Origin of the sequence: Kitasatospora sp. NPDC058492 (assembly GCF_042720685.1) — a bacterium.
Classification (GTDB): domain Bacteria; phylum Actinomycetota; class Actinomycetes; order Streptomycetales; family Streptomycetaceae; genus Kitasatospora.
Window position 1 is genome coordinate 113,568 of record NZ_JBHXMU010000001.1, and the last position, 57,671, is coordinate 171,238.

45 protein-coding genes and 2 pseudogenes (2 of these 47 cut by a window edge) are annotated in these 57,671 nt (G+C 71.5%); 25 read left to right on the plus strand and 22 right to left on the minus strand.

Features of this window, described 5'->3' with window-relative positions; all coding sequences use genetic code 11:
• Positions 1 to 320, plus strand: partial view of an amidohydrolase family protein gene (locus tag ACFWPI_RS00465; RefSeq protein WP_380375767.1) — the 3' end only. It extends 538 nt beyond the left edge of the window; 320 of the gene's 858 nt are visible here — the last part of the coding sequence; its start codon lies beyond the left edge, outside the window; its stop codon occupies positions 318 to 320.
• A gap of 12 nt (positions 321 to 332) precedes the next feature.
• Here the strand turns inward: ACFWPI_RS00465 and ACFWPI_RS00470 are convergent, their stop codons facing one another.
• A complete protein-coding gene (locus ACFWPI_RS00470; protein WP_380375769.1) occupies positions 333 to 1,235 on the minus strand; it encodes an alpha/beta hydrolase in 903 nt (300 codons plus the stop codon).
• Between the two features lie 42 nt (positions 1,236 to 1,277).
• Here ACFWPI_RS00470 and ACFWPI_RS00475 point away from each other — a divergent pair, with 42 nt between their 5' ends.
• On the plus strand, positions 1,278 to 1,751 hold the full coding sequence (locus ACFWPI_RS00475) for a MarR family winged helix-turn-helix transcriptional regulator (RefSeq protein ID WP_380375771.1): 474 nt from the start codon (positions 1,278 to 1,280) through the stop codon (positions 1,749 to 1,751).
• A gap of 528 nt (positions 1,752 to 2,279) precedes the next feature.
• Here the strand turns inward: ACFWPI_RS00475 and ACFWPI_RS00480 are convergent.
• Positions 2,280 to 3,374 (minus strand): FAD-dependent monooxygenase, encoded by a 1,095-nt coding sequence (locus tag ACFWPI_RS00480; protein WP_380375801.1) that lies wholly within the window; start codon positions 3,372 to 3,374, stop codon positions 2,280 to 2,282.
• Here ACFWPI_RS00480 and ACFWPI_RS00485 point away from each other — a divergent pair.
• The 6 genes from ACFWPI_RS00485 (at position 3,282) to ACFWPI_RS00510 (ending at position 12,837) form a co-directional block, all read left to right on the plus strand.
• Entirely contained in the window at positions 3,282 to 3,905 is a 624-nt protein-coding gene (locus ACFWPI_RS00485) for a TetR/AcrR family transcriptional regulator C-terminal domain-containing protein (protein WP_380375773.1), read from the plus strand. The two genes, ACFWPI_RS00480 and ACFWPI_RS00485, sit on opposite strands and share 93 nt — an antisense overlap.
• Positions 3,906 to 3,962: 57 nt before the next feature.
• The gene (locus ACFWPI_RS00490; protein WP_380375775.1) at positions 3,963 to 4,925 is read left to right on the plus strand and encodes a phosphotransferase family protein; all 963 of its coding nucleotides are present in this window, start codon (positions 3,963 to 3,965) and stop codon (positions 4,923 to 4,925) included.
• Between the two features lie 240 nt (positions 4,926 to 5,165).
• A complete protein-coding gene (locus tag ACFWPI_RS00495; RefSeq protein ID WP_380375777.1) occupies positions 5,166 to 7,829 on the plus strand; it encodes an aldehyde dehydrogenase family protein in 2,664 nt (887 codons plus the stop codon).
• Between the two features lie 23 nt (positions 7,830 to 7,852).
• Positions 7,853 to 9,541 (plus strand): thiamine pyrophosphate-binding protein, encoded by a 1,689-nt coding sequence (locus ACFWPI_RS00500; protein ID WP_380375779.1) that lies wholly within the window; start codon positions 7,853 to 7,855, stop codon positions 9,539 to 9,541.
• Positions 9,542 to 9,566: 25 nt separating this feature from the next.
• Positions 9,567 to 10,844 (plus strand): beta-ketoacyl-ACP synthase II, encoded by a 1,278-nt coding sequence (gene fabF / locus ACFWPI_RS00505; protein WP_380375780.1) that lies wholly within the window; start codon positions 9,567 to 9,569, stop codon positions 10,842 to 10,844.
• A gap of 10 nt (positions 10,845 to 10,854) precedes the next feature.
• Positions 10,855 to 12,837 (plus strand): condensation domain-containing protein, encoded by a 1,983-nt coding sequence (locus tag ACFWPI_RS00510; RefSeq protein WP_380375782.1) that lies wholly within the window; start codon positions 10,855 to 10,857, stop codon positions 12,835 to 12,837.
• A 33-nt stretch (positions 12,838 to 12,870) separates the two neighbouring features.
• On the opposite strand, the gene ACFWPI_RS00515 is transcribed toward ACFWPI_RS00510, so the two are convergent.
• The gene (locus ACFWPI_RS00515) at positions 12,871 to 14,094 is read right to left on the minus strand and encodes an RNA-guided endonuclease InsQ/TnpB family protein (protein ID WP_380375783.1); all 1,224 of its coding nucleotides are present in this window, start codon (positions 14,092 to 14,094) and stop codon (positions 12,871 to 12,873) included.
• Between the two features lie 185 nt (positions 14,095 to 14,279).
• On the opposite strand from ACFWPI_RS00515, the gene ACFWPI_RS00520 reads away from it, so the two are divergent.
• The 3 genes from ACFWPI_RS00520 to ACFWPI_RS00530 all read left to right on the plus strand — a co-directional run bounded on the left by ACFWPI_RS00520 (position 14,280) and on the right by ACFWPI_RS00530 (position 17,279).
• Positions 14,280 to 15,527 carry an aminotransferase class I/II-fold pyridoxal phosphate-dependent enzyme gene (locus ACFWPI_RS00520; RefSeq protein WP_380375785.1) on the plus strand — a complete coding sequence of 416 codons (1,248 nt, stop codon included), beginning with the start codon at positions 14,280 to 14,282 and terminating at the stop codon, positions 15,525 to 15,527.
• Positions 15,528 to 15,644: 117 nt separating this feature from the next.
• Positions 15,645 to 15,887, plus strand: coding sequence for an acyl carrier protein (locus ACFWPI_RS00525; protein WP_063351933.1), 243 nt, complete (start codon positions 15,645 to 15,647; stop codon positions 15,885 to 15,887).
• 135 nt (positions 15,888 to 16,022) lie between these two features.
• A complete protein-coding gene (locus ACFWPI_RS00530; protein WP_380375787.1) occupies positions 16,023 to 17,279 on the plus strand; it encodes an MFS transporter in 1,257 nt (418 codons plus the stop codon).
• A 736-nt stretch (positions 17,280 to 18,015) separates the two neighbouring features.
• Here the strand turns inward: ACFWPI_RS00530 and ACFWPI_RS00535 are convergent.
• Positions 18,016 to 18,186, minus strand: coding sequence for a hypothetical protein (locus ACFWPI_RS00535; RefSeq protein WP_380375789.1), 171 nt, complete (start codon positions 18,184 to 18,186; stop codon positions 18,016 to 18,018).
• Positions 18,187 to 18,368: 182 nt separating this feature from the next.
• Here ACFWPI_RS00535 and ACFWPI_RS00540 point away from each other — a divergent pair.
• A pseudogene (locus ACFWPI_RS00540) lies at positions 18,369 to 18,524 on the plus strand (transposase); the annotation flags it as partial.
• Positions 18,525 to 18,837: 313 nt separating this feature from the next.
• On the opposite strand, the gene ACFWPI_RS00545 reads toward ACFWPI_RS00540, so the two are convergent.
• The gene (locus tag ACFWPI_RS00545; protein ID WP_380375791.1) at positions 18,838 to 21,120 is read right to left on the minus strand and encodes a DPP IV N-terminal domain-containing protein; all 2,283 of its coding nucleotides are present in this window, start codon (positions 21,118 to 21,120) and stop codon (positions 18,838 to 18,840) included.
• Between the two features lie 89 nt (positions 21,121 to 21,209).
• Here ACFWPI_RS00545 and ACFWPI_RS00550 point away from each other — a divergent pair, with 89 nt between their 5' ends.
• Positions 21,210 to 21,878, plus strand: a complete 669-nt coding sequence (locus ACFWPI_RS00550; protein WP_380375793.1) for a TetR/AcrR family transcriptional regulator — start codon at positions 21,210 to 21,212, stop codon at positions 21,876 to 21,878.
• Positions 21,879 to 22,094: 216 nt separating this feature from the next.
• Here the strand turns inward: ACFWPI_RS00550 and ACFWPI_RS00555 are convergent, their stop codons facing one another.
• Complete coding sequence (locus tag ACFWPI_RS00555; protein WP_380375795.1) at positions 22,095 to 23,450, minus strand: hypothetical protein; 1,356 nt, start codon at positions 23,448 to 23,450, stop codon at positions 22,095 to 22,097.
• Between the two features lie 516 nt (positions 23,451 to 23,966).
• Positions 23,967 to 24,539, minus strand: a complete 573-nt coding sequence (locus tag ACFWPI_RS00560; RefSeq protein ID WP_380375797.1) for a hypothetical protein — start codon at positions 24,537 to 24,539, stop codon at positions 23,967 to 23,969.
• Positions 24,540 to 24,764: 225 nt separating this feature from the next.
• Here ACFWPI_RS00560 and ACFWPI_RS00565 point away from each other — a divergent pair, with 225 nt between their 5' ends.
• Positions 24,765 to 27,665 (plus strand): BTAD domain-containing putative transcriptional regulator, encoded by a 2,901-nt coding sequence (locus ACFWPI_RS00565; RefSeq protein WP_380424494.1) that lies wholly within the window; start codon positions 24,765 to 24,767, stop codon positions 27,663 to 27,665.
• 6 nt (positions 27,666 to 27,671) lie between these two features.
• Here ACFWPI_RS00565 and ACFWPI_RS00570 read toward each other — a convergent pair whose 3' ends face one another.
• From ACFWPI_RS00570 to ACFWPI_RS00580, 3 genes are all read right to left on the minus strand, one after another.
• On the minus strand, positions 27,672 to 28,466 hold the full coding sequence (locus ACFWPI_RS00570) for a hypothetical protein (RefSeq protein ID WP_380380064.1): 795 nt from the start codon (positions 28,464 to 28,466) through the stop codon (positions 27,672 to 27,674).
• 180 nt (positions 28,467 to 28,646) lie between these two features.
• Entirely contained in the window at positions 28,647 to 30,131 is a 1,485-nt protein-coding gene (locus ACFWPI_RS00575) for an ATP-binding protein (protein ID WP_380380062.1), read from the minus strand.
• Positions 30,124 to 30,798, minus strand: coding sequence for a response regulator transcription factor (locus ACFWPI_RS00580; protein WP_380380060.1), 675 nt, complete (start codon positions 30,796 to 30,798; stop codon positions 30,124 to 30,126). The genes ACFWPI_RS00575 and ACFWPI_RS00580 overlap by 8 nt, the downstream gene beginning before the upstream one ends.
• Positions 30,799 to 30,929: 131 nt before the next feature.
• Here ACFWPI_RS00580 and ACFWPI_RS00585 point away from each other — a divergent pair, with 131 nt between their 5' ends.
• Positions 30,930 to 32,384: a DUF2079 domain-containing protein gene (locus ACFWPI_RS00585; protein ID WP_380380058.1), complete on the plus strand. Its 1,455-nt coding sequence runs from the start codon at positions 30,930 to 30,932 to the stop codon at positions 32,382 to 32,384.
• A gap of 191 nt (positions 32,385 to 32,575) precedes the next feature.
• On the opposite strand, the gene ACFWPI_RS00590 is transcribed toward ACFWPI_RS00585, so the two are convergent.
• The gene (locus ACFWPI_RS00590; protein ID WP_380380068.1) at positions 32,576 to 34,000 is read right to left on the minus strand and encodes an MFS transporter; all 1,425 of its coding nucleotides are present in this window, start codon (positions 33,998 to 34,000) and stop codon (positions 32,576 to 32,578) included.
• 187 nt (positions 34,001 to 34,187) lie between these two features.
• Between ACFWPI_RS00590 and ACFWPI_RS00595 the strand changes: the two genes are divergently transcribed.
• A complete protein-coding gene (locus ACFWPI_RS00595; RefSeq protein WP_380380056.1) occupies positions 34,188 to 34,748 on the plus strand; it encodes a MarR family winged helix-turn-helix transcriptional regulator in 561 nt (186 codons plus the stop codon).
• Between the two features lie 9 nt (positions 34,749 to 34,757).
• Here ACFWPI_RS00595 and ACFWPI_RS00600 read toward each other — a convergent pair whose 3' ends face one another.
• Both ACFWPI_RS00600 and bla read right to left on the minus strand, forming a co-directional pair.
• Complete coding sequence (locus tag ACFWPI_RS00600) at positions 34,758 to 35,819, minus strand: MBL fold metallo-hydrolase (RefSeq protein ID WP_380380054.1); 1,062 nt, start codon at positions 35,817 to 35,819, stop codon at positions 34,758 to 34,760.
• A gap of 79 nt (positions 35,820 to 35,898) precedes the next feature.
• Positions 35,899 to 36,834: a class A beta-lactamase gene (gene bla, locus ACFWPI_RS00605; protein WP_380380052.1), complete on the minus strand. Its 936-nt coding sequence runs from the start codon at positions 36,832 to 36,834 to the stop codon at positions 35,899 to 35,901.
• 115 nt (positions 36,835 to 36,949) lie between these two features.
• Between bla and ACFWPI_RS00610 the strand changes: the two genes are divergently transcribed.
• From ACFWPI_RS00610 to ACFWPI_RS00620, 3 genes are all read left to right on the plus strand, one after another.
• Positions 36,950 to 37,897, plus strand: a complete 948-nt coding sequence (locus tag ACFWPI_RS00610) for a LysR substrate-binding domain-containing protein (RefSeq protein WP_363367787.1) — start codon at positions 36,950 to 36,952, stop codon at positions 37,895 to 37,897.
• Complete coding sequence (locus ACFWPI_RS00615; protein ID WP_380380050.1) at positions 37,894 to 38,844, plus strand: serine hydrolase; 951 nt, start codon at positions 37,894 to 37,896, stop codon at positions 38,842 to 38,844. Before ACFWPI_RS00610 ends, ACFWPI_RS00615 begins: the two co-directional genes overlap by 4 nt.
• Before the next feature lie 644 nt (positions 38,845 to 39,488).
• The gene (locus tag ACFWPI_RS00620; protein WP_350876292.1) at positions 39,489 to 39,845 is read left to right on the plus strand and encodes a beta/gamma crystallin domain-containing protein; all 357 of its coding nucleotides are present in this window, start codon (positions 39,489 to 39,491) and stop codon (positions 39,843 to 39,845) included.
• A 269-nt stretch (positions 39,846 to 40,114) separates the two neighbouring features.
• On the opposite strand, the gene ACFWPI_RS00625 is transcribed toward ACFWPI_RS00620, so the two are convergent.
• The 6 genes and pseudogenes from ACFWPI_RS00625 to ACFWPI_RS00650 all read right to left on the minus strand — a co-directional run bounded on the left by ACFWPI_RS00625 (position 40,115) and on the right by ACFWPI_RS00650 (position 47,136).
• The gene (locus ACFWPI_RS00625) at positions 40,115 to 41,044 is read right to left on the minus strand and encodes a CAP domain-containing protein (RefSeq protein ID WP_380380048.1); all 930 of its coding nucleotides are present in this window, start codon (positions 41,042 to 41,044) and stop codon (positions 40,115 to 40,117) included.
• 146 nt (positions 41,045 to 41,190) lie between these two features.
• Complete coding sequence (locus ACFWPI_RS00630) at positions 41,191 to 42,018, minus strand: RCC1 domain-containing protein (protein ID WP_380380046.1); 828 nt, start codon at positions 42,016 to 42,018, stop codon at positions 41,191 to 41,193.
• Positions 42,019 to 42,055: 37 nt separating this feature from the next.
• A pseudogene (locus tag ACFWPI_RS00635) lies at positions 42,056 to 42,181 on the minus strand (hypothetical protein); the annotation flags it as partial.
• Positions 42,182 to 42,632: 451 nt separating this feature from the next.
• Positions 42,633 to 43,751, minus strand: a complete 1,119-nt coding sequence (locus ACFWPI_RS00640) for a basic secretory protein-like protein (RefSeq protein ID WP_380369135.1) — start codon at positions 43,749 to 43,751, stop codon at positions 42,633 to 42,635.
• Positions 43,752 to 43,913: 162 nt separating this feature from the next.
• Positions 43,914 to 46,370 carry an FtsX-like permease family protein gene (locus tag ACFWPI_RS00645; protein ID WP_380369138.1) on the minus strand — a complete coding sequence of 819 codons (2,457 nt, stop codon included), beginning with the start codon at positions 46,368 to 46,370 and terminating at the stop codon, positions 43,914 to 43,916.
• 322 nt (positions 46,371 to 46,692) lie between these two features.
• Positions 46,693 to 47,136, minus strand: coding sequence for a helix-turn-helix domain-containing protein (locus tag ACFWPI_RS00650; protein WP_063351967.1), 444 nt, complete (start codon positions 47,134 to 47,136; stop codon positions 46,693 to 46,695).
• 130 nt (positions 47,137 to 47,266) lie between these two features.
• Here ACFWPI_RS00650 and ACFWPI_RS00655 point away from each other — a divergent pair, with 130 nt between their 5' ends.
• Positions 47,267 to 48,139: an aldo/keto reductase family oxidoreductase gene (locus ACFWPI_RS00655; RefSeq protein WP_380369142.1), complete on the plus strand. Its 873-nt coding sequence runs from the start codon at positions 47,267 to 47,269 to the stop codon at positions 48,137 to 48,139.
• A gap of 798 nt (positions 48,140 to 48,937) precedes the next feature.
• Positions 48,938 to 51,265 (plus strand): collagenase, encoded by a 2,328-nt coding sequence (locus ACFWPI_RS00660; protein ID WP_380369144.1) that lies wholly within the window; start codon positions 48,938 to 48,940, stop codon positions 51,263 to 51,265.
• Between the two features lie 391 nt (positions 51,266 to 51,656).
• Here the strand turns inward: ACFWPI_RS00660 and ACFWPI_RS00665 are convergent, their stop codons facing one another.
• Positions 51,657 to 52,106 carry a hypothetical protein gene (locus ACFWPI_RS00665; RefSeq protein ID WP_380369146.1) on the minus strand — a complete coding sequence of 150 codons (450 nt, stop codon included), beginning with the start codon at positions 52,104 to 52,106 and terminating at the stop codon, positions 51,657 to 51,659.
• A 230-nt stretch (positions 52,107 to 52,336) separates the two neighbouring features.
• Between ACFWPI_RS00665 and ACFWPI_RS00670 the strand changes: the two genes are divergently transcribed.
• From ACFWPI_RS00670 to ACFWPI_RS00680, 3 genes are all read left to right on the plus strand, one after another.
• Positions 52,337 to 52,861 carry a MepB family protein gene (locus ACFWPI_RS00670; RefSeq protein ID WP_380369149.1) on the plus strand — a complete coding sequence of 175 codons (525 nt, stop codon included), beginning with the start codon at positions 52,337 to 52,339 and terminating at the stop codon, positions 52,859 to 52,861.
• 154 nt (positions 52,862 to 53,015) lie between these two features.
• Positions 53,016 to 53,837 carry a lipase family protein gene (locus ACFWPI_RS00675; protein ID WP_380334436.1) on the plus strand — a complete coding sequence of 274 codons (822 nt, stop codon included), beginning with the start codon at positions 53,016 to 53,018 and terminating at the stop codon, positions 53,835 to 53,837.
• Positions 53,838 to 54,051: 214 nt separating this feature from the next.
• Positions 54,052 to 54,333, plus strand: coding sequence for a hypothetical protein (locus ACFWPI_RS00680; RefSeq protein ID WP_380369153.1), 282 nt, complete (start codon positions 54,052 to 54,054; stop codon positions 54,331 to 54,333).
• Between the two features lie 391 nt (positions 54,334 to 54,724).
• On the opposite strand, the gene ACFWPI_RS00685 is transcribed toward ACFWPI_RS00680, so the two are convergent.
• Positions 54,725 to 55,729 (minus strand): flagellin, encoded by a 1,005-nt coding sequence (locus ACFWPI_RS00685; protein ID WP_380369155.1) that lies wholly within the window; start codon positions 55,727 to 55,729, stop codon positions 54,725 to 54,727.
• 50 nt (positions 55,730 to 55,779) lie between these two features.
• Positions 55,780 to 56,406 (minus strand): YidB family protein, encoded by a 627-nt coding sequence (locus ACFWPI_RS00690; protein ID WP_380369158.1) that lies wholly within the window; start codon positions 56,404 to 56,406, stop codon positions 55,780 to 55,782.
• Between the two features lie 914 nt (positions 56,407 to 57,320).
• Here ACFWPI_RS00690 and ACFWPI_RS00695 point away from each other — a divergent pair.
• On the plus strand, positions 57,321 to 57,671 hold the 5' portion of the coding sequence (locus tag ACFWPI_RS00695; protein WP_380369161.1) for an RICIN domain-containing protein. The gene runs 4,821 nt beyond the window's last position; 351 of the gene's 5,172 nt are visible here — the first part of the coding sequence; its start codon is at positions 57,321 to 57,323; its stop codon lies beyond the right edge, outside the window.

A 57,671-nucleotide genomic window follows, 5' to 3' on the forward strand; every position in this document is an offset into this window, starting at 1 on the left:
ACCGCGCGGTACTGGATCTGGCCACGCGCGACCACGTGTGGATCAAGGCCTCCGCGCCCTACCGCTGCGCCCCCGACGCGCCCGGCCGCATGCTGCAACGCGTGCTGGAGGAAGCGGGCCACCAGCGCCTGCTGTGGGGCAGCGACTGGCCCTGGACCCGCCACGAACACAACAGGACGTTCGCCGACTGCCTCGCCTGGCCGGCCGCGCACGTCGACCCGTCGGTCCTGCACGCCGCCGTCACCGTGAACCCGGCCCGGCTGCTGAACTGGTCCCCCCGGCGAGGAGGGCCTGGAGGCCGGCAGGCAGGCGGCCGGTGAGGGCGCGGGGCGTCAGGGAGTGGCGATGCGCTGGGTGAGGAAGAGGGCGGCGCGGTCGAGTGCCTGGTCGGCTTCGTCCAGGGTGCCGCCGGCGAAGGCCTGGAAGACGTGGGGGGCGTCGGCGGTGATGTCGAGGATGACGTCGACTCCGGCGTCGCGTGCGCGGGTGGCGAGGCGGGTGGAGTCGTCGAGGAGGATCTCGTTGGCGCCCACCTGGATGAGGAGCGGGGGGAAGCCGGTCAGGTCGGCGAAGAGGGCCGGGCTGAGGAGGGGCTGCTCGGGGTCCTGGCCGGCGAGGTACATGGCCCCGGTGTGCGTGACGGCCTCGCGGGTGAAGATCGGGTCGATGCCCTCCTTGGTCGTCATGCTCTCCCCGCTCCGGGTGGCGTCCAGGCCCGGGGAGAAGACCACGATCGCGGCGGGCAGCGGCAGGCCCGCGTCGCGGGCGGCGAGGGCGGTGGTGACCGCGAAACCGCCGCCGGCGGAGTCCCCGGCGAACGCGATGGCGGACGGGTCCAGGCCGCTGTCGAGGAGGGCGCGGTAGGCGCTCAGGTTGTCTTCCAGGCCAGCCGGGAACGGGTGCTCGGGGGCCAGCCGGTAGTCCACCGAGTACGCGTCGAGCCCGGTCTTCGAGACGAGCTGCGCGGTCAGCGACAGCGCGGTCTCGGGAGAGCCGAAGACGAAGCCGCCACCGTGGAAGTACAGGATCGTGCCCGGGCGCGCGCCGTTGTCCGGTGTGACGTGCAGGGCGGGCCGGGCGGCGAGCGCGGTCTGATCGGTGCGGACGTCGTCCGGCACGATCATCGTGTCCATGAGCGCCCTGAACCCGGCGCGCAGCTCCTCGACGGAGCGTTGGCCCTCCGGTCGGGGCCGGCGGAGCATCGCGTCGATCTTGGCGAGCTGTTCCTTGCTCATCTGCGTTCCTCCTATGAAATGGCTTCCTCTACACTATATGCCGTGGAATATACATCGGATGGCGCCGCCGACCTCCAGGGATTCTTCGCGGATCTCGTCCGCTGCGAGACACGCCTGTACAACGCGCTGAACGACCGCCTGCGCGAGCGGCACGGCATCGTGACGTCGCAGTTCGAATTCCTGCGGTTCCTGCGCGAGCACCCGGGGGCCCGGGTGGCCGACCTCGCCGCGGAGTTCGCCATCGGAGCCGGCGCGACCAGCAAGGGCGTCGACCGCCTGGAGAAGCAGGGCTGGATCGTCCGCCAGGCCAACCCGGCGGACCGCCGGTCCTCACTCCTGGCCCTGACCGACGACGGCTCCCAGCTCCTCGCCGCCGCCGAGGCGACCTTCACCGCGGGCCTGAGCGAACTGGTCGAAGGCACCCTCGACCAGTCCACGACGGCAGCCGCCGCCCTGGCCCTCCGCCGGCTGCGCTCCGCGCTCGAACGCGACCAGATCGGCACCCCCACCGGCTGAAAGCCCAAGCCCGGTCAACTGTTCGCCTACGCGCGGCCCGGCGGCGCCGCGCCCTTCCGCCGTCACCTTCGGCGAAGGCCCTGCTGGGGTTGCCTCCGCGGCCGGCAAGGCGCAGGCTGGAACTGTCCCCTGGAAGCCGTGTAGGGCGAGAGCCCCACGGAAAGCAGGGAGCTCGGGAGCATCACCGCCCCATCCGGAGGAGCGGCCCCACCCCGAGCAAACCCGGGTGAAACGAACCGTCCGATCCGACTGCGCACGGACGGAGGCCCCAGCGGGGGTCGCTCTCGGAACAACATCACGCCGCGTCGTACGCGACGCTCCGTCCGGCCAGTGAGCACGGACGGCACCAACGCAAGCATTGCAGGCGTCAAGAACGAGAGTGTAAGTCGCAGGAGCAGTAGAGGCCCCCTCCTGGTAGAGGGGGCCGACGCCTGCGCCGGGCAGGCCTCGACGCACCGCGCGAACAGCGGCACTCGCGGCTGCTTCAAGCCGTCCCCTGTCGGCCTCGGTGTCCGTTCGGGGCAGGGCTCAGCCGTCCAGTGAGAGTGCGTTCTTGGCGTGCGCGACGGATTCGTCCGAGGCGGGCCCGCCGGGGTTCTCAGTGGCCAGGGCCTGGTTGAGGGTGACCAAGGGGCGCATCCGCCGCTCGTAGCGGGCATATGCGGCGCGGTGGTCGCCGCCGGCCCGGGCAAGGCAGTCGGCCAGCACGTGGGCGCCCACGAGGGCCAGGCTGGTGCCCTGCCCCGAGAGAGGGGAAGGGCAGTAGCCGGCGTCTCCGAGCAGGGTCACCCGGCCCCGCGACCACGGGTCCATGCGGATCTGGGCCATGGCGTCGCAGTAGAAGTCGGGGGCCTTCCGGGCGGCCTCGGCCAAGCGGGTCCCTTCCCATCGCATCGACGCGAGCTTGTCCACGACGAGCTGCCGGAGGGCGCCGCCGCCGCGGAGGTCGTGGGTGAGGGGGGCGGACTCGAAGCCGAAGGCGATCCTGAGTTCGGTGTTGTCGCGTACGGGCATGATGCCGAAGCCCGCGTCGCCGTCCCGCAGCCACACCTGCCAGTTGTCCAGGGCGAGGAAGTTGTCCGCGCTGAACACCGAGAGGCAGCTGCCCAGGTGGTGGGCGAAACGCTTCTCCGGCCCGAAGGCCAGGCGCCGTACGGTGGAGTGCAGGCCGTCAGCCCCGACCACGAGGTCGAAGCTGCGGGACGGTCCGTGCGCGAAGTCGACACGCACGCCGGTGTCGTCCTCGTCGAGCGCGGCGATGCTGTCGCCGAAGAGGTACTCGACGCCTGCGCGCGTGTGCTCGTACACCATCCTCACCAGGTCCTCGCGCAGCACCTCGATGTCTTCGCTGTCGAGCCGTCCGCTGCTGAAGGTCGCCTCGGTGGAGCGGTCGACCTCGCGGCCGTCGGGGCCGAGGATCGACATGCCGCGCATCCGGGTCCGTACGCGGCTCGCCTGGTCCAGCAGGCCCATCCGCTCCACGACTTCCAGCGCGACACCGCGGATGTCCACGGCCTGTCCGCCGGGGCGTTGGCCTGGAGCGCGTTCGACGACAGTGGGCGCGAAGCCGTGGCGGCGCAACCAGTAGGCGAGGAGTCCTACCCCGCGGACGCCCCCGAGGATTGGCGTACCCGCATCGAACTGGGCGCCCGGACCCTGTGGAGCCTGTACCGGCAGCACCCGTGGCTGGCCCAGCTCGGTTCCCTCACGCGCCCACTGCTCGTGCCCAATCTGATGGTCCACGGCGAGTGGGTGCTGAGCGCCCTCGACGGCCACGGACTCGACCCCACGACGCTGTTCGACATCCACGTCCTGCTCTACAGCCATGTCCAGGGCCTGGCGGTGCACCTGGAGATGGAGGCGCACGCCGAAGCCGCCACGGGCCAGTCGGAAGACCAGTGGATGGACAGCCGCGCGCCCGCCCTCCAGGAACTGGTGGAATCCGGCCGCTTCCCGGCCTTCACCAAGGTGGTCGGAGCCTTCGAGGACGGCTACGACCTGCGCCTCGACGCGCTCTTCGAATTCGGCCTCAAGACACTCCTCGACGGCCTGACGTCCATCGTCGAAGGCCAGGAGGCTGTCACGGACGGTACCGCCGCGATCGGGGGACCTCACCGTCCGGCGGAACCGCGGCTGCCTGCGGCTGACCGTTGACCGTCATGCCGCCGAAGTCCTTTGCGCGCGCTGCTGCCCGGATGATGAGGTGGCACGGTGACCAACGATGACGAAGCGTCAGCCGTCCGACCGTTGACGCTGGCTTGGGTGCGCCGGCACCTGGAGGTCGGCGAACGGATCGTCGGAATCGAGGCGCTGCACGGCGGCATCACCGCCGAAATGCGGAGGCTGACCATCGGCACGCGGGACGGAGGCACCCGCGACCTGGTGCTGCGGAGTTTCGTCGACCCGTCCTCCGTGGAGCGCGCCGAGGACTGGCTGGGCAGGGAGGCCGGCGCCCTGACCCTACTGGCGGGGACCGGCGTGCCGGCTCCCGCGCTGGTCGCGGTTGATCCGAGCGCCGCGCAGTGCGAGTATCCGTCGCTCCTCATGACACATCTGGCGGGCCGGACGGTCCTCGACGACGAGGGGGTGGAGGCGCGTCTCCCCCTCCTGGCCCGTCAGCTCGTGGCGATCCACGCGCTGCGACCGGCCGAACGGCCCCGGGATTATGTGACGTTGACGACCGCCGACACCGTCGTGGTGCCGAAGGACGCCGACGCGGCGGCATGGGCCGCGGCGATCGACGTGATCCGCAGGCCAGTGCCGCCCGGTGAAGGGCGGTTCCTGCACCGGGACTTCCAACCCGGCAACGTGCTGTTCGACGTACCGCCCCCGGGGCCGGCTGGTGCGCGAATCACCGGCGTCGTCGACTGGGCGGCGGCCTCCTGGGGCCCGGCGGATCTCGACGTGGCGCACTGCTCCACCAATCTCGCGCTGCTGCACGGCCCGGCGTGGGGTCAGCGGTTCGCCGAGGCGTACGAGGAGGCCGGCGGGGTGCTGGCCGCGACCGCGAGCGAGCGGCTGTACTGGCGGGTGCGGGACGGACTGGCGTGCTCGGAGGAGGTGCGGTCGGTGGCGCAGCCCTGGCGGGAGGCAGGGAGGACGGAGCTGACGACACGAGCCGTGGAGCAGCGGCTGGACACCTACGTCACCGCCCTGGTGGATGCCCTGGGCTGAGCCGAGGCGGGCCGGAGCGCGGCCCGGGGTGGCGGGGCCAACCTCGCCCTCAATAGCCATATAAAATTATTTCTATTGAGAATACCTCAATCCTCATATGCCCCTTTCGTCACTGCACACCCAATCACCCTGCACAGGTAGCGGAATTTCGTCGAAGCACTCGACACCGTTCTGCAGTTATGGGACAGTCAATTTGAACCACCTGGTTTTGAGGAGCACAAGTTGCCCGTTTCCAGGAGAATGATCTCGCCCGACGGGCGCATCTGGGAGACCGACGAAATCGTGGCCCGCGTATTCGCCGCCACCGAACTTCTTGCACGCCGTGGCGTCGAACCCGGTTCGCGGGTGATGATGAGCGGGGCCAATTCCCCGGAATGGGTCGTCGCGCTGCTCGCGCTCATTCACCTCGACGCTTCGGTGGTCCTGGCCGATCATCGCGCCACCCCGTCACAGCGGTCGAAGATCCGCGCCCAGGCGCGCGTGGTGCTCGAAATCGGCGACGGTACGGGCCGCACCGCCGCGCCGCGCCCCGCTTCGGACACCGCGGCCGTGCCCGATGTCGCGAGCTGGGCACGGCGCCAGGACGCCGCGATCTCCTGGTCGTCGGGTACGACCGGCAGCCCCAAAGGCATCGTTCGCTCCGGCCGTTCGATTCTGGACAACCTCGCGCTCAGTGCGGAACGCATGGGGTACCGGCCTGACGACGTCTTCCTGCCCATCCTGCCGTACTCCCACCAGTACGGTCTGTCACTGGTCCTCTGCTGGTGGCTGGGCGGAGGCACGCTCGTGGTCTACGGGCCGACCACGCGCCTGGACCATGCGCTCGCGGTCGGCGTCGACCACGGCCTCTCCGTCGTCGACGGGGCCCCGTCGACCTACTACAGCCTGCTCAACCTGCTCGACCGTCGCCCGGCCCTCGTGAACGCGCTGGAGACGGTACGGGCCTGGTGCGTGGGCGGCGCGCCGCTGGGGAGCAGCCTGGCGGCCCGGTTCCACGCCCGCACGGGCCGGCACCTGCTCGACGGCTACGGAGCGACCGAGGCCGGAAACATCGCGCTGGCGCCCCCGACCGATCCGGTCGGGTGCGGCACGCCGCTGCCCGGTGTGGTCGTCGAAGTCCACGACGACCACGGCAGGCCGCTCCCCCACGGCCGGCTCGGCGAGCTCGTCGTCCGCAGTGACGGCCTGATGACCGGCCACCTCGGCGCCGACGGTGAGATCGTTCCGGTTTCGAGCCCCGTTCACCGCACCGGCGACATCGGCCTGGTCGACGACGCCGGCCGCGTCTTCCCGGTCGGGCGCAAGCACGCCGCACACCGTGACGGTCACACGCTCTATCCCGACCACCTTGCCAAGCTGGCCGAGTCGGCCGGCGCGCAGACGGAGGTCGTCGCGGTCCCCGACGCGCGTCTGGGCTGTCGCCTGGTGTTCGTGATCGCGGACCCGGACGCTCACGAGCCCGCGCACTGGAAACGGCTGCTGCGCCCTGTGCTCGCCCGCTACGAGCAGCCCGACCACATCGTCGTGCTTCCCTCGCTGCCCCTCACGAACACGGGAAAGCCCGACCGGGCCGTTCTGGAGAAGATCGCCATGAGCTCGCTGTCCGCATCGCCCAGGACGACCACCGACGGCACCGCGTCCGACCCGACCACCGACCCGACCACCGGTGCGGCCGCCGGTGCGAGCGGCTACCGCATCCCCTTCGCCGACCGGGTCGACGCGCTGCGCGCAGTGCGCCGGTACGTGGCCGACAACGAGGACGCGGTGATGGGAATCCTCACCGAGATCTCGCCCCACCACACCGCCGGCGCGGAGATCCGCTCGTTCCTCGCCACCCTGGACGGAGCTGAGGAGGAGATCCGTCGCGTCCGGCCCGGCTGCGTGCCTCGGGTCGCGGTCTTCATGCCCTCCAACATGCCGCTCCATTCCTACGCGCTCTACATGCTCATAGCATCCCTTTACAGCGAAAGAATCACCTTTCGGCCGTCCTCCGAGATCAAAAGCCAGGTGCAGCGCCTGCACGACCTGCTGGCACCGGTTCACGGCCTGCCCATCAGCCTTTCCGAGCTCAGTCAGCGCAAATTCGTGACAGGGCCGGTACGCGAGGCGGACCTTGTCGTCTTCACCGGCAATTACGTCAATGCCGAGACCATCCGCGAGGGGCTGGCGGAAGACCAACTCCTCCTCTTCTTCGGTAACGGCATCAACCCCTTCGTGATCGCACCCGACGCCGATCTCACCCGCGCCGTGCACGACCTCACGAGGATCCGGCTCTACAACTCGGGCCAGGACTGTTTCGGTCCCGACGTCGTGTTCACGCCGAAGGGCCGCACCGAGGACTTCGTCGACCTGCTGTCCGCCGAACTGGCTTCGCTGCGATTCGGACGGAACGGCGACCCCGCCGCCGACTACGGCCCGATCTTCTACGACTCGGCGCTGGTGAACTGCTCGGGCTACCTGGTGCACCACGCACGTCGCATCCGGCACGGCGGGCGCATCGACCTGCCGTCCCGCAAGATCGAGCCGACCGTGCTGCTCTGGGGCTTCGACGACAAGATCCCCCTCGAAGAGATGTTCGCCCCGGTGTTCAACGTCGTGGCCTATCCCAGCGCGAGGCTGTTGCGTGAGCGGCTGTCGAACCCCTACTTCAGCGAGCGTGCGCTGGGAGCGATGGTCTACGGGAACGATCCGCAGACGGTGGATGTCCTGGCCAGGCGTCACCAGACCTGTGTCGACCACACGCTGCTCGACGCCGAGGACGGCAACCGCCCGTTCGGCGGATTCGGGATGCGGGCGAACTACATCTCCTACGGCGGCGAGCGGCACGCCGAACCGCTGCTCATGTCGCAGGCCGTGGCACAGACCCTCCCGACGGCTGCCCCCGTCACGGTGAGCGGGAAGTGAGCCAGGTGAGCCAGGTGAGCCAGGTGAGCAAACGGTACGCCGACGCGTGGTCCGCGATCGTCGACCTGCTGGTGGCCAACGGGGTGGACACCTGCTTCGGGTTGCCCGGCGACGATCTGGAGCTGCTCCGCGCCCTCGACGCCGCCGGACTGGACCTCGTGCCGTGCCGTGACCAGCGCAACGCGATGTACATGGCGACCGGTTACGCACTGCAGTCGGGCCGGCTCGCCGTGTGCGCACTGGGCAAGGGGCCGGCTGTCACACACGCGGCCACGGGACTGCTCGAAGCGCGGGAGTCCGGTGCACCCGTCCTCGTGCTCGCCGCCGGCGTGCCGGAACGCCGCCGGGGCAGCGGCGGATTCCAGGAACTCGACCAGGTCGCCGTGACAGCGCCGCTCGTGCGGTGGGCACACCGGGTGGGGCATCCGGACCGGGTCGTCCCCGCGACGGTGACGGCGCTGACCCGGGCGTTGGGGCCGCCACCCGGACCCGTGTACCTGGAGGTACCCGATGACGTCCGCACGGCGGAGGTCCTCGTCACCGGAGCGTGGCCGACGCTGCCCGAACCACTGGTCCTCGAATCCGTTCCCGTGACGCCCGGGCCGGCCCTGGCGGCGATCCGCGAGAGCCGGCGTCCGGTGGTGCTGGTGGGCGGCGGAATGCGGCACCGCAACGGCGGCGGCGTGGTCGAGCGCTTCGCCGAACGCCTCGGCGCGGCGCTCTTCACCACCGCGTCCGGCCGCGGTGCCGTCGACGAGCACCACCCGCTGTTCTGCGGCGTGGCGGGCCTCTACGCCGCGGCCCCCGCCCGCGAACTGTGGTCGTCCTGCGACCTGGTGGTATCGCTCGCCGGGCGGCTGGAGGAGACGGTCGTCCAAGGCGGGACACCCTGGCCCCCGGTCGCGGTGGTGCAGGTCAACGTGGATCCGGGCGGCCTGTCGGCCGAGTTCGCGGGCCCGCGGGTGCTCGGGGACGCCCGGCACGCCGTGCTCGGCTGGTCGCGGGCGCTGGAGGAAGGCGGCGAGGCCGAGCGCGCGGCCGCGACCGAGGTGTGGGCGAACAGGATCGCCGACGCCCGCAAGGCCATGTCGCTTGAGGTGGAGGCGGAACTGGCCCGCGCGGCGACGCTGCCGGGGATCCGCATCGCCGAGCTGCTCGCCGAGCTCGACGCCACCGCCGGCGAGCCCCGCGTGCTGGTCCAGGAGAACGGGCTGCAGGACATGTGGTCCTACGGCTTCCCCTTCCACGTCGGTGGCGGGTCCGTCGTACCGTCGGAGCAGACCCCCCTGGGCTTCGGCGCGGCCGCGGCCATCGGGGTCAAGCGGGCCGCCCCGGACCACGAGGTCACCGCGTTCATCGGGGACGGCGCGTTCCTCGCGGCCCGCGCGGACATCGCCGTCACCGCTCCGGCCCACGGCGGCGTGCTGTACGTGGTGCTGTGCAACGGCGGCTACGGCTGGCTGGACGCCCAACGCGCCCGCCTCGGCCTCGACGCCGAACGCCACCCCTTCGCCCGCCCGGGCGCGCCGCCGCCCGTGGTGGACGGTCCGGACGTCCACTGTCGAGTGCTGCGCGACAAGGCCGCGCTGACCGCTGAGATCCTTGCCGCGCGGCGATTCTGCTCCCGGGGAGGCACGGCCGTGCTCATGGTGCCGGTCGCGCCCGACGACATCCTCCCCTGCATCCGCGACGCCGAGGTGGTTCCCCAGTGACGAACGCAGCCGAGGTGGTTCCCCAGTGACGAACGCAGGAGAGCGGGGCGACGCCGGGCGCAGCCGGCCCCGGCGCCAGGTGGTAGTCACCGGGTACGGGGCGGTGACGCCGCTCGGCCACAGTGTCGGCGAGACCTGGACGGCGATGCTCGCCGGCCGCAGCGGCATCGCCACCGTGGACGCGATCGACGTGACCGGTCTCGGAGTCCGGATCGGCGGCCAGGTGCGCGGCTTCACACCCGGCCGCTACATGCCGCCGACGGTCAGCCGCCGCGCCGACCCGTACGCGCAGTACGCCCTCGCCGCGGCGCTGGAGGCGTGCGAGCACGCCGGACTCGTCGTCGACGACCGCCTGGCGCCGCGGGTCGCCGTGATCATCGGCAGTGGCTACGGCCCGGTCGGGTCGATCTACCGCGCCGCGAACATCCTGCGCGACAAAGGGCCGCGGGGCATCAGCCCGTTCACCCAGGTCACCACCGCCATGGACAGCGCTGCCTGCGAGATCAGCATGCGTCTCGGCACCCAGGGGCCCAGCCGGGCCCAGAGCACGGCGTGCGCCAGCGGCGCGGACGCGGTGGGCGCGGGGATGCGCATGATCGGCAACGGGGAGGCGGACGTCGTCCTGGTCGGCGGCGCCGACGCCTGCGTCACCACCGTCGACCTCGCGGGCAGCGGCAACGCCCGCGCGCTGTCCAGGCGCAACGACGACCCGACTGCGGCGTGCCGGCCGTTCGACGCGCACCGCGACGGGTTCGTGATGAGCGAGGGAGCCGCCGTGGTGGTGCTGGAGGCCGCCGAGGTGGCCGACCGGCGAGGGGCGACGGCTCTGGCCGAACTCGCGGGTTACGGAGCGAGTTCCGACGCTCATCACTGGACCGCCCCGCACCCGCAGGGGCGGGGCGCGTGCCTCGCCGTCGAGGCGGCGCTGCGCGACGCGGGGATCACGGGGGCGGACGTGGACTACGTCAACGCGCACGGCACCGGAACGGTGCTGAACGACGCCACCGAGACGGCCGTCCTGCGCAAGGTGCTGGGTGATCGTGTCACCCGGATCCCGGTCAGCTCCACCAAGTCGATGACGGGGCACATGATCGGTGCCGCCGGAGCGGTCGAGCTCGTGGCCTCGATCCAGGTCCTGCGCACGGGTGACGTCCCGCCGACCATCAACTGCGACGAGCCGATCGACCCGGACATCAACTTCGTGCCGCACCGGGCGCAGCACCACGAGCGGATGCGGATCGCTCTCAGCAACTCGTTCGGCTTCGGCGGCCACAATGCCGCTCTCGTGGTCCGAGCGGTGTGAGGGCCCGGCCGTGGACCGCCTCCCGGAGCCGACCCCGAGCGCCGCCGCCGTCACCCGCAGCGGGCCGCTGACCTGGGTCCAGCAGTGGCACTGGTTCGAACGCACCATTCCCGCAGCACGGCGGGTGAACCCGACGCCGCTCGCCGACCACTGCCACGTCCCGCCCCCGGCAACCCTCGCCGACGTCCACGTGGCACTCGCCTCCCTCACCGCCCGTCACGAGGCGCTGCGCACCACGGTCGACCCGCTCCGCCCGATCCAGCACGTCCACCACGCGGACTGGGCCCCGCTGCCGGTCGACCACCTCGACGTCCCCGCCGTCGATGCCGGCACCCTGGAGGCCGCCACCGCGGCGCTGGCCGCCCGCCCGATCGATCCCGAGCGGAATCCGCCCTGGCTCGCCAGGGTGCTGCTCGTGGCGGGAAGGCCGCGTGCGGTCCTGCTGGCCGCCCACCACGTGCTGATCGACGGCTGGGGGCTGGCGGTACTGATCAACCAGTTGCACGACCAACTGCACGATCAACTGCGCGGCGTCGGCGCGCCGGCGGAGGCGCCCGTGCACCCGCTCGACACGGTCGCCGCCCAGCCCCTGGAACGCGCCCGCGCGGCGGAGCGCGAGTGGCTCGCGCGTCGCGCGAGCAATCCGACCGGCGTGCTGGCCCCGTTCGGCGGGGCCGACGACGGCGCCGGGCGCCACCGCCTCCAGCACCGCTCGGTGGGTGCGTACGACGATCTCCACCGCGTCGCCCGGCGCCATCGGGTCAGCCCGGAGGTCGTCGTGCTCGCGGCGCTGGCCCACGACGTCGCCGGCCGCACCGGTGAACACCGGTTCCTCGCGTCCGTGGTCGTCTCCAACCGGGCCCGGGCCGCTCTGCGCAACAGCGTCGGCGTCCGGGCCCTGACGGTTCCGGTGCAGATCGACCTCCGCCCGGGCGCGGCGTTCGGCGAGGTGGCCGCCTCGGTGGCCGCCGCCTCCGCCGCCGCCTACCGGCACGGTCAGTGGCGCCCCGCGGAACTGGTCGCCGCCGAGGCGCGGATGCACCGTCGCCTCGGTGTCGTGACCGTACCGACCATCGAGTACAACTGCTACTCGTGGCCGCGCGACTACCTGGTCCCCGGGTACCTGGTCCCCGCGCACGACACTTTGCCGGACGCGTCCGCCACCTGGATCCGCAGCGCGCCCGACGAGCCCTGCGACACGCTCTACGTCGACCTCAGCCTCGACGCGGGGTTCGTCACCCTCGATGTCACCGTCGGGGACCACCTGCTCGACGCCGGGCAGGCCGTGGCGTTGCCCGTCCGTCTGTGCGCCTTCCTGCGCGCGCTCGCCGGCGGTGCCGAGTGCCCGGTTCCGGCGCGCCCGCTGACACCGGCCGCCTCCGGATGGTGGCGCGCCCCGCAGGGGTGGGTGTGCCCGGCCAAGGTCGAGGACGTGCTGCGCGGCCATCCCGGAGTGCTCGACGTGACGGTGGCGCCCAGCGGGGACGCCGCGGGGCAAGGCGAACCGCACCTCGTCGCACACGCTCGCACCGCCCCCGGTGTCACCCCCGACGACTTGCACCGCCACGTCCTGGACCACCTCGACGAAGTGCCCGGCATCGCGGCCCCGGGCCGCTACGTCCTGTCCCCGGCCGGCCCCGGATCCGGCCGGTCCTCCACCCCCACCACCGACACGGGAACGCTGCGTATCCCGTCTCGCCCGCCCACGACAGACGCCGAACGGGCGCTGGCCGCCGCCGTGGCCGCTGTCACACCCGGCGGCCTGCCGGGCAGCCCCTCCGACAGCCCTGACGCCGTGGACATGAACCGTTGCCTGGCCGACCACGGAGTCACCCTGGTCGCCGTCCCCCGTCTGCTGGCGCTGCTCCACCGGTTCGGCTTCACCGGTATCGCGTCGGACGAACTGGCCGGAACGGCCTCGCTCGGCCACCTTGCCACCGCCCTGGAGCCCTCACCGCCCCGCGCCCATCGTGGAGGAGAGACATCGCCTTGACATCCTCCCCGCCCTGAAGGACGGGGATTCCCCTCAGCCTCGCGGCTGAGCCGCTGCGCGTGAGCGCGGCGGTGGGACCACTTCCTGCTTCATCGACGACCGCCCGCCCGGAGTGCTCCGTTGAGGTCTTACACCGTCTCCACAGGCTGCAACCGCCAGTCCGGCGGCCAGAATGTTGATCGCCGCGTTGACGTCCCGGTCATGGGTCGTCCCGCAGTCACACGTCCACTCGCGGACATCGAGCGGCATCCTGCCCCGCAAGGTGCCGCACGCCGAGCACAGCTTGGACGAGGGGAACCAGCGGTCCACGACCACCAGATCCCGCCCGTACCAGTCGGCCTTGTACTCCAGCATGGACCGCATCTCACTCCAGCCCGCGTCACTGATGACGCGGGCGAGCGTCCGGTTCTTGAGCATGTTCCGGACGGCCAGATCCTCGATCACGATCGTTTGGTTCTCACGAACGAGTCGGGTGGTGAGCTTGTGCAGGAAGTCCCTGCGCCGGTCGGCGATCCGGGCATAAGCCTTGCCGACCTTCAACCGGGCCTTGGCCCGGTTCGCCCCGTCGCCCCTGGCCTTGCGGGCAAGGTCGCGCTGGGCCCTGGCGAGGCGTTCGCGGTCCTTGCGCTCGTGCCTCGGGTTGGTGATCCTCTCTCCGGTGGAGAGCGTCACCAGCGCGGTGATACCGGCGTCGATGCCCACGGCCCTGTTGACCGGCTCGGGCATGGCGGGCCGGTCGACGCACAGCAAGGAGACGAACCAGCGCCCCGCCGCGTCCAGCGACACGGTGACCGTGGTCGGCACCACCCCGTCCGGCAGAGGACGGGACCACACGATGTCAAGCGGCTGACGCATCTTCGCCAGCGTGAGCCGACCGTCCCGGTACCGGAACGCCGAGCTGGTGTACTCGGCGCACTTACGGGACTTCTTCCGCGACTTGAACGTCGGGTACCCGGCCCGCTTCTGCCAGAAGTTGGCGAACGCCCCCTGCAAGTGCCTGAGCGCCTGCTGCAACGGGACGCTGGACACCTCGCAGAGGTAGGCCAGCCCCTCGACCTTCTTCCACGCCGTCAGCATCGCAGAGGTGGCGTTGTAGCCGACCCGCTCCTGACGCAGCGTCCACGCCTCCGTGCGGGCCTGCAACGCCATGTTGTAGACCTTCCGCACGCACCCGAACGTGCGCGACAGCTCAGCCGCCTGCGAATCGGTGGGATAGAAACGGTACTTGAACGCCCGCTTCACATGGGTGGCCGCCACAGATCACACACTATCGCCACCGCGTGCGACCACATGACGGGTCATCACCTACCAGGACCGCACACCGCCTCGACGGCGCCCCGCCCACCCCTGGCCCTCCCCCAGCCCTCGACAGGCGGTACCCCCATGACGGGCGATCCATTTCCTCCCCCGGCCAACGCCAGGGGTATCCACGGAGGTATCCGATGACCGCGTCCCGCACCGCCGGCCCGTCCGCGGACCGCCTGGCCCCGTGGGCCTTCGCCGCCTTCGTCGAGGCGAACACCCACGACACGGCATACCGCCCGCCGGTGGTGGACGGTCCGGTCGGGCCGACCATCGTCCGCAACGGCCGCGAGCTGGTGAACTTCGCCAGCATCAGCTTCCTCGATCTGGAGCGCCACGTCCCGGTACGGCGTCATTTCGCGGAGGGGGCGCTCGCCCACGGCCTGAGCACCAGCGGGTCCAGGATGACCCAGGGGATCTGCCGCCCGCACCAGGTGCTGGAGGCGACGATCGCCCGTCACACCGGCAAGGAACGAGCCATCAGCTTCGCCACGGGGCTCCTGGCCAACATCGGGTTCGTCCACGCCATGAGCAGTTCCGCGCACTTCGACGCCGGGATCGAGGTGCGCAACCACGACACCGTGTTCGTCGTCGACCGCGACGTCCACTGGAGCATCTGGAAGGGCCTCCAGGGACTTGACTACGGCCGCAACGTCCACGCGTTCCGGCACAACGACGTCTCCGACCTGGCACGCGTCCTGGACCGGGCCCGCACCCGCAAGACCGTGGTGATCGCCGAGAGCATCTATTCGGCCGACGGCACCATGGGGCCGATCGTGGAGATCCTCGACGAGTGCGACCGGCACGGCGCCGTCAGCATGATCGACGATGCGAACGGCTTCATGGTCTACGGACCCGAGAACCGTCCCTACGCCCGGGAGGCGGCCGCGATCCGGGAGCGGGCCGACTTCGTCATGGTGTCGCTGTCGAAGGCCATCGGTCTGGAAGGCGGCGCGATCGCCGGGCCGGCGGCGGCCATCGACGCCTTCGAACTGCTCTCCGGCACCTCGATGTTCACGGCCGCCATCCAGCCGCCGACCGCCTACGCCGCCGACCGCACGATCGACGTCCTCGCCCGCACTCCGGGGATCGTCGACGACTACCTGGCGCATGCCGCCCGCCTTCGCCAACAGATGCACGAGGCCGGCACGGCGACGACGCCGACCGAGTCGTACATGCTCTCGGTGCCGATCGGAAGCGACGCCGCCGCCCTGCAGATGCGGGAGTGGTTCGTCGAGGACGGCTACCTCGTCCCCGTCTTCTCCTACCCGGCCGTCTCACGCAACCAGGCGCTCCTGCGCCTGTTCCCGCACGCGGGCCACACCGAGGAGCAGCTGGACGGCTTCCTGCGCACCCTCCTCGCCTACCGGCGACGCCTCGGGCTCTGACGTCCCCGCCGAGGCCAGCCGCACCGAGGCCCGCCCCACCGGGGCTCGCCGCACCGGGGCTCCTCACCGACCGATGATCGACGCCGACCCCATCCCCATCCCCAGAGAGAGGAACCCGTGGTGGACTACATCGACATCCTCAACGCCATTGCCGAGATCGTCGAGGAGGTCCTCGGCATCGACTCCGCCGAGGTGAGCGCCGAGACGTCGTTCACCGACGACCTCGACGTCGACTCCCTGGCCATGATGGAGATCGCCGTGGCGGTCGAGGACAGGTTCGAGGTGAAGATCCCGGACGACCGGGTCACGGGGTTGAGGACCGTCGGCGACGCGGTGAACTACGTCGCCGAGCACCGGTGACCGCCGCCGGGACGGCTCTTCGATGGGGGCACCCACGTCGCATAGTGACACCCGGCGCCGGACCCGCCGGCGTTGCCGGTGGGCCGCCGCCACGCCATGGCTGATGCCCTGTACCCGAGCCCCGGAGAGCCACCGATGACAACGGAGCCGACTGCCCCGCCCCTTCCGCGCGAACCGCTCGGCGATTCGCACCTGCGCCGCCTGATCGTGGGTCAAGGGCTGGCGGCCGTGGTCGATGCTCTGTTCATCGTCTGGCTCACGCTCTTCGTGCTCGACCTGTCGGAACCCGGAATCGCCACGGGGTTGGTTCTGGTGGCCGTGGCGCTGCCGCGAGCGGTGCTCCTGCCTCCTGCGGGAGTACTGGTCGACCGCCTCGGTCCCGCCCGTGTCGTGGCCGGCGCCGCCTGGCTCCGGGCCGCCGTCCTGCTCGCCCTCGGCGCCCTGGTCACCTTCACCTCACCGTCGTTGACGACGGTCGCGCTGCTCGGCGGCCTGCTCGGCGCCGCCGACGCCGCGTACTTCCCGGCGGCCCTGGCGTTGCTACCCGCCGTCGTGCCGACCGACAAGCTCTCCCGGGTCAACGGGCTGGTGCAGGGCGCGGAGTCGGGGGGCGACCTGGTCGGCCCGGCGGTGGCCGCCGGATGCATCGCCGCAGTCGGCTTCGCCGCGACGCTCGGTGGGATCGTGGCGATGGCCGTGTTGGCCGCCGTCGTCCTCAGCACGCTGATCCGGGTGGTACGACGTGGCGAAGGTGCCGGGGTCGACGCCGGTCCGGCCGCCGTCGACGGCGAGCAGTTCAGCAGTGCGCGTGCCCTCGGCGTGGGCTTGGGATACGCCTGGCACGAACCACTGGTGCGAGGGATGCTGGCCGCCATCGCCCTGATCAACATCGCGGTCGTGGGCCCCGTGCTGGTGGGCGGCGCGGTGCTCGCCGATCAACGCCTCGGCGGCGCGGGATCCCTGGGCATCCTGCTCTCCGGTTTCGGTGCCGGCTCACTGGCCGGCTCGCTGATGGCCGGGTGGCGGCCGCCCGCCCGGCGCGGCCGGACCGTGGTCGGCGGTGTCGCGGCGATCGGCGCAGGCATGGCCGCACTCGCCGCCGTCACCCACGTCGTCGCCGCAACCGCCGTCGTCTCGCTGATCGGCCTCGGGTCCGGGTTCCTCGGAGTGGTCGTCGTGGCCACTCTGCAGGAGCGGGTGCCCGAGCAACTGCTGGGCCGAGTGCTCAGTCTCGTCGTGCTGGCCACGGTGGCGTTCGACCCGTTCTCCTACGTGATCGCCGGCGCCCTGCTCCCCTACGGCACGACGGCCCTGTTCCTGGTCTGTGGCAGCGCCGTCCTGGCGTGCGCCGGTCTGGTCGCCACGAGCCCGGCGATCCGCTCCCTGCGTTGACCGTGTCGATCGCCGGTCACCGGGCCCGGCAGAGGCCCCCGTCGGCGAAGATCTGCGCGCGGTCTCGGCACGTGGGTCGAGGCGAGTCTCTTCGAGTGAAAAACCGAGGCAAGGCCGCCTGAGCGGCGCTTCGCCGACTATTGAACTGTCTTCCGACCATATGTTTAACTCCGGCGCTCACAGCGGCGGTGCTCGTGCCCGGAGTGCAATCCCACGTGCCACAGACCACGAAGCCAAGAGGACCAGTCATGCGCTCCACCCGCCGCGCTCTCGCCGCTTCAATCGTGGCGGCCTCCGCCTCAGCCTTCAGCCTGGCCCTCTTCTTCACGGGCGGGACGGCCCAGAGTTCCGATACCACCCAGGTCCGCACGGTCAACGCCCTCGGCACCTCGCAGAGCGAAGCCGAATCATCCTGGTCACCCTCCACCGATCCGGACTCGGACGACTCGGTGCCCCGTTGCTTCAGCTACGGCGGCCCCTACTGCGGCTGGGTGAGAGCCTACTGGGGCGGCTGCGACAGGGACTGGGGCCTGAGCTACGGGTTCAAAGACCCCGACGTGCTCTGCCCCCACGACCCCCGCCCGAGCCCCTCGGCCTCGGCCAGTCCCTCGGCAACGTCGAGCGCCTCCGCCAAGCCCAGCCCCTCCGCCAAGCCCAGTTCCTCCGCCAAGCCCAGTTCCTCAGCCTCACCCAGCCCGTCCGCCACGCCCACCGGCGCTCGGCCACAGCCGGCCCCTCAGCCGTACCCGAGCCGCTCGGACGAGTTCAGCCCCTCGGCCACGCCCAACCGCTCGGACGCGCTCAGCCCCTCGGCCACGCCCGCTTCCTCGGCCGCACCCAGCCCCTCGGCCACGCCCAACCGCTCGGACGAGCTCAGCCCCTCGGCCACACCCAGTCTCCCGGCCACGCCCGGTTCCCCGGCCGCGCCCAGCGCTCCGGGCGAGCTCAGCCCCTCGGCGGAGCCCAGCCCCTTCGCCGGAAGCAGCAGCTCCTTCTGATGAGCCCCGTCAGGCCGTGGGAGAGAGTCGGCGATTCGCCGACCTGATGACGGACCTGGAACTGGACACCTCCTACGGCCACCACCTCCCCGTCGCACCCGCCGACGTGCTCGCCGGCCCGGTCGAGGTCGAGGTGCCCCGAGACCGTGAGGGCAGCTTCGAGCCGCAGATCGTCAAGAAACGCCGGCGAAGGCTGACCGGCGTCGACGAGATGGTGCTGGTCGCAGGTGGGCTGAGCGAGGCCGAGGCGAGGATGAAGGCCGACGTCCGGATTCCCGGGCAGGCCGCGATCAAGAAGCACCTCGACGCGATCGAAGGCGACTCCCGGACCGACGATCCGGCAGACGGGTTCCACGGTCCGCCGGCGCCGTGTCCGCGGTGGCATGAGGTATCCACCTACGCGTTCCAGTCCGCGTTCATCGATGCGGACACGGCGTTCGGGAACTGGTTCGACTCGCCGGCCGGGCCGTCGTGTCGGCCGGGCCGGCGGCTACTCGCGGTTCAAGAAGAAGGGCCGGGCCCGGGCGGAGAAGGTGGGCATGGGGAAGGTCCTTTCCACGTCAGCTGAAGAGGGCTTCGAGCAGTTCCAGGGAGAGCGGGACGTCCGCCAGCCGGTAGCCGGCCGGCGGCTCGCGGTGCATGAGGTGGCGCACCAGGTAGTCCCAACGGCGGCGGGCGACGTAGCCGCTGCGGCCGAGGAAACTGTGCTCGACGCCGGGGACTATCAGCAGGTCGAAGTCCTTGTTCGCGTCGATCAGCGCGTCGACCAGCCGCATGGTCAGATGCGGTGTCACGTTGTCGTCCATGTCGCCGTGGACGAGCAGTAGTTTGCCGACCAGGTTCCCGGCCAGCTCGGTGTTGGACAGCCGGGCCCCGGCGTCCGGGTCGAACGGTCCGTCGTAGGACTCGGCCCACAGCGCGTGGTAGTGGCGGTTGTCGTGGTTGCCGGCCTCGGCCACGCCGACCTTGTAGAAGTCGGGGAACGCCAGGAGGGCGCGGGCGGTGGTGAATCCCCCGCCGGAGACGCCGAAGATGCCGACCCGGTCCAGGTCCAGCCACGGACGCGCCTCCGCGAGTTGGCGCAGCGCCGCGACATGGTCTTCGAGCGCACCCGCGCTGCCCATGTTGCGGTGGGCGTGGTCGTGGAAGGCCTTGTCCCGGCCGGGCGTTCCGCGGCCGTCGACGGCCAGCACCGCGAAGCCCAGCGCCGCCACCGCCTCGGCGTCGTAGCCGTAGGCGCCCGGGTCGAAGGAGGCCGCCACCCGGTGGATCTGCGGGCCCGGGTAGGGGTGGTCGATCACCGGGTAGCGCTGCGCGGCGTCGAAGCCGTGGGGCTTGTAGAGGACGCCGTAGATCTCGGTGACGCCGTCGGCGGCCAGGGTCCTGACCCGCTCCGGCGGCGTCCAGCCGGCGGCCAGCAGCGGTGTGATGTCGGCCTGTTCCAGCTCGACCAGCACGGCTCCGCCCCGGTCACGCACGGTGATCGTCGGCGGGGTGTCGACGGTCGACGCGGAGTCGACGAACCAGCGGCCGTGTTCCGGCGCGGTGATCACGTGGTCCAGATCGTCGTCGGTGAGCTTGGCGATCCCGCCGCCGTCCAGGCCGACCCGGACCAGCGACCGTCGGTACGGGTCGGCCTGGACCAGTCCTGAGACGACGGCGTACGCGACCCGTTCCGCCTCGTCGACGTGCACGATCTGCTGCACCGCGAACGGCCCTCGGGTGAGCTGTTCGACCAGTTCCCCGTCCTCGTAGCGGTACAGGTGCCCCCAGCCGTCGCGCTGGGAGTACCACAGCGTCTCGCGGCCGCCGGCGAGCACGTGCACGATCGGCTTCTGGGTGATCTCCTGCGCGGCCTCCACCCGCGTGTCGCCGTGCTCCTCGACCAGGGTGCGCACCTCGCCGGTCGCCGGGTCGAGTGCGTGCAGCCGCAGCGTCCGGAGGTCACGGGGCTGATCCAGGTAGTAGACGGCCGTGCTGTCCTTGGCCCACCACGCCTTCTTCAGCGTGACAGGTGACATGTAGGGCAGCAGGAACGGGTCGGTCTTGGCGGGTGTCACGGTCCGGGACGCGACGTCGAAGACGATCCACTCGCCGCAGGTCATCGGCTCGCCGGGGACCGGGTAGTGGTAGCTGCGCAGGCGCGGCCGGCCGCCATCCGGCGGGACGGCTTCGACCAGGTGCATCAGGGCGACATCGCTCTGGTCGGTGCGGTGGGTGAGGATGCGCGCCGAGTCCGGCGACCACAGCAGCGCCGGCGGCATGTCCGCAAGACCGAGCTTGCCGAGCAGGTGCGTGGGGACCGCCGCGTCGGGGTGGGCCGCGTAGCTGCGATCCGCGGTGCCGTCGGCGGTGAGCGCGAACTCCTCGCCCGTCTCGGCCGAACGCACCCACAGGTCGTGGTCGCGGCGGAACGCCGCCCACTTCTTGTCCGGCGAGGCGACTTCCAGCGGTGAGGGTTCGGCGTGCTTCTCGTCCCGCGCGCACCGGTAGTCGGCCAGCCGGCAGGTCCAGCGCGCGCCGAACGCGTCGAACGCGACCGTCCCGTCCGCGAACTCGACCGCCCGGAACGGCAGTGCGTACGGCTGGACCGGCTGGCCGGCGGCGGACGCCAGCGCGGCGGCGAGCCGTTCGGGGTCGAACGCCGGCCCCCGGGTCCCGGCGGCGGGGTCGACCAGCACGAACTCGCCGCCCCGCTCGGTCTCGACCCGGTACCAGAACCTCTCGCCGCCGCCGATCCAGACGGGCTTCGCCTTGGCCCGCAGGGCGAGCCGGGATCGGTTGTGCAGCAGCATCCGCTCAGCTCGGTCGTAGGCAATGGCGGGGAGTGCGTTCGTGGACATCCGGCCTCCTGGAATCAGTCTCGATCCAGGAACAGTACAGCGTACGGTACGCTAATGGAACTGCGGTCCCGAACGAATCAGGAACCCCAATGTCATCGCCCAGGCACAAGACAGCGCCCGCTCGCGCACCCCGCGGCACCCTCAGCCCCGAGGCCATCGTCCACGCGGCGATCGAACTGATCGACCGCGACGGACTGGACGCGGTGACCATCCGTCGGCTCGCCGACCACCTCGGCGTCCGCCCGATGTCGCTCTACACGCACTTCCGCGACAAGGACGCGATCCTCCTCGCCGTCACCGCGGAACTGCTGAGCCGATTCCAGTGGCCCGACCCCGACCTCGACGACGTCGCATGGCTCCGGCAGGTGATGCACGCCTACTTCGAGCTGTTCATCACGCACCCGGCCCTCCTGCAGATCAACGCCCCCTCCGACGGAGTCGGCGACGTCGAGGCCCGCATGTCCGAACAGATCTACGCCCGCCTGGCGCGACTGCAGGTCGACCACCGGACGGCGATCGGCCTGCTCGCCACGCTGATCCGCTTCGTCCTCGGCTGCGCCACGCTCTACCCCGTCCGCCGGGTCTGGGACGAGGACCCGCAGCACTGGGAACGGGTCCGCCAACAGTGGGCCCGCCTCCCGGCCGAGGTGTACCCGGCGATGCACGCCACCACCGTCGACTTCCCGACCTTCACCCAGCGGGACGTCTTCGAGTTCGGCCTCGACGCCATCCTCGCCTCGCTCCCACGATCGCCCTGACGCCCTGACGCCGGCGGCGCTCATGAGCTGCTCTTCCGTGATTGGGAGACACACCGGTCACCGGGCGCTGCCCCGTAATCCCGAAAACACCACACTCACAAGCTCGTTGACATCTCGCATGAGCCGTCAGCGACGCCCGTCACGCTTCGTTACCACTGATGATGGGACAGGGCCTCTTCAGGGCCGGGCCGTTTCACCGTCGGTCTGGTTGGGGGGTCAGCTGGCGGGGGTGCCGACGATGTTGGTGAGGTCGACCGCGGCCCACTGACCGTTCGGTTGGAGGGCGGTGAGGTTGATGTGGCCGCCGTTGAGGGAGCTGCGGGAGTAGATGGCGAGGGTGCCGTCGGGGTCGGTGGTGGCGCTGACGGCACCGTCGGTGGCGGGTGTGCCGACCTGGTTGGTGAGGTCGCTGGTGGCCCACTGGCCGGAGGTGTTCTTGTAGGTGATCTGCAGATGACCGTTGGCGGCATTGGCACTGACCACACCGACGGTGCCGTTCTTCTGAACGAACGCGCTGGGCGCTCCGCCCGCAGAGACCGGCGTGCCGACGACGTTGGTGAGATCGGCGGTAGCCCAACTGCCGTTCGGCTGGAGGGCGGTGAGACTCAGATGACCGCCGTCGGCCGAACCGCGGGAGTAGATGGCGAGAGTGCCGTCAGGGTCGGTGGTGGCGCTGACAGCGCCGTCCGTCGCCGGGGTGCCGACCTGGTTGGTGAGATCGCTGGTGGCCCACTGGTCGGAGGTGTTCTTGTAGGTGATCTGCAGATGGCCGTTGGCAGCATTGGCACTGACCACACCGACGGTGCCGTTCTTCTGAACGAACGCGCTGGGCGCTCCGCCCGCGGAGACCGGCGTGCCGACGACGTTGGTCAGATCGGCCGTAGCCCAGTTGCCGGCCGCAAACTTGGCGGTCACCTGAACATGGCCGGCGGCGGTACGGGTGAAGGTGTAGGCCGTGCCGTCAGCACCACTCACCGAACCACCGTCACCCAACGCCGGAACCCACGCCGAACCCGGCGCCGGGTCGTTGACGACGTTCTTGTAGCGCAGCGCCTTGTAGTCGCCGTTCGGGTGCGAGTCGAGGGACGCGGCGTTGATCGAGACGCCGGTCCGGTGCTTCACCGGTGTGCTGCCGAAGGAGTAGTACGAGAAGGTGGTGTGGGCGGCGTCGTCCCACTTCTCGAAGAGGATGACGTGGTCGTAGTACGAGTTCAGGATGTCGCCCGGCATCAGGTCGCTGCGGCTGATCTGGTAGGTGAAGCTGTCCGCGAGGCCCTGCGTGTTGGCGCTGGTGCCGAGGTGCCAGGCCATCGAGACGTAGCCCGAGCAGTCCGTGCGGTAGCCGCGGCCGGAGGAGTCCGGGTACGAGCCGCCCTGGTCGTAGCCGATGTTCTTGCCGTACCAGAACTGGGCGCGGGCGAGGATCTCCGAGCGGGTGATCTGGCCGCCGACCGAGGAGGTCGTCGCCGCGTACGAACTCCCGGCGGTGACGGCCGTGACGACCACGGCACCGGAGGCGGCGATGGCGGCGGCGAGCGTGACGCGCAGCAGCTTGGACGTCTTCGAAGGCATGACGGTGCTCCAGCGGGGAGAGAGGGGTGGGATCGGCCGCGCGTGGTGCTCGGCACACACCGGGCCGTGACGGCTGCCCTCCAGGAGCAGCGGTCGGTGACACCTGGTCCGGTGCGCTGCCCCGGGCAGGTGCTCCCTGGCGGCGGTCACCAGTCTCACCACAGGTCAGGAGCCTCGAAAGGGCCTTCGGCTGGCCTGAATCGGCCCAGGCCCGTTCCGGCCAGCCCGGAGGTTCCGGCGCTCTCCCTCGCCGGACTCGACCCCGCCGGCGGCCCCACCTCGACAGCGCCGGCGGCGCCGCTGGCGCCAACGCCCAGAACGCCTCCGGAGCCCGCGGGGCGACGGCTACGTCCTGATCACCTGGTGACCAGTTCTGCACCAACGGCTCTGTCCCGTCATCGCTGGTGGCGATGCGGGACAGGTACCGCTGGCAGGTCATGCGCCCCTGCCCCGGCCTTGCCCCTGCGGCTGCGGGGGGTTGCCGAGGTTGCCGGGGAAGGACGTCGGGACCGTGGCTCAGCCGAGCGTCAACGACTTGGAGTGGGTCCGCCAGGCCTCGTCCACCGAGACGGTCTCACCCTTGTAGCTGGGGCTCTCGTAGCCGGTGGCCTGGAATCCGGTGAACAGGTTGAACCAGCAGTTGGCGTACGGGCGCACCGAGTAGACGTGGTCCTGGAGCGGGGCGGGGATGTCGAAGGAGTAGTCGGCGGCGTTCCCGTTGTAGCACGCGTGCGGGCCGGTGAAGGTCACCGATTGGCCCCCGAAGAAGAAGTCCTGGTAGATCGTCCCCAGGACCACCAGGTCGGAGAGGCCGGCCGGGCTGTTCAGCTCCTTGGCGAACGCGCTGTCGCGGGCGGCCTCGGCGGCGGTCGGCGGAGCGTCGGCGACCCGCCCGCCGGTGGCATGGCTGATGGCCTCCCGGTAGGTGCCGAAGCACTGCGCCTGGCCGCCCTGCGCGTTCACCACGCAGTGTCGGGTCGAGTCTCCGGCCGTCGTGGGTCGAGCGACGGCCGTGGCCGCGCCGGACAGGGACAGTGCGATCGCCGTCGCCGCGAGGACGGCTCCGATGCGCTTGAGGGAGCGTGCCATGGTTGATCAACTCCTGGGTCGAAGACCGGCGCCTTTCGGCCGGTGCACGGCAACCCTCTCAATCGGCTGCACGATTCTGGCATGATCTGATCACTGCTTTATCGTGACGCGCGCTGCCGCGTACCGGCACGTGACAGCTCAGGTGACACACCCGGGCGCGGGGTGACGCTTCGTCAACACCGGCGCCTCCCAAGGGGGGTGCCTCGGTATCGCCGGTGGGGGGACATGGAGTTCAGGATCCTGGGGTCCCTGGAGGTGTGCGCCGGGGCCGCTCCCGTACGGTTGGGCGGGCGCCGTCAGCGGAGTCTGCTGGCGATGCTCGTGGCGCACTCGAACCGGACCATCCCGGTCGCCCGACTGGTCGACACGGTCTGGGACCAGGACCCTCCGGCCACGGCGGACCGCCAGATCCGCAACATGGTCGGCCTGCTGCGCCGCATGCTCGGCACGGGGGCGGCCTCCCCCATCGTGACCGACGGCGCGGGCTACCGGCTGGTGGCGGACGACGCCCGGGTGGACCACCGCCTGTTCGCCTCCCGGGTCGCGGCGGCAGCGGACCTGGACGCGGCGCAGGCCGTCCCCCGGTTGCGCGAAGCCCTGGAGCTGTGGCGCGGCCCCGCGCTGGACGGGTTGCCCGGCCTGGTCTTCGCCGCTCTCGCGGCCGGCCTGGAGGAGCAGCGGATGGCCGTGCTGGAGCGGCTCTACGAACTGGAGCTGGAGGCGGGGCGGCACCGCGAGGTCGCCGCGGAACTGACCGGTCTGGTCGCCGATTTCCCGCTCCGTGACCGCCTGGTGCGGCAGCTGCTGACTGCCCTGCACCGCTCGGGCCGACACGGCGACGGGCTGGAGGCCTACCGGCGCCATGCCTCCCGACTCTCCGAGGACCTCGGGCTGGACCCGACACCTGAGGCCCAGGCCCTCCAACGGGCCCTCCTCCTCCCCTGTCCGGCACCGACACCCTCACCGGCGCCCACCGCCCGTCCGACACCGACCGCCCGTCCGGACCGGACCGCCCCGACCACCGGCGTCGCCCCTGCGGCGGCGCCGGCGGACCCGCGACCCGAGCAACTCCCTTCCGACCTCTCCGTGTTCGTCGGCCGCGCCCCCGAACTACTCATACTGGACCGGGTGCTGGCCACCGGGGAGCCCGGCGCCCGCCCAACGGCGGCACCGTGCGCCGTGATCACGGGTGCCGCCGGAGTCGGGAAGTCCGTGCTGGCGCTGCACTGGGCCCACCTCACGCGGGAGCGGTTCCCCGACGGACGGCTCTTCGCGGACCTGCGGGGCTGGTCCGCCGCCGGCCCCCGCTCCCCGCACGGGGTGCTGGCGGCGTTCCTGCGCGCGCTGGGCGTGACGGCCGAGTCCATACCGGCCCAGCTGGACGAGGCGTCCGCGCTCTACCGGTCGCTGCTGGCCGGGCGGCGGATGCTCGTCGTCCTCGACGACGCCGCCGGCCCGGAACACGTCAGGCCACTGCTACCGGGCGGCAGCGGCTGCGCCGTCGTGATCACCAGCCGGGACCGTCTCACCGGACTCGTCGCCCGCGAGGGCGCCCACCGGGTCGCGCTCGACGGCTTCACCCCCGCCGAGGGGCAGGCGCTGCTCGCCCGCATCCTGGGCGCCGACACCGCCGGCACCGCCGAGGCGCAGCGGCAGGCCGGCGCCCGGCTGCTCGACGCCTGCGGGCACCTCCCGCTGGCGCTCGGCATCGCCGCGGCCCAGCTACGCGATCGGCCGCAGCGTGATCTCGTCGCCTTCGCCGACGAGCTGGCCTCCTCCACCGACCGCCTGGGCGCCCTGGAGGCCGACGGTGACGACCGATCCTCCCTGCGATCGGCCTTCGGCGTCTCCTACCAGGCGCTCGACCCCACCGCCCGACGCCTGTTCCGCCGGCTCGGCCTGTTCCCGGGGGTGGACATCAGCGCCCCCGTCGCCGCGGCCCTGTCCGCGTACGCCGTCGACGCGTGCGAACGGCTCCTCGGCCGCCTGACCACCGCCCACCTGCTCGCCGAGCCCTCACGGGGCCGCTACCGATTCCACGACCTGCTGAAGCTCTTCGCGGCCGAGCTGGGCGCCCGCGAGGAGAGCCCGGAGGAACAGCGGGAACTACACGAGCGCTGGCACGCGTGGTGCCTGCACCACGCGCACGCCGCTGCCCGGGTGCTGACCCCCGGGCGGCGGCGGGTCCCCCTCGGCCCGCCGCCCGGCGGCCTGCGGGTGGCCGACCTCACCGGCCCCGAACAGGCCACCCGGTGGTGCGACGACCAGCGGGCGAACCTGCTCGCCACCGTCCGCCACGCTCACGAACGCGGGGACGACGAAACGGCCTGGAAACTGCCCGCGCTGCTGTGGAGCTACCTCCACCGCGCTTCGCCGCAGACCGAAGGGGTGGCCCTGGGCCGGACGGCCGTGGCCGCCGCCCGCCGCCTGGGCGACCTGAGCGCCCAGGCGCACGGCCTCAACGACCTGGGCCACGTCTGGGGCGCCCTGGGCGAACTCACCCTGTCCCGGCGGACATTCCAGCGGGCCAGGGTCCTCGCCCACAATGCCGGCGACCGGTGCGCCGAAGGCCGGGCCCTGGCCAACCTCGGCGCTTACCACTACTTCACGGGCCGCTACGCCGACGCCGGGGAGTACTACGAGCAGGCCCTCGACCTGCTGACGGCCGACGGCCCGGAAACCGATGACTGGACGGCCGACCTCTGCCGTACCAGCCTGGCCCCGACCTACCTGCTCCTGGGCCGCTACCAGGAAGCATCGGACCACGCGAGCCGCGTGCTCGCCCGGCCCAGGGCCCAGCGGAACGGGCCGATGGACTGCTCTCTGCTCAACACCCTGGCGGCGGCGCAGCACGCCCTCGGGCGGCCGGAGGAGGCGGTCGGGCACTACGAACGGTCCCTCGCCGTGAGCAGCCGCCTGACAGGCTATCCCGCCCAGCGGGCCCACGCCTTGGCGGGACTGGCCGCCGCCCACCGGGCACTGGGGCGCGAACAGCGCTCCCGTCAGGACTGGGACGCCGCGCACGAGATCTACGCGGAGCTGCCGGCGCACCAGCTGACCTCGAACCTGCCGATCCTGGCCGCAATGGGTTTCACTCCGCCCGTCACGACCGACCGGCGACCCTGAGGCGTGTCACGTGCCGGAACGACGTCGGATCCATGCCGTGGCCAGCACTCCCAGAACCACCAGCAAACCGCCGACCGCGATGCCGACGTGGTCCGCGCTCAGCAGACGGCTGTGCCTGCCCTCGGCCGCGGCGGAGCGCGGAGGAGGGGGGATGGTGGCCCCGGAGCTGGGGGTTTCCGACGCAGACTGGCCGTCCTGAGGACGGTCCGTCGCCTGGGGTGACGGGGAGCCGGACGGGTCGCTCCCGTCGGCGGCTCCACCCCCGTACAGAAGAGCGCCGTCACCGCGGTCGCCGTCACCACGCTCACCGCCGTCGTGCTTGTCGATGCAGTGGGTGGCCGGGAAGGAGAAGACTCGTTCGTGGCGGTCGAACGCCTTCACCACGAAGAGCGGGTGCTCCCTGAAGAAGTCACGAATCTGCCACTCGTACTGGTTGCTGGTCTGGGTGGGATAGTTCACGTCCAAATACGTTGAAGGAGCGAAGTTGTCCCATGGTGCTGCCGGCGACGAGGACGGGGATGACGTGGACCCCTGGAGAACGAGAGCCTCCGGCCCGTGCCGGCCGTTCTTCAGGATGATTCGGAAGCTCTGGTCGATGAGGATGACACGGCGGGCACTGTGGCAGTCACGCGGGGGATTGTGGTCGTGGTGTCCTCCCTCCCCCACGCCGTCCCCGTCCTGAATCCACAGGGAGCCGAACGCATGCCGTGCGGACGCCTGCGCGGCGACGTCCGCCGACGGGGACGCGAGGGCGATGACCGCGCCCGCCAGCGAGGCTGCGACCCGGGGACGGCGATTCATCCAACGACCTCCATGGGTGGCGAACACGCTGGACCGCCCGCTGGGCGACGCGTCCGAATCTCAGGAGAAGTTAAGAGGAGTCGACTCGTCACATCGTGAGCCTCCCTGGGGAGCCCTCCTTTTGTCACTCAGCCGCAGCAGTCGGTTGACGACCTGGTCAAGCGCTGGGCCGGGCGGGGCTCACGGAGTGCGGGCGGGGTGGGGTGGCAGGGGGAGGCGGAGGAGGAAGCGGGCGCCGGTGGGGGAATCGGCGAGGGTGAGGGTGCCGTGGTGGCGGGTTGCCAGGTCGCGGGCGATGGCGAGGCCGAGTCCGGCGCCGCCGGTGTCGCGGGTGCGGGCCTCGTCGAGGCGGGTGAAGGGGGCGAAGACGCGTTCACGGTCGGGGGCGGGGATGCCGGGGCCGTCGTCCAGGACTTCGAGGACGGCCCAGTGGCCGTCGGGGCCGGGGTCCTCGGTGAGGGTGACGGTGACGCGGTCGGCGGCGTGGCGCAGCGCGTTCTCCAGCAGGTTGCGGAGCAGGCGGTGGAGTTGGGCGGCGTTTCCGGGGACTTCCAGCGGGCGGTCGGCGTGGACGGTGATCCGGCTGGTGCCGTGCGGGAGTTCGGCGGCGACGTCGCGGGCGAGGTCGGTGAGTTCGACCCGGGTGTGGTGGGCCGGTGCGGCGACGGGCGGGCGGGCGAGCAGGAGCAGGTCGTCGGCGAGGTGCTGGAGGCGGACGGTGTCGGCGCGGGCGGCGCGGACGACGGTGGGCCAGTCGGTGCGGTCGGGGTGGGTGAGGGCGACCTCCAGGGAGGTGCGCAGTCCGGCGAGGGGACTGCGCAGTTCGTGGGAGGCGTCGGCGACGAAGCGGCGCTGGGCGGTGACGGCGTGGTCGAGCTTCTGGAGGGTCTGGTTGGTGGTGGTGGCGAGGTGGGCGATCTCGTCGGCGGTGGGCGGGACGGGGACGCGCCGGTCGAGGTGCTGGGCGGTGATGGAGGCCATCTGGGCGCGGATCGCCTCGACCCGGCGCATCGCCCGGGCGGTGACCGCCCAGGCGATGGCGGCCACCAGCAGGACGGCGAAGGGCCCGGCGACCAGCAGCAGCCGTTGGACGGACTCCTGGACGCGTTCGGCGTCCCAGGGCGGTACGACCAGGTAGGCGGTGACGGTGCGCTCGCCCCGGTCGGGTTCGCCGAAGCCGGACTGGATGGAGTAGCCGCTGATGCCGCCGGCGCTCTGCCCGTACAGGGGGAGGGTGTGGTGGGCCAGGCGGCTGGCGGTGGCGGTGGCCGGGGCGTCGAGTGTGAGGGTGCGGGAGACCTGCTCGTCTGCGGGCAGCGGCGTGAGCTGGGCGGCGACCTGGGCGCGGAAGGGTTCGAGGTCGGGGCTGACCTCCAGGAGCCGGCCGGAGTCCAGGACGAGGGCGTAGGTGCGGTCGCCGCCGAGCAGTCCGCTCGCCGGGACGTGGCCGGTGCGCATGTCCGCGACCGCCACGTCGAGGCGGGCCTGCGCGGCAGCCTTCGCGTCGTCCAACTGGGAGTCGTAGAGGCTGTGGCTGAGCCAGAACGCGCCCGCGGTGAAGGCGGCGGCCGCGGCCAGGCCGGCCGCCGCCGCGGAACGGGCCCGCAGCGAGCGCAGTGAGTGCAGTGAGCGCAGCAGCCGGGGCAGCCGCGGCGGCCTAGCCACGGGAGTCCAGCCGGTAGCCGGTACCGCGCACGGTGAGGATGGAGTTCCGGCCGAACGGGACGTCGATCTTGCGGCGCAGGGCGCTGACGTACACCTCCACGATGTTCGGGTCGCCCTCGTAGCCGCTCTCCCAGACCTGGTCGAGGATGGTGGTCTTGGCGACGACCTCGCCGGGGCGTTCGGCCAGGCACTCCAGGACGGCGTACTCGCGGGGTGTGAGGGCGACCGGGGTGTCGGCGCGACGGCAGGAGCGGTCGGCGGGGTCGAGGACCAGGTCGCCGACGGTCAGCGCGGGCGGGCGTTCGGCGCCGCCGCGGCGGACCAGGGCACGCAACCGGGCCACCAGGACCGGGTAGGAGAAGGGCTTGGCGAGGTAGTCGTCGGCGCCGGTGTCCAGGGCCTCGATCTCGTCGTACTCGCCGTCCTTGGCGGTGAGCATCAGGATCGGGGTGGTGACGCCTTCCTGGCGCAGTTGGGCGCAGACCCGGTAGCCGTTGAGGCCGGGGAGCATGACGTCCAGCAGGATCGCCCGGTAGTCGCCGGTGCGCGCGTACCAGAGGCCGGAGCGGCCGTCGTGGACGACGTCCACGGTGTAGCCCTCCGCTTCGAGCCCGTCCCGGAGGGCGTCGGCCATCCGGGTCTCGTCCTCCACCACCAGTACGCGCATGCGTCTCAGCATGTCACGGGGGGTGCCGCGGTTCCTGAAGGTGCTTTCAGGCTCTTTCAGCGGATCTTCAGAGGGCGGGTCGGACGCTTCGGGGGTCGCCCCACGTCCGCCCTACCGCGAGGTGAGCCCCCGTGACTCTGCCCCTGACCCGCGCACCCCGCGCCACGGTCGAACCCCAGCTCCAGGCCCAGTCCCAGTTCCAGTCCCAGCCCCAGGCCCGGCCGGGCCGGACCGCCCTGCTGCCCTGGGCGCTCGCCGCCGCGCTGTTCGCCGCCTACAGCGCGCTGTCCGTCTCCCGCCACCTGCACCTGCGGACGTCCGGCTTCGACCTGGGGATCTTCGAGCAGGCCGTCCGCGGCTACGCCGAGGGCCGCGCGCCGGTCTCCGAGCTGAAGGGGCCGGGCTTCCACCTGCTCGGGGACCACTTCCACCCGATCCTGGCCACCCTCGCACCGCTCTACCGGGCGTTCCCCTCCCCGCTGACCCTGCTGGTCGCCCAGGCGGCGCTGCTCGCCGTGTCCGCCGTCCCGGTGACCAGGGTGGCGGCGCGGGCGGCCGGTCCGTGGGCGGGCGCGGGCATCGGCGTCGGGTACGGGCTGTCGGTCGGCCTGCAGCAGGCGGCGGCCTTCGACTTCCACGAAATCGCGTTCGCCGTACCGCTGTTGGCCTTCACCCTGGAGCGGCTGACGCTGCGGAGGTGGCGCGCGGCCGCGTGGTGCGCGCTGCCGTTGCTGCTCGTGAAGGAGGACCAGGCGGCGACGGTCGTGGCCGTCGGCTGCTACCTGTTCTGGCACGGCCGCCGCCGACTCGGCGTGGGCATCGTCGCGCTCGCCGCCGCCACCGTGGCGCTGGTGGTGCTGGTCGTCATCCCGGCCCTCAATCCCGACGGCGTCTACACCTACCTGTCCAACGTGGACGGTCCGTCCGGCGACCCCGTGACCAGGCTGCTCCTGCCCGCCCAGAAGTGGGGGACCGTCGCCGTGCTGCTGGCCCCCACCGCGTTCCTGGCGCTGCGTTCGCCGCTGATCCTGCTCACGCTCCCCACCCTGGCCTGGCGGTTCTGGTCCACCAACCCCGCCTACTGGGGGACGGGCTTCCACTACGGCGCCGTCCTGATGCCGATCATCTTCGTCGCCTTCGCCGACGCCCTGGCCCGGCTCCGCGCGCGGCACGGCCTGCGGCGGTGGACGGCCTGCGGCCTCGTGGCCGTCGGGCTCGCGGTGACGGTTGCCGCCCTGCCCTTCCGCCCCCTCGCCGAGCTGGCCCGGCCCGCCACCTGGCAGCGCGACGCGACGGCCGACGCCGTGCGCGGGGTGCTGCGGGTGATCCCGGACGGTGCGCAGGTGGCTGCCGCCAACGGCATCGCGCCCCAACTCACCGACCGCACCCGGGTTTTCCTCTTCCCGCACTACCCCGGAGGACCCGGCGCGAAGCCCGACTGGGTCGCGGCCCCCGACCACCCGCGGGACGGCCTCTTCCCCGCCGGCCAGGAGGCCGAAGCCCTTCGCGCCCTCCCCGCCGCCGGCTACCGTCCCGTCGCGAGCGCCGGCGGCGTCACCGTCTACCACCTCGGCGCGCGGGAATGACGGCCTCCTGCGGAAGCGTCGGCCACCGGGGTGCGGGCGAAGGACACGTGCGCTGCGGCAGGCACCAGGTAGCCGGCCCCGGCCACCCGGGCCGACTCCAGGCCGCCAGTGACGTAGTCGTTGTGCACGTGGGTCTCGGCACCGACCTGGCCGCTCAGGTCGCCGGTGCGGCGCGGTCTCCCGCCCCGGCGTCAGACGGCGAGGTGCCTGGTGCCGGGGTCGGTGGCGGCCTCGGGGGTTGCGCCGTGCTGCTCCTCGTCGGGGCGGGCCTCCCTGGGCAGGAGGAAGGTGATGGCGAGGAATGCCACCAGCAGGCACGCCTGGACGATCAGCGCGTGGTGGAAGCCGGTGGTGAAGTCGCCGGTCCTGACCTGGTCGAAGAAGACCGAGCCGAAGACGGCGACGCCGATGGAGCCGCCGACCGCCTGGACCGCGGTCAGGACTCCGGATGCGGAGCCGATCTCGTGGTCGTCGACGGCGGCGAGGATGAAGCTGAACAGGGCGGCGATCACCATGCCGGCGCCGATGCCCGCCACGACGGTGCCGGGAACGACGTCCCAGATGGAGAAGGTGGCGGTGTCGAGGCCGTCGAGTTCGAACCACAGCGCGGCCGCACCGGCGAGCTGGACCAGCGGTCCGATCTGGAGCACGCCACGGCCGATCCTGTTCACGAGGAAGGCGCCGCTGACGGCGCCGCCGATCGCGGTGCCCACCGCGAGGGGCAGGTTGCCCAGTCCCGCCTCACCTGCGGTGAAGTGCCTGCCGATCTGGAGGTAGAGGGTCAGGACGAGCTGGGTGCCGATCATCCCGCCGAAGAACAGGGCGATGCCGCCGAGCCCGACGGTGAAGGCGGGCTTGCGGAGCAGGGCGGGGGTCACCAGCGGTTCGCGGCCCGCGGCGGCCGTTCGGCGCTGCTGAAGGGCGAACAGGGCGAAGCCGATCGCGGAGGCGGCCATGCTCAGCCAGGTCCACAGCGGCCAGCCGTCCTCCTGTCCCTGGTTCAGCGGCAGCACGAGCAGGGCGCACGAGGCCACGATCAGGGCCGCGCCGGTGATGTCGACCCGTACCGTGCGGCTGCCCGCCCTGTCGGGGACGAACTTCGCGGCGACGATCAGGGCCGCGAGTCCGATGGGCAGGTTGATCAGGAACACCGATCGCCAGCCGAGGCCGAAGAAGTCGCCCTCGATGAGGAAGCCGCCCAGGACCGGGCCGATGATGCCGCCCAGACCGAGGACGGGCCCGAAGATCGCGAAGACCTTGGTGAGCTCGGGGCCGGAGAAGTTCTCCCGCAGCAGGCCCAGGCCCTGGGGCAGCAGCAGCGCCCCGGCGGTGCCCTGCAGCAGGCGGAAGGCGATCAACGACTCGATGTTCGGCGCGAGCGCGCACAGCAGCGAGCTCGCGGTGAAGGCGGCCAGGCCGATCAGGAACATCCGGCGCCGGCCGTACCGGTCGCCGAGGCGGCCGCCGAGGACCAGGCCGGCGCCCAGGGTGAGGGCGTAGCCGCCGATGACCCATTGCAGTCCGACGGGGCCGGAGCCGAGGGATTCCTCCAGGTCCGGGCCGGCGACGTTGACGATCGAAGCGTCCAGGAGGTCCATGATCTCGGCCGTGATCATGACCGCCAGGATCAGCCACCGCCATCGGTAGGGCTCGGTGGTGGTGCCGAGGGTGGGGGCAGGGGCGGACACGAGCAGATACCTCCATGGTGAAGTAATTTCACAGTGAAGGTAAAATGGTGGAGATAGGTTGTCAACCTGGAATGCCGATGTGACCGCGCGGCGGACGACAAGGGTGGAGGGTCCCGTGGAAGAGGCCAAGCGCGACAAGGCCGCGGAACAACGCGACAAGGTCGCGGAACAGCGCGAGCGGCTGACTGAAGCGCTGAGGATCTACGGCACCCACTACACGGAGCTCGGCCGCCGCTTCGCCGCCTGGCTCGGCCTGCACTCCACCGACGCCACCGCGCTGCTCCAGATCACCGCCGCCGAGGAGCGCGGAACCCCCCTGTCACCGGCACGGCTCAGCGAACGGATCTCCCTGTCCACGGGAGCGACCACCGCACTCCTGAACCGCCTCGAAGCCGCGGGACACATCACCCGCGCCCGTGAACACACCGACCGGCGCATCGTCACCCTGCGCGGCGGCGGGCACATCCGGGAACGGGCGGAGGAGTTCTTCGACCCGGTCGCCCACCGCCTCGACGCCGCGATGTCGAACTACCCGCCCCGGCTCCTGGAGCAGTTCGAAGCATTCATGGCCGACCTGAACACCGCCTTGGACACCCACCTCGGGGAACAGGACTCGAAGGCGCCGCACTCCCCCGGCGCCTCCGCCCCCGGCACGTCCGCCCCCGGTCGGGAATGATCCGGACGCTCAGCAGCAGGTGAGCGGTGCCGCGACGGCCCGGGCCGTCGGAGCCTCGGCGTCGGCGATCCGGCCGCGCAGCATCGCGTCCATGACTGCCATGTACCGCTGCGTCCGGGGGCCGCCGAGGAGGAAGGGGTTCGCGGCGCCGGGCGGCTGGTGGCGCAGTTGTTCGGCGCGTTCGAGGCCGTGGTCGTTCGGGTGGTTGGAGAGCTCGACCTCCACGTTCGCCCGGCGCATGACGGCCCGGAAGGCCTGGACGGACGCGAGGAAGGTGCGCAGTTCCTCCACCGTCGAGGGCGGGTTGAGGCCGCCCCACAGCATCGCGCTGTGGTGCCGGCGGCCGGCCCGGACGGGGATGATCGGGGAGACGGTGCCGGGGGTGTGGCCCGGGGTGTGGTGCAGCTCGATCGTCGTGCCGCCGAGCGTCAGCTGCTCGCCGTCCGCGATGTCGAGGTCCCGGGCGGGGGCGTCGGCCGGGCGGGTGCGGGCGAGGAGGTCCCAGTCGGCCGGGGACATGTGCACGCGGGCACCGTAGCGGTCGGCGAAGGTTTGCGCGCCGCCGAAGTGGTCCGAGTGGCCGTGGGTGAGGACGACGTGCTTGATCGCCGCCGGATCGGCTCCGACCGCGCGCAGCCCGGGGACGATGATGCCGTCGGCGTCGGCCGGGGAGGTGAGTGCGTCGATCAGCACGATGCCGTCGTCCGTCAGCACCGCCATCGCGGAGACCCAACCCGCGCTCAGGAGCACGAGGTTGTCGAACAGCTTGACGGGCGCAGGCGCGGGCAGTTGGGGAAGGTCGGAGCCGGGGGTCAGCGCCGTCACCAGGGCGCGCAGCACGGGGTCGTCGCCGGCGAGGCGGCGGGCGCGGTCGTAGTGCGGGCGGGAGGCGGACGGCGTACTCGCGTCGGTGGACGCCGGGGCCGGGGCGGAGGCCGGGGCCGAGGCGGAGTCCGGGGCCGAGGCGGCGATCGGCGCGGCTCCGGCGGCGATGCCCAGGGCGGCGAGCTGGGCGAAGCGGCGTCTGGTGAAGTCGGCGTCCGTGGCGGTCCGGCGGGTGGGGTGGATCACGGCGGTCGGGGCTCCTGGTGGTCGGCGCTCTTGGCGGTCAGGGCTCTTGGTGGTCGGAGGTGTTGCTGCTCGGAGGTGTTCAGCCGAGGGCGCCGACGACGGTCTTCGTCGCCTGGGCGATCAGCGCGTCGTCGGAGGTGGCGTCGGCCTTGCCGCGGTCGGACAGGACGACGATCACGACCGGGCTCCGGCCGCCGGAGGGCCATGCGACGGCGGCGTCGTTGCGAGTGCCGTAGCCGCCGTTGCCGGTCTTGTCGCCGACCTTCCAGTCGGTGGGCACGCCCGCGCGGATGTAGGGGGCGCCGGTGGTGTTGCCGACGAGCCAGTCGGTCAGCAGTCGGCGCCGGTCCTCCGCGAGGACGTCGCCGAGGGCATAGCGGCGCAGGTCGGCGGCGAAGGCGCTGGGGGTGCTGGTGTCGCGGGTGTCGCCCGGGGTCGCCTCGTTGAGGGTGGGCTCGGTGCGGTCGACGCTGGTGGTCTGGTCCCCGAGGTCGCGCAGCGACTGCTGGACGGCCGCCGGGCCGCCGAGCTCGGCCATGACGAGGTTGGCTGCGGTGTTGTCGCTGTACTGGATCGCGGCGGCGGCCAGATCACGCACCTTCATGCCGGTGGCGACGTGCTGCGAGGTGATCGGCGCCCACGACAGCACGTCCTCCTGGCGGTACGCGACCACCTTGTCCAGCTCCGCGTCGGAGGCCTTGCGCAGGAGGGCGCCGGCGGCGAGCGACTTGATCGTGGACGCGAACGCGAACCGCTCGTCGGCCCGGTAGGCGATCTCCCGGCCGCTGCCGGTGTCCACCGCGTACACGCCGAGGCGGGCGCCGAACTGCTGCTCAAGCCCCTTGAAGGAAGCGCTCGTCGTATCCGCAACCGGCATCGCGCTGGATGCCGCGGCGGGCGTGCCGGCACCCGCATGGCTACTGAGTCCCGCAGAGCCGCACCCGCTCAGCAGGGTGGCCGCGAGCAGGGCCACGGCAGGCAGCACGGTACGGGGGCGGCGGAGGGCAGTCGTCATCGGTGGTCTCCCAGGTGGTTCGTGTCGTCACCCTCAGCTAAACAGGCCGTCGGGCCATCAGTCCAAGACCACTATGGTGAAGAGATCGATATAAGAATGCCTATGATTGCTGGCCATGGACCTCTTGGGGCACCTACGCCACTTCCGCGCTGTCGCCGAGGACCGGCACTTCGGCCGCGCCGCCGAGCGCCTGCGGATCGCCCAGCCCTCGCTCTCCCAGCGGATCAAGCGTCTGGAGCGCGAGCTCGGCGTGACCCTGTTCGACCGCGGCCCGCGCGGAGTCGAGCTCACCCCGGCGGGCCTGCTGCTGCTCGCGGAGGCGAAGGAGGTGCTGGAGAGCACCGCCCGCCTCCTCGCCACCGCCGCCGACCTGCGCACCGGCCGGGCGGGCACCCTGCGCGCGGCCGTGCCGCCCGAGCTGGGGCCGGCCGTCCTGGCCGCGCTGCTCACCGGCTTCGAGAGCGCCTCCCCCGGCACCCGGCTCGAACTGCGGGAACTGCCGGTCGCGGTCATGGCGCGCGAACTCGCCCAGCACACGGTGGACGTCGCCGTCGTCCGCCACCCGTGTCCGGCCGCCGGGCTGGCGTTCGGGCCGGTCCTGCACCAGCCGCTCGGCGTCCTGCTCGCCGCCGGGAGCCCGGACGCCGACCGCCCGGAGCTGGCCGTGGCCGAACTGACCGGCCGGCGCCTGGTGTTCTTCCCCCGCGCCACCGCCCCCGCGCTGTACGACGAGATGCTCACCACCCTGACCCGGCACGGCTGCACTCCCGAGGCCGTCGTCGACCCGCCCGGCCCGGACGTCGCGGGCGCACTCGTGCTCACCGGCAGCGCCGTCGCCCTGGTGCCACGCACCGCACCGCCACCGGGTACAGTCTGGCGTCCGCTGACCGGCACCCCGCTGGCCTGGCGCACCTCCACGGCCTGGCCGACCGGAAGCGGCGGGCCCGCCGTCCGGCTGTTCGCCGAAGCCGCCCACGAGGCGCTGACCGAACACGGCGGCCTCCTGCCCCAGCCGCCCAACCCCCCGCTCTTCCCCCGGCCCGCAATGGAGTTCCCGCTGTGACCAGCGACCGCGCCTTCGGCAACCGCGCATCCGGCGACCGCCCCGCCGGCGCCCGCACCGCGCGCGCCCGCATCGCCGCCGCCTTCGCCGACGCCGGCGTCAGCGGCCGGCTGCACGTCCGCGACCTCGACACCGGCACCGAGATCGCCCTCGACGCCGACACCCCGGTCAGCACCTCCAGCGTCCACAAACTCTGCCTCCTGGTCACGCTCTTCCGCGAGGCCGCCGCCGGACGGATCGACCTCACCCGGCAGGTGGACGTCCCCGCCGCCGGCCGCACCTCCGGAGGCACCGGCCTGGCCGCCATGCTCGACGCCGCCCGGCTCTCCCTGCGCGACCTCGCCTACCTGACCGTCGCCGTCAGCGACAACGCCGCCGCCGACGTCCTCTGGGACGAGATCGGCCTCGACACCGTCAACCGCACCATGGCCGACCTCGGCCTGACCCGCACCGTCGCCGTCCACAAGCTCCGCGACCTCATCGCCGCCCTCGCCGAGGACACCGGCCGCGACTCCCCCGTCGACCCCGCCGTCGTCGCCCGCCTCAGAGTCCTCGACCCCACCTTCACCAACCGCAGCACCGCCCGCGACATGACCACCCTGCTCGCCGCCCTCTGGCACGGCGACGCCTGCCCCGGCGAACACGGCGCCGCCCTCCGCCGCCTGCTCGGCCTCCAGGTCTGGCCGCACCGCCTCGCCTCCGGCTTCCCCTACGACGACGTCCGCGTCCACGGCAAGACCGGCACCCTCCCGACCCTGCGCCACGAGGTCGGCGTCGTCGAATACCCCGACGGCGGCCGCTACGCCCTCGCCATCTTCACCCGCGCCGCCGCCACCACCATCACCCTCCCCGCCGCCGACGCCGCCATCGGCACCACCGCCCGCCTCGCCGTCGACGCCCTACGGGCGATGGCGACCGGGAGGGGCGGCGGCCCGCAGGCCTCGTAGTGCTTCGTTCCTCGGCATCTCGAAGCATGAAGGGCCGCCACCGACCGCTTCGGCGCCGTCCAGGGCTACCCGGGCAACCGCCGCCCCGCCCCGGAGGTCCCCGGCACCCTCCTCAAGCCCCGCGGCCGCACCCGCTGACCCGCGCGTTCGACGGGAACGGAGTCGCTGCGTGCCCTGGCTGCGGGACAACCCTCAGCGAGTTCGGCCACCTCACCGCCCGGCCGGTTCATCCTCACGCCCCCGGCGGTCGGCCGGGGGCGTGAGGACGCCACCCCGCCCTCACCCGGCAACACCCGACACGTCATGCGCGAACTCGCCAGCCCCACCCCCCTCTCCCAGCCAGGTGCCCCCAACATCTGTCGCACGCGGTCGGCGGTCGGACCATCACCCCACGTCAGAGCAGCCGGTAGGCGATCTCGGTCGACGGCTCGTCCGCCCGGCCTCGGAACCACTCGCGACACACCAGAACAACACACCCCACGCCTCGCCGAAAGTCCGGATGGAAATGACCGAGAACAAGTAAGGCCGAGGTTTGTTCGATTGACCCTCACAAAGGCGGTCTGGATACTGATCGAGCACGACGCAACCGAAACTCGTTGCGAAGCGGACTCCGATTCGAAATTTCATCCGGCTGAGGAGAATCCATGATCTCGAAAGCGAAGAAGGTCGTGAGCTCGATGGCGATGGCCTTCGCCGCGGCGGCCACGCTCACCGTGGCCGTGCCGTCCGGCAACGCCTTCGCCATCGACCACGTCCAGTGTGACGGGAGCCGCAATGACTTCCTGAAGATCTGGTCGCACCTCGACGGCCGTGACAGCGTCGACTGCTACGCGAACGGGGGGACGATCGGCTTCGGCGGGTGGTGGATCGACCGGATCTCCACGGGGAACAACGACCTGGTCTACTCCGACGCCAACGGCGACTCGGTGAGGGTCAACCGCTGGACCGACATCACGTACCCGAACCGCCCGCCGAGGGTCAACTCCATCCAAATCCTCTGACGAACCGGCGGAGCGGGACCCGAACGGAAATTCGCCCGGCCGCATCACCGCAAGTCCCCGCAGCGATTTGATCGCCGTCGAATTTTCTGTGACGTGAATTCGCTCAATTCCGGTCCACCGGCGCCGGCCATGCCCTCCAGGGGCTGGCCGGCGCCGGCATGTGGTGTCACGGCTGCCCGCCGAACCCCAACGGTCGCCGGAGTGTGCTCGCCCGCCCCGGCCGGGCACCACCGTCGGCCGCTGCCCCGGCGGGGCGGTCGCGGTGGGGGTCAGCGGGTGCTGAAGTCCGCGTTCCAGGAGGCGTTGCCGGTGCGGGCCAGGCCGACCTCGTTGTAGTCGCCGAGCATGATCCCCAGGTGGCCGGGCGACTTGATCCAGCCGTCGACGGCGGCGTCGATGTCGGTGGGGCCGTAGAAGGCGATCTCGCCGAATCCCCTCCCGGTGTAGCCGAGGCCCCGCGCGATGCTGCCCGAGTCGCAGAAGTGGCCGGAGACGCGGCGCTGGTCCATCTGGTCGGCGTTGCACTTGGCGGCCTGGGAGAGCGTCTGGTTGAGGCGCACCGCCGGCTTGCCGTTCTGGGCGCGCACGGTGTTGAGCCGGTCCAGGAAGCGCTGCTCGACGGAGGTGCCCGGGCCCGGGCCCGGGCCGGTGCCCGACCCGATCAGGTCGAACCGCTGGGACATGCTGCCGTCGCAGTTCTCGACGGTGACCTCCCGGTCGAGGCCGTGGTAGGTCAGACAGCGGTTGTCGCGGGCGTTGTGGAGGTAGGTGCCGCCGCCGGCGGCGGGCTCCAGGGTCCACTGCTGGTTGTCGCCCGCCCACCAGTGGATGAACTGGGTGGACCGGCCGTCGTTGGTGTCCATCTCCAGCACCCGCTCGGTGCCGTTGACGTTGCGGGCGAAGTCGACCCGGTCGCCGGGCTTGTTGGAGATCCAGAACGAGGTGGAGGCGTTCTGGTAGTTGCGGGCGACGATCCGGGAGCCCTCGCCGTCGGAGCTGGCCAGCGAGTTGTGGTTCTGGTGGTCCTGGATCGTGATCATCTGCTCGACCACGGCGGCGTTCGCCGGCGCGGCGAGCAGCGTGATGCTGCTCGCGGATATCGCGGAGACGGCGAGCGCCAGGCCTGCCAGCCGGGTGCGGCGGCGGGTGCCGGTGCTCGGACGGAGGCGGAGGGTCCGGGCGGTGGACGGGTGGGACACGGGAATCTCCTGTTGTCGATGGACCGCGTGCGGATGAGACTGCGGAACGCGGTCAGGACACCAGGACTGGATTGACGATTGATCAGCAGCGTGTTGACGAACTGCCGTTCGCGGCCTCGGCGGGGAGCCGAGGCCGCGCGCAGGGTTCAGTTGGCCAGGCTGAAGTCGCCGCCGAGGGATGCGGCGATCTTGTCGACGCCGGTCAGCGCGGTGAGCGAGGTGACGGGGGTGCGGCTGTCGGTGGTGGTGCCGTTGCCGAGTTGGCCGGAGCCGTTGTTGCCCCAGGAGCGGACGGTGTTGTCGCCGAGCAGGGCGATGCTGTGTTCGCGGCCGCCGGCGATCAGCTGGACGCCGGTGAGGCCGGGGACCGGGACGGGGGTGATCCGGTAGTCGGTGGTGCCGTCGCCGATCTGGCCGGAGGTGTTCTGGCCCCAGGCCTTGAGCTTGTTGTCACTGTCGGTGACGGCAAGGCTGTGGTGGGCTCCGGCCGCGATCCCGGAGACCCCGCCGAGCCAGCTGCCCTGGGTGTCGACCGGGGTGAAGCGGTTGATGGTGGTGTTGTCGCCGAGCTGGCCGGTGGCGTTGTAGCCCCACGCCTTCACCGCGTTGCCACTGGTGGGCTTGCTGGAGCTGCTCGGCGGGCCGACCAGGGCCAGGTTGTGGGCGGCGCCGGCGGCGATCCGGGTCACACCGGTCAGGTTGTTCACCGGGGACGGCACGTTACGGCTCGCCGAAGTGCCGTCGCCGAGCTGACCGTTGATGTTGTGGCCCCAGGCCCACACGGTGCCGTCCTCGCGCAGCGCCAGGCTGTGGTTGAGTCCGGCGGCGATCGCGATCACCTTGTCGAGTCCCTCGACCCGGACCGGGACGCTGCTGTCGACGTTGGTGCCGTTGCCGAGCTGGCCGTGGTTGTTGCGCCCCCAGGCGACCACGGTCCGGTCGGCGAGCAGTGCCAGGCTGTGCGTCGGTGGCATCGGAGAGGTTGACGACCTGGCCGGGCGCGTTGTGGCTGAACACCGAGCCGTCGCCGAGCTGCCCCGACCCGTTGGCGCCCCACGTCTGCACCGTGCGGTCGGTCAGCAGGGCCAGCCCGAAACCTGTGGCGGCGCCGCTCCCCCCGGCGGCGATCTTCACCACCTCGGCGCTCGTCAGCCCCAGCACGGTGGTGGCCGTCGTACGGAAGTCCGTCCAGGTGCCGTCGCCGAGCTGACCTGCGCGGTTGTTGCCCCAGGACTTGAGCCGCTTCTCCTGCACTTCATCTCCTCATCGGGTGTGCTGCCATGCGGGAATTCGGCCGCGCCGGGCGCGGCCGCGGAGGCTGCCAAGAGGACCGGCGGCGTTGCCGCCCGACAGGCCGCTCCTGCCCGGCCCTCGCCGCAAGCTCTCGAACGCATCATCGGCGACGACCGATCAGAACTCGGGGCACCGATCTCGGCCTTCACTCGAACAGGTGATCTTCCGGCGTTTCCCGGCGCGCCGGGCCGTCTCGCACTGCGCACACGTGCCCCTTGGCGGCGCTCTTGACGACGACCCGACGGCCCGGCACCTGGTGGGTGCCGGGCCGTCGGGTGGGGTGTGGGGGCGCGGGTTACTTGGGCATCTCGTTCCAGAGCTGCTGGGCGCTCTTGCCGGTGAGCTGGACCCAGATCTGGTCGTTGTAGTTCGTGGTGTTCAGCAGGTGTGCCAGGTCGGGCTTGTTGTAGGCCTTCGAGACGTAGTCGATGAACCGGGCGGTGGCCTGGTAGCCGCTGTCGTAGTTGGAGTCCGGGCCGAAGTGCTGGGCGCCGGTGCCCGGCTGGAAGTTGTAGTCGCGCACCCAGTCCGCCAGGCCCTCGCCCAGCCACCACTTGCCGGAGAACGGGCTGTCCCAGACCGCGACGTGCACGGCCTCGTGCACCAGGAAGCCGGTGTCACCCTGGTTGCCGCGGGTGTAGCCGATGTTGACGTGGACCTCCTTGACGCCGTTGCTGGGGTTCACCGTGGTGAACGCGGGGTTGTCGGTCAGCTTCGGGTCGAAGATGATCTTGAAGTAGCTGGGGGCGGCGAAGGCTCCCTTGGTGATCAGGTTGGAGATCGTCGGGTAGTAGTCCGCGACGGTCCTCTTCTGCTGCTCCAGCCACGGCCCGAGGTCCGGGGCCTGCGAGTAGTCGAGGTCGATGCTCGGGCGGCCGGCGGTCGGCGGGGTGGTGGCGCCGTTGCGGTCGAGGTTCCAGGACTGCGCCAGGTCCCCCGCGTTGCAGGCGGCCACCTTGGCGTTCAGGTCCGCGCCACGGGCGAGGCAGAGGTTGCTGTCCGAGACGCTGTGCAGCAGCCAGGCCCGGCCGTTGCCCGCCGAGGCGCTCTCCAGCCACCACTTCTGGTTGTCCGTGCCGACGTAGTTCCAGGCACCGACGGTGTTCTTGACCCGGTCCCGGTCGACGGCGTTGTTGGTGCCGGGCACCTTGACCGACCAGGTGCCGTTGCCCTCGTCCCTGACCGTCCAGACCTGCTGGGCGGAGGACTGGTTCCAGTCGCGGACCACCACGTTGGAGGCGTTGTTGCGGCTGTCCCACTGCAGGGCGCCGCCCGCGTAACTGGAGATGCGGTAGTCGGCGCCGCTGGACGGGAGCGACTCGGCCGCGCTGGCGGTCCCGGCGCCGAAGGCCATCCCGGACACGACGGTCGCGGCGGACAGGACGACGGCGGCGGCCGTACGACGGGTGAACATCTCGGGGCTCTCCTCTCGGGCGGTTCCCCCCTGGAACCGGCCTGCGCTCATGCCACCGGGCCGCGGTAGACGCGGCGTCAACGCTCCCGTCAACGGGTGCGTTGACAGGCCGTCGGCTCGGTGGTGTTCACCCGAAGGTCCAGGCCTCTGCCGGGCGGCTCCTCACTCGCGGATGCCCGCGCTCTCGACCGCCCGCCCACGGGTCGCACGCACGGCCGCGCCCGCCGCGGTGGCCAGGGCGACGAGGGCGCAGAGCGCGACGGCCTCCCCGATCCGCGCCCACGGGACCACCGTCGGCGCGTCGGCCACGAGCTTGCCCAACGAGACGCGCTGGGTCAGTGCGGCGAGCGCGGTCGCCACGGCAGCGAGCAGGGTGCCGACGACCACCGCCACGGCCGACTCGGCCGCGGCCACCCTCACGATCTGACCGCGCACCGCGCCGGTGAGAGCGAGCAGGGCGAACTCCCGCCGCCTCCCCGCCATCGCCATGATCAGGGTGTTGGCGACCGCGATCAGCGCGTAGGCCAGCGCGACCCCCAGGATGATCACCGCCGCGTTGTCCGTCTGCTGCGCGGCATGCGCGCGCTCGGCCTCAAGGTAGGCGTCGTAGGTCACCACATGCGCGCCGGAACCTGCCAGCGCCTGGTTCACCGCGGCCGTCTGCTGCGGGTCGAGCGCCGCGCCGGCGCCCGCCGAGGAGTCGAGGTAGACCCGGCTCGGCATCAGCGCGCCGGTCAGCGCCGAGGACACGTAGGTGTCGTCCCCGTTCAGGCCGCGCGCGACCAACGCCGCGACGACGGTCGAGGCCCTCGCGCCGGTCGGCAGCAGCATGACCACGCGGTCCCCGACCGCCAGGGCGTCGGACTCGGCCGCGTGCTCGTCGATGACCAGGAAGTCCTCGGGCAGCGAGGCGAGGGAGCCGGAGAGCACCGGCGGCGTGACGGTAGCGCCCAGCGCCGCCGCCGGGACGGCCTTCGCGCTCAGCGAGTCGATCTGCTCACCGGCGGCGGTACCGATCCGGACGTTCATCGAGGTGACCGGGGTGACCCGGATCCCGGGCACGGCCGCCAGGCGGGCGAGCGTCGGGCCGTCGATCCCCGAGCCTCCGGGCACGACCACGTCCGCCGCGCGGATCTCCTGCTGCTGCCGGGCCAGCAGCGCCGCGTCGCCGGACTCCTGCATCGTCAGCATCGCGGCGACCAGCCCGACGGCCACCACGATCGGCGCCACGGTGGCGGCCGTACGGCGCCGGGAGGTGAGGATGTTCTCCCGCACCAGCAGCGGGCCGGCCGTGGCGCAGCTGCGCAGCGGGCGGAGCAGCAGCCTCGTCACCGGGCGCAGCAGGGCCGGGGCCAGCAGGGTGACCGCGCCGACGTAGAGCACCGGCACCACCTCGTACTTGCGGGCGCTGGCCGCGAGGTACGGCTCGGTGCGGGAGATGACGATGCCCGCGACGACCGCGCCGGCCAGCATCCCGACGCCCAGCAGCCAGCGGGCCGGCGTCATCGCGCGGCGCTCCAGCACGCTCTCGCGCAGCACCTCGATCGGGCGGATCAGCGAGACGCGCACCAGGGTCGCGGCCGAGCCGGCCAGCGCGGCGGCGACGCCGATGACGGCGGCGACCAGCAGCGGCAGGACGGTGACGGGGATGGTGAACCACGACGGGGCCACGTGGTGGTCGAGCATCCAGGAACGCAGCGGCACGGTGCACAGCGGTGCGAGCAGGCAGCCGGCGACCGCCGCGGCCAGGCCGATCAGCAGGGCCTCCCAGAGCACCATGCGCCGCACCTGCCCGGGGGCCGCGCCCACCAGGCGCAGCAGCGCCAGTTCGCGGCGGCGCTGCTCGGCGGCGAAGGCGAAGGTCGCGGCGACGACGAACACCGCGACACACACGGCGAGTCCGGTCGTACTGCCCGCCATGGCCTGGGCGTTGGCCAGTGCCTGGGCGCCGCCGGTGGAGTCGGGGTCCAGCCGGGTCAGGCCGTCGCCGGTGAGGACCACGGCCCGGTCGCCTGCGAGCGCGGCCAGCTGCTTCGCGTCCTGGTCGGTGACGAGCGCGTTCACTCCGGGTGACAGGCGCTGCGCCTCGGCGGCGGTGAAGAAGACCACGTTCTCGAACCAGAGCGCGTCGGTGACGCCCACCACCCGGTAGTAGCCGGCGCCGTCGCCCGTCGTGACGCCGGTCTGGCGTCCGATCAGCTCCCGGGAGCCGCCGCCGACGACGATCTCGTCCGCGGCCTGCGGCGCGCGCCCGGCCGCCAGGCGGTAGCCCGCGAAGGCGGCCGAGGGCCATGGGTGGCCCGTCATCTCCCCGGAGCCGGAGGCGAGTTGCACGGGAAAGCTGCGGTCGGGCGTAGCGTGCCCGGTCGCGGCCGCCTTCGCGACGACGTCGGGCGGCAGGACGGCGGGGGCCTTCATCGGGCGCCCGTCGAAGCCCTGCGGTGCCAGGACGGTCGAGGCCTCCTTGAAGCGCTGCGGACCCGGGTGCGGCGTGCCGAAGGTGGCGGCGAGGGTCAGCGTCATCATGCCGATCATCGTGGTGCCGAGCGTGAGGGCGAGGAAGGCGCCCGCGAAGCCCGTCAGGCGGTGGCGCAGGGTGGCTGCGGCGATCTTCAGCACGGCTTCGTCCCACTCCCGCCGGGCTCCAGCGCGGCCATCCGCATCCCGTGCTGCTCGACGACATACGGCTGGCCCGGGGCCCGCCCCTCGCCAGGAGACGGGGCCGCTGCTGGAACCTTGCTCCGGAACACGCGCTCGCCTTCTCCGTGGGGGTCGGTCGGGCGCATCGGCCACCCGCCGCGCCGACGCTACGGCCCCACGCGGATCGGCACCTCCGGACTGCCCCTGATATCGCCCCTGATATCACCCCTGAGGAACCGGGCCAGTGCCCGAAACGGGCACCCGGCCTCGTCCTGCCCTTGTGGCTTTCAGGCGCCGCGGGTCAGGCGCCGCGGGTGTCGTAGGTCTCGCGGTTGGCCAGCACATCGTCCATGTGCACCTCGGCCCAGGCCTTGAGGCCGCGCATCATCCCGTACAACGACAGGCCGAGATCGGTCAGCTCGTAGGAGACGGTGACGGGCACGGTCGGCACCACGGTGCGGGACACCAGGCCGTCGCGCTCCAGGGAGCGCAGCGTCTGGGTGAGCATCTTCTGGCTGACACCGGCCAGCAGGCGCAGCAGCTCCGAGTAGCGCAACGCCCGGGGCTCGCCGGCGCAGTCGGCGCCCGGCCGGTGAGGGGCGTCGCTGCCGAGCCCGGCCAGGATCAGTGCGACCCATTTGTCGGAGATCCGGTCGAGCAGTTTGCGGCTGGGGCAGACCGCCAGGAATGCGTCGTACTCCACCTTGGCCTGTGCCCTCTGCTGGGCCGCCGTCACCGTCGCCATCGGCTGCTCCTCTCACCCACGGGTGCCTTACGCACTCCGAAGTACCTACTTCCTGTCAGGAAGCTACTCACCAATGATGGTGCAGGGCGCCGACAGGCACCACCACCTCGCTGACACGAAAGGCAAGAGAATGGGCACGTTCCCCGCGACGCTTCCCGGCGGCACCTGGAACCTGGGCGACCTGACCGTCACCCGGTTCGGCTATGGCGCCATGCAGCTCACCGGCCCCTGGGTCATGGGCCCGCCCGCCGACCACGACGGCGCGCTCGCTGTTCTGCGCGAGGCCGTCGGCCTCGGGATCACCCACGTCGACACCGTCGACGCCTACGGCCCGCACATCACCAACCAGCTGATCCGTGAAGCCCTGCACCCGTACCGCGACTCGCTGCACATCGTGACCAAGGTCGGCACGACCCGGGACCAGGAGGGAGGCTGGCCCCCGGCCCGCAAGCCCGAAGACCTGCGCAGGGCCGTCCAGGAGAACCTGGAGAACCTCGGCCTCGACACGCTGGACGTGGTCAACCTCCGGCTCGGCGACGCCCAGGGTCCCCAGCCGGGCTCGCTCGCCGAGGCCTTCGAAACACTCGTCGAACTCCAGCAGCAGGGCTTGATCCGGCACCTCGGCGTGAGCAACGCGACGGCGGAACAGGTCGCCGAGGCACTCTCGATCGCGCCCATCGTGTGCGTCCAGAACATGTACAACCTCGCCCACCGCCACGACGACGAGCTGATCGACGAACTCGCCGAACAGGACGTCGCCTACGTGCCCTTCTTCCCCCTCGGCGGCTTCAGCCCGCTACAGTCCTCCGCGCTCACGGCGGTGGCCTCCCGGCTGGACGCGACGCCGATGTCGGTCGCCCTGGCCTGGCTGCTGCGGCGGTCGCCGAACATCCTGCTGATCCCCGGCACCTCGTCGGTGGCACACCTGCGAGAGAACGTCGCAGGCGCGGGACTCCAGCTCTCCGACGACGATCTCGCCGCGCTGGACGACATCGGCCGCTAGGCAGTTCGTTTGACATCGAGGCGATCGGCCGCGCCGGCCGTACCACGGCCGGGCGTACCGTCGCCGTGCTGCGGGCCGAGGAGTGCGCAACGCGAGCGCCCGCAGGCGGGCGACAGGCCGTCGACCCTGACCGACGGGCGGCGGGAGGTGGGACTCTGGCCTTACGTCAGCCAGTCCCCCGTACGCCGCAAGTCTGATCATGAACCCATCCCTGCGCCGTACGGGGGGCGAGTGCGCCTGAACGAAGACTGGAGGCGATCCGCTCCAGCAGTACGCGCAGCAGGGGCTTCGTTGGGAGCGCTGCGACGCGGGCGGGCCGGCGGGGTTCGAGTGCGCGAAGGTCAAGGTGCCTCTGGACTACGGCAACCCCGGGGGCCGGAGGATCGACCTCGCGATATCGCGGATCCATGGCTCCGGCTCTGACCGACGACCGGGTGAATCGTGCTGAACCACTCCTGCCGATGAGCAGCTGAGAGAAGGACATCGAGATCCTCGCCCTGTGCCACCAACCACTCGCACTTCAGCGACAGGTCGGCAGGCCCACGTCCACCGCCACCGACCGCGCCGTCCTCGGCGGCACACTCCACGAGTACCAACACGCGGCCTGAACAGGGCGGATGGCGTTTTCGCCAGGAGCAGGTCCGGAGCCGCCCGATCTGACAACGTTTCGGTTGCGGTGGACGGCAATCCGGTCCCGAGTCTTCCCGGGCCTATGCGACACGTGACATTTTACATGTCACACATCGAGCGGTCGCGTGCCCCAACACGCGGTCACAACGGCCCCGGAGGCCCCCACAGATGCGTCTCTCCCGGATATCGAAGGTCAACGCGCGCAGACTCCCCGCGCTCGGCGCGGCCCTCTTCATCGCGCTCGGCCTGTTCACACCGCAGAGCCAGGCCGCCCCCGTCGGCGCCACGACCCCGGCTGGCGCGAACGCCGCCGGACCCGCCACCCAGGCGCCGCGGTCCATCCCGGTCCCCAAGTCACCCGACGCCAGGAACAACAGCTCCTTCAAGCTCTTCGCCCAGGACCACGCAGAGGAGGCCACCGCGCCGGGCGCCCCGGTCAGCGAGCCCGCCAAGGCGGCCAAGCAGTTCTCGGCCACCGCCGGGGAACCCTGCCCGAACCTGTCCGGAGTGATCAACGCCACGGGCAGCGCGTTGGTCCAGCAGCTCAAGGCACTGCCGAACGTCCCCTGCGCCTACCCGCTGTTCAACCTCACCGGCGCCGACGCCGGGAAGGCCTTCCGCGAGTCCCAGATGGTGACCGTCGCCAACGCACTGCGCGACACCTCCGCCACCTACTCGGGCGACAACAGCACGTCCATCGGGCAGCTGGTGATGTTCCTGCGCGCCGGCTACTACGTGCAGGAGACCCGCCCGAACGAGGTCGGCAGCTACGGCGCCACCCTGGACACTGCGGCCCGCGGCGCGCTGGACGCCTTCTTCGCCGCCCCGCACAGCAAGGACGTCACCGACGCCAACGGCGACACCCTCAACGAGGTCGTCACGGTGATCGGCCAGACCCACACGCTCGGCCGGTACGCCAGCGTCGTCAAGTGGGTGCTCGCCAACTACAACGGCACCTGGCCCCAGTCGATGACCCTCTCCCTGGACCACTTCGAGTGGGTCATCAAGGACGGCTTCGACTCCAAGACCGACAGCCAGGGCTGGAAGGCCGCCCTCAAGACCGACCCCAGCATCCTCGACACCTGGGCCGGATTCATCACCCGCAACGACTCCCAGCTGAACCGCCTGGACATCGTCAGCAACATCGGCCGCTACCTCGGTTACGCCCTCGACGTCCCCGAGCTCAAGGACCGGCTGCGGCCACTGCTCAAGGACTTGATCAACCGCTACCCGAACGTCGGCCCCACCGCCCCGATCACCATGAACCTGGGCTGGGCCACCCGCCAGTTCGACAAGGGCAACTGCGCGGCCTACGCCATCTGCGACCTGAGCGACCGTCTGCTCCCGGTGATCCTGCCGATCCAGCGGATCTGCAACCCGGGGCTGAAGATCCGCGCCCAGGACATGTCCCCCGGGCAGCTGGCCACCACCTGCACCAGCCTGATCAACCAGGACGCCTACTTCCACAAGGTGATCGGCGACAAGGGCGCGATCCCCGGTGACGTGAACACCAACCTGGAGGTCGTCGTCTTCGACGACTACACCCAGTACTCGCTGTACGCCTGGGCCTTCTACGACATCGACGTGGACAACGGCGGCATGTACGAGGAGGGCGACCCGGCCAAGCCCGGCAACCAGGCCCGCTTCATCGCCCACGAGGCCAGCTGGCTGCGCCCCGACTTCCAGATCTGGAACCTCAACCACGAGTACACCCACTACCTCGACGGCCGCTACAACATGTACGGCGACTTCGAGGCCAGCCAGACCACCCCGACCATCTGGTGGGTCGAAGGCATCGCCGAGAACATCTCGTACGGCTACCGCAACGAGCGCAACACCGCCGCGATCAACGAGGCCAGTAAGAACACCTACAAGCTCAGCGAGCTGTTCGACACCGTCTACGGCCAGGAGGCGGACGCCGACGTCAACTCGAACCGGGTCTACCGGTGGGGCTGGCTGGCGGTCCGCTACATGCTCCAGGAACACCGCGCGGACATCGAGACCGTGCTCACCAAGTACCGCGCCGGCGACTGGAACGGTGCCCGCACCTTCCTGAAGCAGACCATCGGCACCAGCTACGACGCCGGCTTCGCCACCTGGCTGAAGACCACCTGCGCGACCAACGACTGCGGTCCCCTGCCGGAGGCCCCGGCCCCGGCCGCACCGCTCTGCACCATCGCCGACCCGCGCCAGTTCGACAAGAACTGCCGCCGCGACAACCTCGCGGCCACCACCGGCAACTACAGCTTCCACTTCCTGTACCTGCCGGCCGGCGTCAAGCAACTGACCATCACCAGCAGCGGCGGCACCGGCAACGCCGACCTGTACTACGGCGGCAGCAGCTGGGCCACCACCAGCAGCTACCAGGCGAAGTCCACCAACCCTGGCGACAACGAGACCCTGACCATCAACAACCCGCCGTCCGGCTGGGTCTACTTCAGCCTCGCCGCCCAGCAGGACTTCACCGGCGTCAGCGTCACCACGCAGTACCAGTAACCGCGCACCCACGACCTCGGGCGAGCGGTGAAGGGCCCGGACGTGTAAGGGTTCCTGTGCAAGTAGCCGTTGTCGTACCGATCAAGGGGCCTGCCGATCGAACGGGAGTCTCGATCGGGTGATCGCGGTCGGTAGCGGGCATGGCAGCAGGGCCTCGTGGTAGCTCGGAGGGCGTCTACGCCAACGAGCGATCCAGGAGGCCCTGCTTTCGCGGCTTTTCGCAGTCGCGGCGGCGGAGTCCGGCCCGGTCACCCTCGCGTGTGACTGCCTGGCACACCGGTTCGGAAACGCCGACGACAACGGGGTCCGCGGGCGGCGACCCACAAGCACGTCGACCCGGCACCCCGTCGGGTGAGGGAGGCGGACGCGGAGGCCCCCGGCAGCGGCGGGTTCAGCCCACGCTGAAGGTCTCGGCGCGGGTCGTGACGGCGGGGATCCGCGCGCACGGGACGACGGACACCTGCGCCATGACCGGGCCGCCGTTGCGGGAGAGCTCGGCCAGCAGACAGACCGTCTCCTGGGCGGTACTCCACCCGCCCGGGTACAGCACGTCCGCCATCACACCGACCTGGACGGAGGCCTCCTTCCTGACCGCGGTGACGACGTGCACCGCCGTGCCCTTGGCGAGCACCTCCAGCGAATCGACGGTCTGCGGCCCGGATTCGAAGGCCGGGGCGAGCCTGGCCGCGTACGTCCGGGCGCTCGCCTCCGCCCCGGCCGCCGCCCCTACCCGGCGCTCCTCGGTCTCGACCCGGTCGCGGTGGACCATCACCACAACGGCCGCGACCGCCAGCGCCGCGAGGACGGCGAGCCCGGTCATCACCCAGCGGACGGCTTTCATCTGATCCCATCGGGAAAGGGCCGGGGCCCGTACGGGGCCCGGCGGGTCGGACGGTCTGTCGGGATGCAGGGGCCTGTCGTCAGACTCCCGCCTGCGCACCGACGCCGGGAGCCTGACGACAGACCCTAGCTAGGAACTTCGTTGGGGCGCACAGGACCGCCGATCGTGGATCTGCCCGAGGAAGGCACTTCTGGTTCAAGGGGTGGCAGTCTCGATGGCAGAATGACGGGATGGTGACGAATCAGCCGTGGGCAGGGCTTCACGGTGACCTGCTGGCGGCGAAGGCATTGGTGTACGACCCGAGCGGTTTCGCCTGTTCGCCCCCGGTGGCCGAACCGGAGAGCGCCGAATACGCGGCCTGCCGGTTCACGATCGACGGCCGCTCGGTCCGGTTCCGCGCGGCCAAGACCACCCCGACGAAGGTGGGCCAGTTCGTCACCGTGTGGTTGCGCTCCGAGGAGGGACCGATCCGGCCCTTCGACGCCGACGACGGGGTGGACCTCTTCGTCATCAGCTGCCGCGACGACAACGGCTTCGGGCAGTTCGTCCTCCCACGCGAGGTGCTGTGCGAGCGCGACATCGTCTCCCGCAACGGCTCCGGCGGGAAACGGGGGTTCCGCGTCTACCCGCCCTGGGTGACCACGACCAACCGGCAAGCGCGCAGCACGCAGGCCTGGCAGGTGAAGCACTTCTTCCACATCGGCCAGAACGGGCCCGCCGACCTGACGCACGCCCGCACCCTCTACCACCCGTAGCCGCCCGCCGCCCGGTGCGCCTGCGCGTCTGTCGGGGTGACATCCGGGCGCGGCCCGCCCGGGGCGGCTGGCCGCGCTCTGGTACGACGGGTCTGATGTCCGCGCCGGCGGTGCGTTCCCCCCGTCCGCCGGCCGTCCCGGAGGAGAGATCGCCGTGCCCGTGCCCACCACCTTCGACCACCAGGCGAAGAACTACAGCGTCCCGCACGCCTACTGGCTGGCGAAGGCCTCCGAACTCGCCTACCAGGACGAGGCCGCCATCGAACAGCAGGCCCGCGACTGGGGCTTCGACCGGGTGCGTCACCACCAGACCCGGTTCACTCCGCCCTTCCCGCTGGAGGACACCCAGGCCTACACCATGGCCAGCGACCACATGATCGTCACGGCGTTCCGCGGCACCCAGCCGACCGAGATCCGCGACTGGCTCTCCGACTCCTCCACGCCGCCCTGGCCCGGCCCCGCCCGCACCGGCTACGTCCACTACGGCTTCGCCGAAGCGCTGGAGTCGGTCTTCCCTGACGTCCGGGACGCCCACGCCCAGCTGCGCACCAACGGCCAGACCGTGTGGTTCACCGGCCACAGCCTCGGCGGAGCCCTGGCCATGCTGGCCGGCGCCCGGTTGTACCTGGAGGACCCGCGCCTCCAGGCCGACGGCATCGTCACGTTCGGGCAGCCCCGCACCTGTGACCGGCTGCTCGCCGCCGCCTGCAACGAGGGCTTCAAGGGGCGCCTGTACCGGTTCGTCAACAACAACGACATCGTGCCCCAGCTGCCGCCGGAGCCGGCCTACACCCACGTCGAGGCGCTGAAGTACATCGACTCCTCGGGCCGGCTCCACGACTCCATGGGCCTGGTCGCCGGGCTCGCCGACCGCGCCAAGGGCCTGACCGCCGACGCGTTCGCTCCGGCCACGGCCGGTGTGCGCGACCACGCGATGAAGCGTTACCTCGCGGCCCTGGAACAGAACCTCGCCTGACGGAGTCAGGCCCTGCGGGCGGGGCGGGCGCCGGTGGGTCCACGGCCGACAGTCCGCGCCCGGCCGGCGGGCCCGGGCCGAGAGCCGAGTGAACCGATGGTACGAACAGCCTCCCCCGGTAGCGATGGGCACACGAACGTGTGTGGATGGTGACGGGCCGCCACACCACGGCCGTCCGATCCACCCTCACCACGCACCTCGAAGGATTCCACCCATGCGTACCGCGCACCGCATCCTGGCCGTCTCCGTCCTCAGCCTCCCGCTCGTCATCGGCGCGGCGACCACCGCCTCCGCCGCCGCGCCCGACAACATCCCCACCCTCAACTTCGACAGCGGCGCGTTCGCCGTCGGCCCGAACGGCAGCGCCCTCCAGGTCACCGACGCCCAGTTCGGCCCTTGCGGCTCCTCCTTCCTCACCGGCGCCGTCGCGGTCGGCCCGGGCGGCGTCGCGGGCAACGCCACCGAGACCGGCATCGGCATCGGCGGGCAGGGCTGACCCCACCCGCACCCGCACCACGGCTGCCCCGGGAGCACCTCGCCCCGGGGCAGCCGCCCATCCGAACCGGGACAGACCGTCCACCGCCTGGTGCGTGGTCACCGAGCGGCCCGGGCCGGGCAGGCAGGCTGGTGCCAGGTCGTCCGGACCACCTGGCCGCCGGGCAGCCTGTGCTCGCTGTTCCAGGTCCGGCAGCACCCGGCGGCAGGTCGACGCGGCCCGGACGGCACCGCGGACCCGACGGCCTGGCGGACGGGCACGGGCGCGAAGGCCGGCTTGCCGGGGCGGCCCCGGCGGCGCCTGGTGGAGGAAGTCGTCATGCCCGCCGTTCTGCCACCCCCGGCCCCCGTCCAACCCCGCCTCACCCGAACGGATGAGCAGCCCGGCCTGTCTACAGGTCCCGCACGAGGATCATGATCATCTGGGGCTGCTGGTTGACCTTGGCGAGGACGTTCTGACCGGCGTTCACGAGGATGTTGGCCTGGATGTACTGGGCGGTGGCCGCCGCGTAGTCGGTGTCCGTGATGCGGGAGCGCGCGGCGCCCAGGTCGGTCACCGTGGCGTTGAGGGTGTTGATGTCGGACTGGAACCGGTCCGGTGAGGAGCCGAGGTCCCCGCGCAGGGAGTTGAGCGTGTCGAGGGCGCCGGCGGCCGCGGCGAGAGGGTTGAGGTACACCTTGCCGTTGTTGAGCACGTCCACGGGCTCCGAGCGGTCCGGGTAGCCGGTGTACACGCCGTCCTTCAGCAGGGCGTAGTGGAGTGTGCCGTCGCTGTCGCCGATGTACGAGACCAGGGTTCCTGCTTCGGGTCGCGGCCACGGGACGTCCGCGGGGAGCGGTGTGCCTTCGGGCACGGTGGTCACGACCGTCCTGGTGACATCGAGGCCGGTCAGGCCCAGAGTCGAGGTGCTCATCCTCTGCATGTCGACGAGGACGACGTTGCCGTCCATCGGACCGATCTGAAAACTGTAGGACCGGTCCTTGCCCAGCACGTGGTTTCCGTTGAACTGGGTCTGCTGCCCGATCGTGTCGATCCCGCCGAGGCACTGCTGGATTTCCTGCTGGACGGCCTGGCGGTTGGCCTGGCTGTACGTGCCGTTGAGGGCCTCGGTCGCCAGCAGGCTGATGCGGTCGATGAGCTTCTCCACCTCGGCCAGCGCGCCTTCGGTGACCTGGGTGAGGGAGATGCCGTCGTTGGCGTTTCGGGCCGCCTGCCCGGAGTTGACGATGGTCAGGGTCATGTTCGAGGCGACGGCCATACCTGCGGCGTCGTCCGCGGCGGAGTTGATCCTGTACCCGGAGGACAGTTTCTTCGCGAGGTCGGTCTGGTTCGTGCCGTTGACCGCCAGGTAGCTGGCGGCGTAGAGCGACGCGGTGTTGGTGGCGGGGGACTCCATGTGGTCTTCCTTTGCGAGGGGGCCGGTCGGTCGGTGAGGCGGTGGGCGGGTCAGGCGGACGGGCCGGCGGCGGCGCCGGGGGCTTCCTGCGCCAGCACCATCCACAGGGCGAGCAGGTCGACCTCGCCGCCCGGGGAGATCGCGTCGACGAACTCGGGCAGGAAGGCGGCCAGGCCCTTCGCCGCCTCGCTCTCGCCCTGGCCCGTCGCCCGGGCGATCCGGATGACGGTGTCGTGCCCGAGGGCCCGGTCCAGGTCCTCGCCGGTGACCGGCTCGTTGGGGCCGTCGCCCAGCCAGGAGGCGGCCTGAGGGAGGCGGGCCGTCAACTCCTTGGTGTCGGCGGCGATCTGCCGGGCCGCGGCCAGCTGGTCCGGGGTCAGGTCCGCGATCCGGCCCACCGCCCTGAACAGCGCGATCTCCTCGGCCGGGATGGCGGCCACCAAGGGCGGGATCTCCTCGGCCAGGGCCGCCGCCGCCTCGGCCTCGCTCACCCCGGCGCGCTCCGCCAGGGCGGTCAGCACGCCGGACGGCAGGTGCGCGGCCACCTCCTCGCCACTGACGGACTCGTTGGCGCCCTCACCGGCCCAGGAGTCGAACTTGCCAGCGGTCTCCGGCGCCTTGGCCAGTGCCGCCAGCAGCGTGCCCAACACCGGCGCCGTGTCCGTCTTCTCGCTCATCGTGCCCCTCCGTGTTCGATCGATCTTGCGGGGGCGACGCTACTGAAGGTAGTCGGCGCGACACCAGGGGTGATTCCAGCCAGCAGATCCTGACGGATGACCGGATCGGAGCGGAGCACGCAGACGCCCGCGAATCCCGCTCCCGGCCCTGGATGAACCCTCGGCGGGCGAAACCCCCCTCGCGCCCGCCTCCTTTCGCCGTTCATTCAACGGCGAGTTCACGCGCCATCCGGCGCGGGCAACTGGCGGGGCATCGGACCTGTCGCGGATTCACCGCCGGCACCGCAGCGAGATAAACGCCGCCAGGCCACCCGTTCATCGTTTGTCTACCACCTGCTGTCAACGTGCCCCGGTACAGCTGTGAAGTTTCAAGGAGTTTCTCAATGGCACACCCGGGCACGGCCACCTCACCGACCGAACGGCGAATACCGTGGCGACCACGATGGGCGTACACGGCGGTCGTGCCGCTGTTCGCCCTCCTGGCGGGGCTCATCGGCGCGTTCCCGATACCCGCGCACGCGGTGGGCCCCGTCGCTCCGCCGCAGGCCGTACCGGCGACCGTTCAGGAACACTCGGCCGCGACCTACAACAATCAGTACGGCACCAGATGGCGGGGGGAGATCTTCGATCTCGCTCAACGTGTTGACATTCTCGCGCTGCAGGAAATCCGGGACGCGGAGCCGGACGATCCGGACATCGTGCCCGAAGCGTCGATCAACACGAACGGTTTCGAGGTCCAGAGGTACCGATGGGAGGTGTTTCCCGCCTGGACAGGCGGCACTCGCACCATCTACCGGGTCAGGACAGCCAACCGTGAAGAGCGCTCGCTGGCCCTCGTGGTGCCCCGGAGCATCGACAACGCTGCGGCGCCCGTGGTGAGAGTCATCCCACCTCAGCCGGGAAACAACGGCCAGGTGGCTATCGATGCCAAGCCCATCCTGGGCGTCAAGCTCGCGGACGGCACGTGGTACTACTCCATGCACGCCACCAACAGGGCGGGCATCAATGAGCAGAACAACGTGCCGGCCGCCATCCAGGCGGTCACGGCGACGGGCGACGCGAACTGGGCCCTGATGGGCGACTTCAACCGCGAGCCCGGGTCGCTGTCGATGGCGCAGGTGTTCGGCGACGGCCGTCGGCTCGTCAGCTCCGGCATGATGACCTACTCCAGGAAGCGCCCGACCTCCGAATACGACTACATGATCGCCCGGGGGCTGCCGGCCGACCACCAGTACACGGCGCGTCGCCTCAGCTACGTGGAGGAA

What these genes read in the sequence shown, in the direction of transcription:
- ACFWPI_RS00470 (WP_380375769.1), bottom strand. Translation starts at nt 1,235, where the DNA reads ATGAGCAAGGAACAGCTCGCCAAGATCGACGCGATGCTCCGCCGGCCC.
- ACFWPI_RS00495 (WP_380375777.1), top strand. Translation starts at nt 5,166, where the DNA reads ATGATCTCGCCCGACGGGCGCATCTGGGAGACCGACGAAATCGTGGCC.
- ACFWPI_RS00520 (WP_380375785.1), top strand. Translation starts at nt 14,280, where the DNA reads ATGACCGCGTCCCGCACCGCCGGCCCGTCCGCGGACCGCCTGGCCCCG.
- ACFWPI_RS00530 (WP_380375787.1), top strand. Translation starts at nt 16,023, where the DNA reads ATGACAACGGAGCCGACTGCCCCGCCCCTTCCGCGCGAACCGCTCGGC.
- ACFWPI_RS00545 (WP_380375791.1), bottom strand. Translation starts at nt 21,120, where the DNA reads ATGTCCACGAACGCACTCCCCGCCATTGCCTACGACCGAGCTGAGCGG.
- ACFWPI_RS00550 (WP_380375793.1), top strand. Translation starts at nt 21,210, where the DNA reads ATGTCATCGCCCAGGCACAAGACAGCGCCCGCTCGCGCACCCCGCGGC.
- ACFWPI_RS00555 (WP_380375795.1), bottom strand. Translation starts at nt 23,450, where the DNA reads ATGCCTTCGAAGACGTCCAAGCTGCTGCGCGTCACGCTCGCCGCCGCC.
- ACFWPI_RS00560 (WP_380375797.1), bottom strand. Translation starts at nt 24,539, where the DNA reads ATGGCACGCTCCCTCAAGCGCATCGGAGCCGTCCTCGCGGCGACGGCG.
- ACFWPI_RS00565 (WP_380424494.1), top strand. Translation starts at nt 24,765, where the DNA reads ATGGAGTTCAGGATCCTGGGGTCCCTGGAGGTGTGCGCCGGGGCCGCT.
- ACFWPI_RS00570 (WP_380380064.1), bottom strand. Translation starts at nt 28,466, where the DNA reads ATGAATCGCCGTCCCCGGGTCGCAGCCTCGCTGGCGGGCGCGGTCATC.
- ACFWPI_RS00580 (WP_380380060.1), bottom strand. Translation starts at nt 30,798, where the DNA reads ATGCGCGTACTGGTGGTGGAGGACGAGACCCGGATGGCCGACGCCCTC.
- ACFWPI_RS00590 (WP_380380068.1), bottom strand. Translation starts at nt 34,000, where the DNA reads ATGATCACGGCCGAGATCATGGACCTCCTGGACGCTTCGATCGTCAAC.
- bla (WP_380380052.1), bottom strand. Translation starts at nt 36,834, where the DNA reads ATGACGACTGCCCTCCGCCGCCCCCGTACCGTGCTGCCTGCCGTGGCC.
- ACFWPI_RS00610 (WP_363367787.1), top strand. Translation starts at nt 36,950, where the DNA reads ATGGACCTCTTGGGGCACCTACGCCACTTCCGCGCTGTCGCCGAGGAC.
- ACFWPI_RS00620 (WP_350876292.1), top strand. Translation starts at nt 39,489, where the DNA reads ATGATCTCGAAAGCGAAGAAGGTCGTGAGCTCGATGGCGATGGCCTTC.
- ACFWPI_RS00630 (WP_380380046.1), bottom strand. Translation starts at nt 42,018, where the DNA reads ATGCCACCGACGCACAGCCTGGCACTGCTCGCCGACCGGACCGTGGTC.
- ACFWPI_RS00640 (WP_380369135.1), bottom strand. Translation starts at nt 43,751, where the DNA reads ATGTTCACCCGTCGTACGGCCGCCGCCGTCGTCCTGTCCGCCGCGACC.
- ACFWPI_RS00650 (WP_063351967.1), bottom strand. Translation starts at nt 47,136, where the DNA reads ATGGCGACGGTGACGGCGGCCCAGCAGAGGGCACAGGCCAAGGTGGAG.
- ACFWPI_RS00655 (WP_380369142.1), top strand. Translation starts at nt 47,267, where the DNA reads ATGGGCACGTTCCCCGCGACGCTTCCCGGCGGCACCTGGAACCTGGGC.
- ACFWPI_RS00660 (WP_380369144.1), top strand. Translation starts at nt 48,938, where the DNA reads ATGCGTCTCTCCCGGATATCGAAGGTCAACGCGCGCAGACTCCCCGCG.
- ACFWPI_RS00665 (WP_380369146.1), bottom strand. Translation starts at nt 52,106, where the DNA reads ATGAAAGCCGTCCGCTGGGTGATGACCGGGCTCGCCGTCCTCGCGGCG.
- ACFWPI_RS00670 (WP_380369149.1), top strand. Translation starts at nt 52,337, where the DNA reads ATGGTGACGAATCAGCCGTGGGCAGGGCTTCACGGTGACCTGCTGGCG.
- ACFWPI_RS00680 (WP_380369153.1), top strand. Translation starts at nt 54,052, where the DNA reads ATGCGTACCGCGCACCGCATCCTGGCCGTCTCCGTCCTCAGCCTCCCG.
- ACFWPI_RS00685 (WP_380369155.1), bottom strand. Translation starts at nt 55,729, where the DNA reads ATGGAGTCCCCCGCCACCAACACCGCGTCGCTCTACGCCGCCAGCTAC.
- ACFWPI_RS00690 (WP_380369158.1), bottom strand. Translation starts at nt 56,406, where the DNA reads ATGAGCGAGAAGACGGACACGGCGCCGGTGTTGGGCACGCTGCTGGCG.